Source organism: Pseudomonas sp. Z3-6, assembly GCF_051131985.1.
Classification (GTDB): domain Bacteria; phylum Pseudomonadota; class Gammaproteobacteria; order Pseudomonadales; family Pseudomonadaceae; genus Aquipseudomonas; species Aquipseudomonas zanjanensis.
Window position 1 is genome coordinate 5,225,082 of the sequence record NZ_CP071644.1, and the last position, 57,671, is coordinate 5,282,752.

A 57,671-nucleotide genomic window follows, 5' to 3' on the forward strand; every position below is an offset into this window, starting at 1 on the left:
CTGGACGGCCGGCTGCTGGTGGACGGTGGCATGGCCGATAACATCCCGTTGGATGTGGCCCGGGAAATGGGCGTGGACATGGCCATTGTGGTCGACATCGGCACGCCGCTGCGCACCCGCAAGCAACTGGTCACGGTGGTCGATGTGCTGAACCAATCGACCACCCTGATGACCCGGCGCAACTCTGAAGAGCAACTGGCGACCCTGAAAAAAGACGACGTATTGATCCAGCCGGCCCTGGCGAGCTTCGGCTCTACCGACTTCGGCCGTGCCCAGGAAATGATCGACGCCGGCTACCGCGCCACCCGCATATTCGACGCCCGCCTGGCCCCGCTACGCCCGCTCGAGGCACCCGATGCCGAACTCATGGCCGCGCGTACTCCCAGCGAGCGCACGCCGGTCATTACCGCCATTCGCGTGGAGAACGACTCGAAAGTCGGCGATGACGTGATTCGCTATTACATTCGCCAGCAGATTGGCGAGCCGCTGGACCTGGGTCGCCTGCAGACCGACATGGGTACGCTGTACGGCCTGGATTACTTCGAGCAGGTGCAATACCGCGTGGTTCACAAAGGCCAGGACCGTACGCTGGTGATCAGCGCCCGGGGCCGACGGACCGGCACCGATTATCTGCGGTTGGGGCTGAGCCTGTCGGACGACATGCGCGGCGACAGCGCTTTCAACCTGGGAGCCAGTTATCGGGTCAACGGCATCAATCGCCTGGGTGCCGAATGGCTGACCCGGGCGCAGATCGGCGACAAGCAGGAGTTGTACAGCGAGTTCTACCAGCCATTGGATGTCGGCTCGCGCTACTTCATCGCCCCCTACGGGCAATTCGAATCGCGCAATGTGGAGTCCATCCTGGACAACGACCCGGTGGCCCAGTATCGCGTCGAGCGCTATGGCTTCGGGCTGAACGTGGGCCGCCAGATTGGCAACAGTGGTGAAATTCGCTTCGGTGTCGGCCAAGCCTGGGGCAAGGCCGATGTGCGCATCGGCGACCACGACCAGCCCAGCGAGAATTTCAACGAGGGTTTCTACGAGCTCAAGTATTCGTTCGACTCCCTGGACAGTGTGTATTTCCCCCATGAAGGGGAAGACATCGGCTTGAGCTGGCGCCAATACGAACCGGGGCTGGGCTCCGACCAACGTTACCGTCAATGGGAGTTCAAACTGGACAAGGCCCTGAGCAGCGGCCCGGACACTTTCATCCTGGGCGGGCGCTACGGCCGCACCCTGGACACCGCCGAGGTGGTGACGTCCAGCTTTGTGCTCGGTGGCGCGCGGCAATTGTCGGGCTTTCGCGAAGATGGAGTGTCCGGACAGAACATGAGCCTGATGCGTGCCGTGTATTACCGCCGCCTCACACCGCGGGCCTACCTGCCCTTGGACTTCCCGCTGTACATCGGTGGCTCGTTGGAGCGCGGCCGGGCCTGGAACAACGACAACGAGTTCGACAGCGGCTACATCAATGCCGCGAGCATTTTCCTCGGCTTCGATACGCCGCTGGGGCCACTGAATTTCAGCTATGGGTTTAACGACGATGATGAACAGGCGGTTTACCTGAACCTGGGGCAGACGTTTTGAGGGGATAGATGTTTGCCTGGGTGGGATTGCTCGCCTGACAGGCCGCTATCGCGAGCAGGCTCGCTCCCACACTGGATTCGGGATGTAGGCGAAATCTCTATCCACCAAAGATCCCTGTGGGAGCGAGCCTGCTCGCGATAGCGGTGGGTCTGTGCCAGTGATGTTGGCTGTGCTGCCGCCTTCGCGAGCAGGCTCGCTCCCACATTGGATTCTCTGTGTACCAAAGATCCCTGTGGGAGCGGGCTTGCTCGCGATAGCGGTGGGTCTGTGCCAGTGATGTTGGCTGTGCTGCCGCCTTCGCGAGCAGGCTCGCTCCCACATTGGATTCTCTGTGTACCAAAGATCCCTGTGGGAGCGGGCTTGCTCGCGAAGGGGCCCGTTGACTCGACATCCATCAACAGCTTCAGCGAATCCCAGCCAGCAGCACCCGGGCAGTCTCCTTCAGGGGTTCGTCTCCCTCTTCGAGCAACTCTTCAAGCAGGGTCACGGCGGTCTTCAGGTCGCCATCGTCGATGCAGTTCTGGGCCTGTTCCAGCTTGGCCGAATGTTCCGGGGGCTGGGGTTCGAGGGACAGGGTGTCCAGGGAAACAGGTTCAAGGGCCAGTGGCTCAAATTCCAGCGCCTGTTCTTCATCGGCAAAACCATCGAGGAAAGCATCGTCCAGCGATTCGGTTTCCAGCGGCGCTTCCCATTGCAGTTCCGGTTCGTCGAAACCTGAAAGCGACAAACCCTCGGCCGGGTCGTTAGCAAGGGGGGCGACCGGTGTGTTTTCGGTGGAGGTGTCCTGGTCATCGGCAAGGTCCCAACTGGTTTCCATGGACAGCGCATCCAGATCCAGCTCGAACTCATCACGAGGCGCCTGCTCAGGTTCAGGTCCAACTTCAGGAGCCGGTGCCTGGGGTTCTGTCGGAGCCACTATCGGTGCGGTGATCGCGGCAACCTTGGGATAACGCCCACGAATGTCCTCCAGCGTCCCGGCATCGACCCCCTGTCCCAGCAAATGATTTTCCTGGGCCTGGAAACCGATGACATCGCCCTGCCTGCCCAGGACCTCCAGCAGTTTCAGGCCCAGGTCGGTGCGTTCAGGCTCCGCCAGCAACGCCGCGCGCAACAGCCCCGCAGCCTCGGTGAAACGGCCGTAGGTCAGGTAGATCCCGACGCCCTCCAGCACATCACCCAGGGGTGCATCGCCGTTATTGAACGTTGTCGCCGCCTCGGGCGGCTCCGTGTCGGGGATTGAGTCGAAGTTTTCGTCGCCCGCCTCCAGCATCGGTGTGGGGCGCTCGGTCATCGGCTCCAACTCAGCCTGCTGCTGGCGACGCCGGATGAACAGTAACAACGCCAACAACCCCAACAGGGCTACCAACCCGGCCACCCATGTCCAATCGATGCCCTCTGGCTCTGCAACCGGTTCGGTAACGGGGGATACGTCCGGAGCCGGCTCCGACGCAGGCTGCGCCGGTTGTGGTTGCGCAGACGCAACGGGGGCTGGAGCCGTCTCGGCCAGCCGGGCCTGCAATTCGCTGATCTGCTGGCGCTGCCCGGCGAGTTCCGCATCCTGGGCCTGGAGCCGCGCTTGCAGTTCCTCGATGGTCTTTTGTTGTTGCTGATTTTGCAGCACGCTGGCGGCCAGCTGCTCATCGGACGCGGCAGAAGCCTGGCCAGCGGCGGTCGCAGCCGATGTCGGCAACACGGCCGAATCGGGCAACAACAGGCGTTGGCCGATGGAGAGCCGGTCGCTGCCGGGATTCAAGGCCTGGATCCCTTGCACCAGCTCATTGACCGACGCGTTACTGCCAGCGTCATGCAGGCGCTGGGCAATGATCCAGGGGTTGTCTCCCTGCACTACCGTATAGCGCTTGCCCTGTACCGCCGGGGGCTTGATGGCCGGGGTGGCCTGGCTCGGCGCAGGCTGCGCAGCCGTGGAAGGCTCGTCACGCTCCGGCACGATACCCGGTGAGCCCGGAGGGTCGAGCAGCACGGTGTATTCGCGCAGCAGGCGCCCATTGGGCTGATTGAGCTGCACCAGGAAATTAAGGAAAGGTTCCTCCACCGGTTTGATGGAGGTCACTCGAATGAAGCTGCGCTCCCCGCGCAAGACCGGCGTAAAGCGCAGGTTATTGAGAAAGAACACCCGCTCCACACCCGCACGACTGAAATCGTCCGGGCTCGCCAGGCTGGCCGACAGATCACCTTCACTGATCCCGGCCACGTCGACCAGGGCGATATCGGCACGCAACGGCTGGTTCAGGGCGGAATGGAGCGTGATCTCGCCAAGCCCCAGCGCTGACGCCAAGGCCGGAAACCCAAGGGCACCCACGACGATCGACACGTTGACCCAACTGCGCAACGTGGACTGCAAACTTTCAAGCATGGGCATCCCTTTCGATTACCAGAACCAACCTCGGCATAAACGCCCTCAATAGGAACGCTTACTACTGGTTATAGTTCGCTAACCGGCGAATCTCAAAAGTCTGACGCCAGGGATATGCCTCAGGATTTTTCCAGGTTGGCCAGGATCGTGCCATGGACCCGCATGCAGACGCGCATGTCCGCCTCGTCGACACCTTCGAACAGCTCCCGACGCAATTGCGTGGCGATGGTTTCGATTTGCTCGATCAGGGGCAGGGCCGGTGCGCAGAGCACGATTTTCTTGGCCCGCCGGTCTTCTGCCACGGCTTGGCGCTGCACCAGCCCCTGGGTTTCCAGGCTGTCGAGCAAGCGGGCCAGGGTCGGGCCTTCGACCGCGACGCTCTGGGCCAATTCGCGCTGGGTCGGCGCCTGTTCGAAACGGGCCAAGTGTAGCAGCACCAGCCAGCGCGCCTGGGACAGGCCCAGCCCGGCCAGGCGACGGTCCAGTTCGGCACGCCAGCCTCGGGACATCTGCGCCAACTGCATGCCAAAACGGTGTTGATCGGTTAACGGCATAAAAAACTCATCAGATCTGAAATAGAGAAAAACTAATTATTAGTCAGCTAAGCATGAGCTTTGGATTCAAGCAAGGCTGGCCTTGTACTGAATCGTTAAAGGAGCGCAACTCACTGATCAGACTTCAAATTCCGACTGCAACGCAGCCCTGACGCAGTACAGCACACCTTCGGGCACCCGTCCGACAAACAACGCGGCGACTTCGGACACTGGCGGCAACTCGCCTTCGCCATCCAGGAACGCGTCCTGTACTTCGCCCATCAGCTCCTCGGGCAGATCCAGTGCCTGCTCCAGGGATAACTGCTGTTTGCCAATGGCCTCGGCCAGCATCGTGTAGACGTTTTTTTCCGAGCATTGCAATTGCCCGGCGATCTGCACCGGTGTCATGCCGGCCCGAGCCAGGGTGATGAGTTCGTGGCGCACATCGGCCACCGCTTTCGGCGCTTCGGCTTCGCCGCCCAGCACCTGGAGGAAAGCCTCGCCATAACGCTCCAGCTTGCGCGCCCCCACACCGCTGACCCGGGCCATTTCCGCCAGGGAAGTGGGCTGGCTGCGGAGCATTTCCAGCAGCGTGGAGTCGGGGAAGATGACGTACGGCGGTACGCCGTGTTCCTCGGCCAGCTTGCGACGCAAGGCGCGCAAGGCTTCCCATTGATCGCGCTCTTCGCCACGGACCAATTGGCTGGCCTGGCTCTTGCTGCTCTTGACCGCCGTTGCCGGCTTGAGGTCGCGGCGCAGTTCCAGGGTGACCTCGCCCTTGAGCAGGGGCCGGCAGGTTTCGGACAAACGCAAGCCGCCGTAGCCTTCCAGGTCGATGTCCGCCAGGCCGCGGGCCACCAGTTGCCGGAACAATGAACGCCACTCGCCCTCGGTACGGGCCTTGCCCACGCCGAACACCGTCAGGTGCTGGTGGCCGAAGTTGCGGACCTTCTCGTTGTCCTTGCCCAGCAACACGTCCACCAGGTGCCCGACGCCATAACGCTGGCCGGTGCGGAAAATCGCCGACAAGGCCTGGCGGGCCGGTTCGGTGGCGTCCCAGGTTTCCACGCCATCGACACAGTTGTCGCAGTGCCCGCACGGCTGGGGCATGTCTTCGTCAAAATAGGCCAGCAACGTCTGGCGACGGCAGCGGGTTTCCTCGCACAGCGAGAGCATGGCGTCGAGCTTGTGCTGCTCCAGGCGCTTGTGCCGCTCATCGCCTTCGGAGTTCTGCAACATCTGCTTGAGCATCACCACGTCTTGCAGGCCGTAGGCCATCCAGGCATCGGCCGGCAAGCCGTCACGGCCGGCGCGCCCGGTTTCCTGGTAATACGCCTCGAGGGACTTGGGCAGGTCCAGGTGCGCGACAAAACGCACGTTGGGCTTGTCGATGCCCATGCCGAACGCCACGGTGGCCACCATGATCAGGCCTTCCTCGTTGAGGAAACGCTTCTGGTGGTAGGCCCGCAGGTCGTTGGGCAGGCCGGCGTGATACGGCAACGCCGGGAACCCTTGTTCACACAGGAACGCCGCCACTTCGTCGACCTTCTTGCGCGACAGGCAATAGACAATGCCTGCATCGCTGCGGCGCTCGGCGAGGAACGCCAGCAACTGCTTGCGCGGCTGCTCCTTGGGCACGATGCGATAGAAAATATTCGGACGGTCGAAACTCGACAGGAACCGCTCGGCATCCTGCAAATGCAGGCGCTCGACGATTTCCTCGCGGGTGCGCTTGTCGGCGGTGGCGGTCAGGGCGATGCGCGGCACGTCGGGGAACAGTTCCGCCAGTTGCCCCAACTGCAGGTATTCACGCCGGAAGTCATGACCCCACTGGGACACGCAGTGGGCTTCATCGATGGCGAACAGGGCGATTTCCAAGCTCTGCAGGAACGCCAGCATGCGTGGCTGCACCAGGCGTTCCGGGGCCAGGTACAACATCTTCACTTCGCCGCGCTTGATCCGCGTCGCCAGGTCTCGCTGTTGCTCGGCGCTGAGGGTGGAGTTCAGCGCCGCGGCGGCGACACCCAGTTCCTCGAGGGTCGCGACCTGGTCATCCATCAGCGCGATCAGCGGCGAAACCACCACCGCCAGGCCGTTGCGCAGCAGCGCCGGTACCTGGAAGCACAAGGATTTGCCGCCGCCGGTGGGCATGAGCACCAAGGCATCGCCACCGCTGGCCACGCGCTCAATAATGGCACCCTGGCGGCCACGGAAACTGTCGTAGCCGAAGATGTCCTTGAGGACGCGTTGAGCCTGTTCGAGCATAGAAACTCCAAAAATCACCAAAACATCCCTGCAAGGCTGGTTCAGAATCACAAACGCTGCACCGGCAAATCGTAAGTGCGCGTTTCGAACCGGCGGAACGCCGCAGGGCATCGCAAAACGCGGCAGTATACCCGAGGCCTTCGTTGCAAAGGGGGCTGCTGACAGGAGGTGCTAGCGGCAAGTGTTGGACAACACCCAAACCTGTGGCGAGGGAGCTTGCTCCCGCTGGGTGGCGTAGCCGCCCCCAAAAACAGGGCCGCTGCGCGCCCCAGCGGGAGCAAGCTCCCTCGCCACAAACCGCCCTGACTTTGAGTCAAGCCCGGCCAACAACAAGGCAAATCCACCACGCGGCTGGCCTGGGCGCTCAAGAAGGCCTAGAATTCCCGCATTGTTTATTCCCCAAGGTAGCCCGTAATGTCCTTCGCTGAGCAACTGACCCGCCTGCAAGTCTTCCTCGACGCCGATGAGCTGCACGACGAAGCGCTGGACTACGTGGCCGCTCATGGCTACTTGACCGCCCTGTCCATCTGCGCAGAAACCGTGCCGGAGCGTGAGTGGATCGACGCCCTGTTCGCCGAAGAGCCGCACTACAGCGACGAAGCCCAGCGCGCCGAAATCGAAGCCACGCTGATTGGCCTCAAAGCCCACATCGCCCGCCAACTGGCTTCCGATGAAGAATTCGAGCTGCCGTGTGAACTGGACCTGGGCGATGACCCGGACGATTCGGAGCTGCGCGGCTGGTGCATCGGCTTCATGGAAGGCGTGTTCCTGCGCGAAGCTGCCTGGTTCGAAACCGCCGAGGAAGAAGTCAGCGAAATGCTGTTGCCGATCATGGTCGGTTCCGGCCTGTTCGACGAGCAACCGGAGTTTTCCGACATCGCCGCCGACGCGAACCTGATGGACGACATGATCGTCCAGATCCCCGAAGCCCTCACCGCCTTGTACCTGCTGTGCAACGCCCCGGACGAGAAACCGGCGATCCTCAAGCCTCGCCACCACTGAGTGACCGGGTGCCCTCGCCCGTCGGCAACCGTCCGCTGATCCTGCGTTACGCTCTACTGGCCATCGGCTGGTTGAGCGTGGTGCTGGGGGTCATCGGCATCTTTATTCCCGTCCTGCCCACCACCCCCTTCCTGCTGCTGGCCGCGGCCTGCTTCGCTCGCAGTTCACCGCGCTTCTACCAATGGCTGGTAGAGCATCCCCGCCTCGGTCCGTGGATCCGCGACTACCTCAGCGGCAACGGCATCCCGTTCAAGGGCAAGGTCTATGCCATCGGGCTGATGTGGGCCAGCATCCTGTTGTCCTGCTACCTGGTGCCATTGCCATGGGCGCGGGGGTTCATGCTCACCAGCGCGGTGCTGGTGACGGTTTATATTCTCAGGCAGAAAACGCTGCGCAAACCCTGAATATCTAGCGTGGCGAGGGAGCTTGCTCCCGCTGGGTGGCGAAGCCGCCCCAAAACCAAAACACTGCGGTGCAACCGGTAAACCCTGCCGGCAAGTTTGCGACTGCTGCGCAGCCGAGCGGGAGCAAGCTCCCTCGCCACAAGGGTCTGTGTGCATTCAAGTAGCGGTGAGGCATCCCCATTTATCTTCACTAACATGAACAAAACCCGCCACATCCAAACCGGACATGGCGGGTTTTGTCGTTTCAGCTCACCTCACACCGTATCCACCTTCAACGAGTGATCATTCAACATCCCATTGATGATGGTCGCCGTGTCCGCACCGCCGATGATTCCCCCCGCGCCCGGCGTGACGCCGTAGTGACTGGCCAGGTTGACGCCGGCCAGGTCGATGGTCTGGTTCGGCGTGGCGCCGGCAAGGGAGCTGATGTCGATGCTAGTGGTGACCGATGCACCGCTGCCGCTGACGGAGAAATGCAGGTAGTCGTCCAGTGACGCCGCGCTGCCGTTCTCCCCTTGCAGCAGCTGGGACAGGTCGAGCTTGTCGACGCCGGGCGCGAAGTCGGTGATCACGTCGTGGCCGCTGTTGCCCGCCTGCCATTGGAAGGTATCGGCGCCACTGCCGCCGGTCAGGGTGTTGTTGCCCTGGCCGCCGATCAGTAGGTCATCGCCGCCTGCGCCATTGAGCACGTCATGGCCCAACCCGCCGTCGATGCGATTGCTGGCACCGTCGCCGGTGAGGGTGTCGTTGAAGTTCGAGCCCACCAGGTTTTCGATGCCTGCCAACGTATCGGTGCCGGCACCCAAGGTGTTCTGCGCCGCGAGCAGGCCCAGGTTCACCGTGACCGCCGAGGTGGCGTGGGCGTAGCTGGCGGTGTCGTGACCGCTGCCGCCATCGAGCAGGTCATTGCCCACGCCACTGTAAAGCACGTCATCGCCCGCCCCACCCTGCAAGGTGTTGTTGCCCGAACCGGCACTGAGGGTGTCGTTGCCGTCCCCCGCATTGAGGACATCGTCGCCATTGCCGGCCAACAGCACATCGTCGCCACTGGTGCCCGTCAGGGTGTGGCCCGCCTGATAGCTGATGCCGACCGAGGCGCTGTCACTGCCGCCGTGGTTGTCGCTGGCGGTGTAGCTGCCGTGGAAATCCGTTGTCTTGCCCTGCGCCCCGGCATAGTCGACGGTCAGGGTCAGTTGATAGTTTTCCGCAGCGTTGGCGTTGCCGACGCCGGGATTGGCGATGTTGGTGACGTGGATCTGATAATTGCCATCCGCTGCCGCGGTGAAAGACGCGCCGTCATTGATCGCAATGAATGGCCCGCCGTTGAGCGAATACTCCATCGCAATGCGACCGGCCGAGAGGTTGTGGTCCAGGGTGAGGGTTTCGCCCTGCTTGAGGCTGATGTTGAGCCGGTCTTCGTCGTTGGCGTTGTTGTTGTTGTTGGAGACCATTCCCAGGGCACCGCTGACCACCAGCATCGCTGTCATGCTCGCGGTATTGGCGACGAAAGCACTGCGGTTGAGGTTGATCGACTGCACGTTGTTGCCAGCGAAGCTGGCCGTGCCGATGCTGCCGGTAAAGTCCGCGCCCTTGGCGAGCCAACCGGTATTGAAACTGGTGGGCGAAGCCGTGAGCGGATCGCCGTTGGCGTCGCTGTCGTTACCCAGCAGCAATTCACCCGGGATCACGATGTTGCCCGACAGCACGTTGGTGATGACGTTGTCATCGACAGCGATCGGCGGGCTGTTCGGAACGACTTTGATCACCAGGTTGGAGCTTGCCAGGTCACCGTCGTTATCGCTGACGGTGTAGCCGATATTCTCAGTGATCAAGGCATGGGTGACGGTCTGGGAGGTATAGCTGAACGCACCGGTATCGAGGTTGACCACCAGGGTGCCGTCGTGGTCGGTGGCGATACTCAGCGTATTGGTGGCGGTATTGAAGGAACCGTGGTTGAGCCCGCCGCTAGCGGTCAATGCACCGTGACCACCGTTGGCCGCCGGGTCGTAGTTGTACGTGGTGCCATCGACCACCAGGCTTTTGACAAACCCGCCATCGGCGCCGAACGAGCCGCCCTCGCCCAACAGGTTGCCGGTGACCGGTGCACCTTGCACGGTGTCGGCGAGCACCGAGTTGAGCTGGTTCAGGTCAGTGACCACCACCGCGTTGGTGTTGGTGTGGGTGCTGCCGTCGTAGGCCAGCGGGTCGAGGTGGGCATTGCTGACGCCGCTGCCCAGGCCGATGGCGTAGTTCTTGATGCCGTTGGCGTCGAGGAAGGCTTTCCAGGCGGCTTCGTCCGTCGAGCCGATTGCGCCCAAGGTCGGCTTGCCGTCGGAGAAGAAATAGCCAACGTTCTGTGCGCCGGTCAGTTGGCCGGAAGTTGCGAACGCCGTCTGGGCCATGGCCACGGCCGCATCGTAATTGGTGTCACCGTGCGCCGTCAGCGCGGCGATCAGCGTCTTGGCCGTTGCCACGTCTACCCACACGGCGCTCTGGTCGGTGGCGCTGCCGCTGAAGGTCACGAGCTGGACTTTTACATCGCCCATGTCGTCGTATTTGTCGAGCAAGGCGCTGACCGCCTGCTTGGCCAGGTCCATTCGCGAGAGCCCCGACACGCCAGAGGGGTCTTTCATGCTCCCGGAGACGTCGAGCACGATCAGCAGGTTGGAATCGATCTCGGTCGCCGTGACCGAACGCTCGGACGCGACAGCCTTGGGCACGTCATCGACAATACTGACCACCAGGCTGCCGGTGGTGCTGTTGCCCAGGGAGTCCGTGGCCTGGTAGGTGAAGCTTTCACTCAGGGCATTCGGACCGTCGTTGGCGTGGGGCGTGGTCGTGGCTGGCGCCGTCAGGGTGTAGGTGTAGGAACCGTCGGGGTGAAGCGACAGTTGACCGTAGGCACCGGTGGCGTTGCCCACCAGGGTGAAGGTGACGGCGCCGGTGGCTCCGCTGATCGAACCGACCAAGCTGCCGCTGGCGGTTTCACCGGTGGCGCTCGGCTCGCTGCCGGTGACGGTGCCGGGGGCCAGGTCCTGGCCGTCCTGGTTGAGGTCGAGGGCTTGTTCATAGACGATGATGTCGTGGTCGGTTTCGGCGACGAGGCAGCTGTTGTGTACATCAATGGTGACGGTCGTGGTGCTTTCATCGCCATCGGCGTCGCGCACGGTGTAGGTGAAGACATCGGTCGCGCCGGGGGCACCGACAGAGCCAGGGTTGCTGTGGTAGACCGCGTTGCCATTGGCGTCCAGGGTCAGGTAGCCATAGGTGCCGTTGATCTGGGTGTTGAGGCCGCCGATGGCAGGGTTCGAGGTGTCGTTGCCAGCGCGCACGCCGATGACTGCGCCGCCGTCGGCGCCGAGTACGTCGTTGTCCAGCACGTTGCCATTGACCGTCCCGCCCTCCACCACCGAGGCAGCGTCGCAGTGAGCCTTGGGCACGTCGTCGACAATGTCGATGACGATGGTGCTGGTGACGGTGTTACCCAACGAGTCCGTGGCCTGATAGGTGAAGCTTTCACTCAATACGTTCGGGCCATCGTTGGCATTAGGTGTTGTCGTGGCCGGCGTGGTCAGGGTGTAGGTGTAGGAACCGTCGGGCTGAAGCGACAGTTGACCGTAGGCACCGGTGGCGTTGCCCACCAGGGCGAAGGTGACGGCGCCAACAGCGCCGCTGACCGAACCGACAAGGCTGCCGCTGGCGGTCTCGCTGGTGGCGCTCGGAGCGCTGCCGGTGACGGTGCCGGGGGCCAGGTCCTGGCCGTCCTGGTTCAGGTCGAGAGCTTTTTCGTAGACGCTGATTTCCTGGTCCGGTGTGGCGACGAGGCAGCTTTCGTGGACATCGATGGTGATGGTGGTGGTGCTTTCATCGCCATCGGCATCGCGCACGGTGTAGGTGAAGACATCGGTCGCGCCCGGGGCGCTGACGGTGTTCGGGTTGCTGTGGTAGACGGCGTTGCCGTTGGCGTCCAGGGTCAGGTAGCCGTAGGTGCCGTTGATTTGGGTGTTGAGGCCGCCAACGGCCGAGGTCGAGGTGTCGTTGCCGGCGCGCACGCCGATCACGGCACCACTGGCAGCCGGCCCGTCGGCACCACCTTCGTCGTTATTCAGGACATTGCCACTGACCGTCCCGCCCTCATCCACCGAGGCGGAATCAGCATGAGCGGTCGGCAGGTCATCGACGATGTTCACATCGAGGTTGCCGTTGGCCGTGGTGCCGTTGTCATCGGTGGCCACAACCGCGAATTGCTCGCTAACGTTGTTGGCGCCGTTGGCGTTTGGATGGGCTTCATTGTCCAGAAGCGTGTAGCTGTAACTCACTACACCGGTAGCCGCGTTGAAGCCGGTGATGGTCAGGGTGTTGCCCAGCGCAGTCGTGATCGACTGTGGGAAACCGGCCGCTACGCCGCCCGTCACCACGTTGATCCCGCCCACGCTCAGGGTCTGCACACCGTCCAACGCCGTCACGGTGAACGTGCCGCTTTGGGTCAGGGCCGATGCATCCGGGCTGCTGCCATCGCTGAGGTTTTTCTCCTGCAATGACAGCTCGCCGCCTTCGGTGTCGAGGCCAGTGATGATCACCGGGTCGTCGTTGTTGTGGACCTGCAAAACCAGATTCGCGGTACTGGTGTCGCCGTCGGCGTCGGTCAGGGTGTAGGTGAAGGTTTCGCTGCCATTGCCGCCGCCGTGCAAACCCTTGAAGTCGGCGTCGGCGGTGTTGAGGGTGTAGGTGTAGGAACCGTCGGCGTTGAGCACCAGGGTGCCGTAGGTGCCGGTGAACGTGCCGGAGGTGATTGGGCCGGACGCCACAGCGTCCGCGCCTTGGGTGTCGTTGGTCAGCACGCTGCCGGTCAGGGTCAGGTTGGTTTCCGAGGCGGTACCGTTGCTATCGTCCACGGCTTTGGGCAGGTCATCGACGATGTTCACATCGAGGTTGCCGTTGGCGGTGGTGCCGTTGTCATCGGTGGCCACAACCGCGAACTGTTCGCTAACGTTGTTGGCGCCGTTGGCATTTGGATGGGCTTCATTGTCCAGAAGGGTGTAGCTGTAACTCACTACACCGGTAGCCGCGTTGAAGCCGGTGATGGTCAGGGTGTTGCCCAGCGCAGTCGTGATCGACTGTGGGAAACCAGCCGCTACGCCGTTGGTGACGACGTTAATCCCGCCCACGCTCAGGGTCTGCACACCGTCCAACGCCGTCACGGTAAACGTACCGCTTTGGGTCAGGGCCGATGCATCCGGGCTGCTGCCGTCGCTGAGGTTTTTCTCCTGCAACGACAACTCGCCGCCTTCAGTGTCGAGGCCGGTGATGATCACCGGGTCGTCGTTGTTGTGCACTTGCAGCACCAGGTTCGCGGTGCTGGTATCGCCGTCGGCGTCGGTCAGGGTGTAGGTGAAGGTTTCGCTGCCATTGCCGCCGCCGTGCAAACCCTTGAAATCAGCGTCGGCGGTGTTGAGGGTGTAGGTGTAGGAACCGTCGGCGTTGAGCACCAGGGTGCCGTAGGTACCGGTGAACGTGCCGGGAGTGATTGGGCCGGACGCCACAGGGTCCGCGCCTTGGGTGTCGTTGGTCAGCACGCTGCCGGTCAGGGTCAGGTTGGTTTCCGAGGCGGTACCGTTGCTGTCGTCCACGGCTTTGGGCAGGTCATCGACGATGTTCACATCGAGGTTGCCGTTGGCGGTGGTGCCGTTGTCATCGGTGGCCACAACCGCGAATTGCTCGCTAACGCTGTTGGCGCCGTTGGCATTTGGATGGGCTTCATTGTCCAGAAGCGTGTAGCTGTAACTCACTACACCGGTAGCCGCGTTGAAGCCGGTGATGGTCAGGGTGTTGCCCAGCGCAGTCGTGATCGACTGTGGGAAACCGGCCGCTACGCCGCCCGTCACCACGTTGATCCCGCCCACGCTCAGGGTCTGCACACCGTCCAACGCCGTCACGGTGAACGTACCGCTTTGGGTCAGGGCCGATGCATCCGGGCTGCTGCCGTCGCTGAGGTTTTTCTCCTGCAACGACAACTCGCCGCCTTCGGTGTCGAGGCCGGTGATGATCACCGGATCATCGTTGTTGTGCACTTGCAGCACCAGGTTCGCGGTGCTGGTATCGCCGTCGGCGTCGGTCAGGGTGTAGGTGAAGGTTTCGCTGCCATTGCCGCCGCCGTGCAAACCCTTGAAGTCGGCGTCGGCGGTGTTGAGGGTGTAGGTGTAGGAACCGTCGGCGTTGAGCACCAGGGTGCCGTAGGTGCCGGTGAACGTGCCGGAGGTGATTGGGCCGGACGCCACAGCGTCCGCGCCTTGGGTGTCGTTGGTCAGCACGCTGCCGGTCAGGGTCAGGTTGGTTTCCGAGGCGGTACCGTTGCTGTCGTCCACGGCTTTGGGCAGGTCATCGACGATGTTCACATCGAGGTTGCCGTTGGCGGTGGTGCCGTTGTCATCGGTGGCCACAACCGCGAATTGCTCGCTAACGCTGTTGGCGCCGTTGGCATTTGGATGGGCTTCATTGTCCAGAAGGGTGTAGCTGTAACTCACTACACCGGTAGCCGCGTTGAAGCCGGTGATGGTGAGGGTGTTGCCCAGCGCAGTCGTGATCGACTGTGGGAAACCAGCCGCTACGCCGTTGGTGACGACGTTAATCCCGCCCACGCTCAGGGTCTGCACACCGTCCAACGCTGTCACGGTGAAGGTGCCGCTTTGGGTCAGGGCCGATGCATCCGGGCTGCTGCCGTCGCTGAGGTTTTTCTCCTGCAACGACAGCTCGCCGCCTTCGGTGTCGAGGCCGGTGATGATCACCGGGTCGTCGTTGTTGTGCACTTGCAGTACCAGGTTCGCGGTGCTGGTATCGCCGTCGGCGTCGGTCAGGGTGTAGGTGAATGTCTCGGTGCCGCTGCCCCCGCCCTGCAACGCGACGAACTGCGGGTCGCTGGTGTTCAGGGTGTAGGTGTATGTGCCGTTGGGGTTGAGCACCAGGGTGCCGTAGGTGCCGGTGAACGTCCCGCCAATGATCGGTCCGCTGTCAGGGCCAGTGGGGATCCGGTCGGCACCCTGAAGGTCGTTGGGCAATACGTTGCCGGTGAGGCTGACCAAGGTTTCCGACGCCGTGTTGGCGTGGCTGTCATCGATCGCCTGGGGCACGTCATCGGTGATGTTGACGTCCAGGGTGCCAGTGGCCGTGTCGCCGTCGGTGTCGACCGCCACCACTGGGAACTGCTCGGTAATGTTGTTGGCACCGCCGCCGGCAGGATGGGTTTCATTGTCCGTCAGTGTGTAGGTGTAGCTGACCACTCCCGTAGCCGGGTTATAACCGGTGATGGTCAACGTGTTGCCCAGCGCCGACGTAATGGTTTGGGGGAAGCCTGCGGGCACACCGCCGCTGATCACGTTGATGCCGCCGATGCTCAGGCTGTTCAGCCCGTCAGGCGCGGACACCGTGAACGTGCCATTTTGCACCAGCGCCCCCGGATTGCTGGCCGAACCATCGGCCAGATTGGCCTCGTTGGTGGTCAGTTCGCCGCCCTCGACAGTCACACCGTCGAGGGTCACGGGGTTGTCCGGGGTCTCAGGGACGACCGGTGGCACGGTCGCATCGTCGCCCGTGTTATCCGGGTCACCGGCCAGGCGCAGGTCTGGAAACTCAGGAATCCCGTTGAACCCGGCCGTCGGGAAACCGATCAACGGATCGACCTCCCCGCCCACCTCTTCCAGCAACACAAAACTGTGTCCACCCCCTACGCCACCCGGGTTGCCCCCTTCGGGTCCGGCAGCCGTGGCTTCACCGGTCTGCGTCGGGTCGGCACCGGCGGCGATGGCTTGCTGCAGCTTTTGCACATCGGTCAGTTGCGCGTCACTCGGTGCCACCGTGTCGGGCGTGTCGACATGAGGCGCAGGGTTGGCGAGCAGCTGCGGGGTCAGGGTCAGGTTGCTTTCGCGGCCCAGGGTCAACGCCTGGCCGTTTTGCAATTGGACAGCCACGGCCCCTTCGGCACCGGTGACCAAGTGTTCGCCGGCATAAAGCCGATCGCCTTCGACCAGCGGCCGCCGCAGGCCACCAGCCGTTTCCGCGAAAACTTGCCCGACCACTTTGCTGACGATACCGATGAGCGCTGCCATGTGCATTTCCTCCGTTGCCGACCGCAGTCGGCACCTGTTTGGGTGAAGAATCCGTCCTCAGATTGGCGGCCTGCAAAGCTGGAAAATCTGCCAGCTTTCGAGAAGGAGGAACGTGCTGGCAATTCGCCTAAACGACAAAAAACCGTCACCGCTAACCGCCTCATCCATCGCCCTTTCGGCACTTCTTCACATCGCTTAAAAATCTGAATGGAACTTTTATTGACGCCTAAAATCCGTCAGAACCCGCAGATTCAAAGGCTTTCGCTTTGAACAATGTGCCGGTTTTTTACAAGCACATAAGTTTTTTTCGGAATAAGCGTTATGAGAAATTCTTCTTAGGTTTTGCGCAGGATGTTCTTAGCTGTGTTGTTACAAGGTTGAAACGGTTTTGATCTTAAATACGTCAATAAATTGGCGACAACGAAGCACTACAGACCTCAGGAGATGCACCCCATGCGCGTTCTAACCCCCCTCTGCAGCGCGGTTTTGCTGGCCATGGCCTGCTCTTCTCAGGCGCAGGCCATGTCCTTGACCGAAGCGATCCAGAGCACCATCGCGACTCACCCGGAATTGGCACAACGGGTGGACAGCCGCCTGTCGGCCAATGAAGACGTCAAAGTCGCCCGGGGGGGCTTTTTCCCGTCGGTGGATCTCAATGCCGGTTATGGCCGTGGCTACAGCGACAACACCAACACCCGGGCGCAGGGCAACCACCACACCAATATCCTGACCTACACCCAATCGGAACTGCGCCTGCGGCAGATGATCTTCGACGGGTTCAACACCGCCAATGAAGTGCAGCGCACCCAGGGCGTGGTCAATTCCCGGGCCTATTACGCCCAGGGCACCGCCCAGGATCTGGCACTGCGCACCATCGAGGTCTACCTGGAAGTGCTCAAGCGTCGCGAACTGGTGACCTTGGCCAAGAACAACCTGCAGGCGCACCTGCGGGTCAACGACCAGATCGGCCTGCGCACCGAGCGAGGGGTGGGCAGTACGGCCGACTCCGACCAGTCCAACGCCCGTCGGGCCCTGGCGGAAAACAACTTCGACACCGCCCAGGTCGACCTGGCTGACGCCGAGGCGAACTTCTACAGCGTGGTCGGGCGCATGCCCGATGAACTGGAAGCACCGCCCTCGACCAAAGGCGAGCTTCCCGCCGACCTGCGCGAAGCCCAGCAAAGCATGGTGGACAACAACCCGTACCTGAAATCGGCCCAGGCCGACATCCAGTCAGCCGAAAGCCAATATGAAGTGGCAAAGTCGCCGTTCTATCCGCGCTTTGACGCCGAGGCGGCAGTGGGCGCCAACAACAACATCGGTGGCGAAGAAGGCCACGACAACAACTGGCGGCTGGGCGTGGTGATGAACTACAACCTGTTCCGCGGTGGCAGCGACAAGGCGCGGCTGGCGTCCAACGCCCACCAGATCAACCAGGCCATGGACATCCGCAACAATGCCCTGCGCCAGCTCAACGAAGACACGCGCCTGGCCTGGAACGCCATGCTCAACGCCCGCAAGCAGACCCCGACCGCCCGCGAATACGCCGACACCACCGCCCGTGTGCGCGCCGCCTACCAGGATCAGTTCGGCCTCGGCCAGCGCACCCTGCTCGACCTGCTCGACAGCGAAAACGAGTTGTACAACGCCAACCGTCGCTACACCGAAGTGCGTTACACCGAGGAATACTCGATGTACCGGGTGCTGGCGAACATGGGCCTGTTGTTGCAAAAACAACGGATCGTGCTGCCGGCCGACGCGGTGGCGCAGACCGAAGTCAAGAACCAGGCACGGTTGCCGGAACTGAAGTAATCCAGTGGGAGCGATCAATGTGACCAGCATGGAACCCGCAACCCCCGGCGCCGATCCGCGCCTGAATTTCGATGATCCCTTGCTGGACGGCCTGTTGATCCTCTGCAAACTCCATGGCGCGACGGCCAGTCGCGCCAGCCTCAGCGCCGGGCTTCCTATGGCGCACCAACGCTTGAGCCTGGACCTGCTGCCCCGCGCAGCGGCCCGGGCGGGCTTGCAGGCGCGACTGTTGCGGCGTGAGCTGGCGGACATCTCAGCCCTGAACCTGCCGGTGATGCTGATCCTGGCGGGGGGCCGCTGCGCCGTATTGCGGCGCTGGGGCGAGGATGGCAAAGCGCTGATCCTCCCCAGCGAAGCCGATGGCGGTGAACAATGGGTCAGCCGCGAGGAACTGACCACCGATTACAGCGGCCAGGCGCTATTCGCCCGGCCGCGCCATGAACTCGAAGACTTGCGCGCCCCGCTGGTGCCGCGGGTCGAGGCGTGGTTCCGCGACACCCTGAAGCTGTCGCGCTGGCTGTACAGCGACGCGATCCTGGCGAGTTTCCTGATCAACCTGCTGGGCCTGATGGTGCCGCTGTTCGTGATGCAGACCTACGACCGCGTGGTGCCGAACCAGGCCACGCCGACCTTATGGGTGCTGGCCGTGGGGCTGCTGATCGGCACCGGTTTCGAACTGGTGCTGCGGGTGGTGCGCGCCCATCTGCTGGACACCGCCGGCAAGAAAACCGACGTGATTCTCTCCGCGACTTTGTTCGAACGCATCACTGGCATGGCGATGAAGGCCAAACCGGTGACCATCGGCGGCTTCGCCCAGAGCATCCACGACTTCCAGGGCCTGCGCGAATTCCTCACGGCGGTGACGCTCACCAGCCTCATCGACCTGCCCTTCGCCCTGCTGATGCTGGTGGTGATCGGCCTGCTGGGCGGCTGGCTGGTGGTGATTCCCGTGATCGCATTTCCGATCACCATTGTCTTCGCCATGATCATCCAGGCACGCCTGCGCGACACCGTGCAAAAAAGCCTGGCCCTCGGCGCCCAGCGCCAGGCCCTGCTGATCGAAACCCTCGGCGGCCTGGAAACCCTCAAGGCTTGCAGCGCCGAAAGCGAGCGCCAGCACCAATGGGAAAGCACCCACGGCGCCCTCACCCGCCTGGACAGCCATGCGCGCAACCTCTCGGCACTGGCGACCAACGGCACCTTGTTCCTGCAACAACTGGCGGGCATGGCGACCATCGTCGCCGGGGTCTACAGCATCATTGCCGGCAATCTCAGCGTCGGCGCGCTGGTGGCGACCTACATGCTCGGCAGCCGCGTACTGGCCCCGCTCGGGCAGATCGCCGGGCTGATCACCCGCTATCAGCAAGCCCAGCTCACCATGCGCAGCACCGATGCCCTGATGGCCTTGCCCCAGGAGCGTGACGCCAAGCAGCGCCCCCTTGAGCGCACCCAATTGCAGGGCGCGCTGGACGTCAGCGGCGTGACGTTCCACTACAACGGCCAGAGCGCCCCGGCACTGGCCAATATCAGTTTCAGCCTCAAGCCCGGCGAACGGGTCGGGATCATCGGCCGCAGTGGCTCGGGCAAGAGCACCCTGGCGCGCCTGGTGATGGGTTTCTATGCACCGGAGGAAGGCCAGTTGCTGCTCGACGGCCTGGACTTGCGGCAACTGGACGTCGCCGACCTGCGCCAACAGATCGGCTACGTCGCCCATGACCTGCCGCTGCTGGCCGGCAGCCTGCGGGACAACCTCACCCTCGGTGCGCGCTACATCAGCGACGCGCGCATGCTGGAAGTGGCGGAACTGACTGGTGTCACCGAACTGGCGCGCCAGCATCCCCAAGGTTTCGACCGCCCGGTGGGCGAGCGCGGACAACTGCTGTCCGGCGGCCAGCGCCAGGCTGTGCTGCTGGCCCGGGCCTTGTTGCTCGACCCGCCGATCCTGCTGCTGGACGAACCCACCAGCGCCATGGACAACAGCAGCGAAGACGTCTTGCGGCAGAAGCTTCATACCCACGTGCAGGGCAAGACCGTGCTGCTGGTCACCCACCGCACCTCGATGCTGAGCCTGGTGGACCGCTTGGTCGTGCTGGATAACGGCCGGATCGTGGCGGACGGGCCGAAGGACGCGGTGATCGATGCGCTGCGCAAGGGACGGGTGGGCTCCGCGGCGGTTTAGAGGCCGACACATACCCCTGTGGCGAGGGAGCTTGCTCCCGCTGGGCTGCGAAGCAGCCCCAAGGGCCATTCCCCCGGTTGTATCAGGCGGACCGCGCCGGCAGGTTTTGCGACGGCTTCGCCGCCGAGCGGGAGCAAGCTCCCTCGCCACAAAAAGCAGCACCCAGCTCTTTTACTTAAAAGCAGCACCCAGCTCTTTTCATTTAACCAACGGGTACCGCCCCATGTCTGCTCAAACGCCGGATTCAGCCGCCCGAAGCTACTTCGGCAGTTTCAGCAAAAGCGCCGAAAGCGAGTTCATGCCGGAAACCGCCGGCGCCACGCTGCAGGATTCTCCCCGGCGCTCGCGGGTTACCGTGTGGCTGGCCGCCGGGTTGATCGTCACCGGGTTGGTCTGGGCGAAGTTTGCGGTCTTGCAGGAAGTCACCACCGGCGAAGGCAAGGCGATTCCGTCGAGCAAGATCCAGGTGATCCAGAACCTGGAGGGCGGCATCGTCACCGAGATTTTCGTGCGCGAAGGCCAGATGGTAAACAAGGGCGACACCCTGCTGCGCCTCGACGATACGCGGTTCCTGTCGAACAAGGGCGAGAGCGAGGCTGACCGCTATGCCCTGACCGCCCAGGTCGAGCGCCTGTCGGCCGAAGCTGAAGGGCGGCCCTTCGCGCTCTCGGCAGAGGTCACCGCCAAGGCCCCGCAAGTGGCCGAGGACGAACGCTCGCTGTATGAACAACGCCAGCGACGCCTGGCCAGCGAACAACGGACCCTGACCGAACAGCTGCGGCAGAAGACCCAGGAACTGGCGGAGTTTCGTTCCAAGCAAGGCCAGTTCAGCTCCGCCCTGGCCTTGCTGCAAGAAGAAATGAACATGTCCGCGCCGCTGGTGCGCACCGGGGCGGTATCGCCGGTGGAGATCCTGCGGCTCAAGCGCAGCGCGGTGGAAATCCGCGGCTCGCTCAACGCCACCACCCTGGCCATTCCCCGGGCCGAATCGGCGATCAACGAGATCAAGAGCAAGATCGACGAATCGGAACAGACCTTCCGTTCCGAGGCGGCCAAGGACCTCAACGAGAAACGCACCGAACTGTCGAAGATCACCGCCTCAAGCATCGCCATCGACGACCGCGTGACCCGCACCACCGTGGTCTCGCCGGTGCATGGGGTGATCAAGCAATTGAAGGTCAATACCATCGGCGGCGTGGTGCAGCCGGGCAACGACATGGTGGAAATCGTGCCCCTGGAAGACAACCTGCTGATCGAAGCCAAGGTCCGCCCCCAGGACGTGGCGTTCCTGCACCCTGGCCAGAAAGCCATGGTCAAGTTCAGCGCCTACGACTACACGATCTATGGCGGGCTCAGCGCCAAGCTCGAACTGATCGGTGCCGACACCATCACCGACGACAAGGGCAACAGTTTCTATTTGATCCAGGTGCGGACCGATAAAAACCACTTGGGCGGCGATGCCAAGCCGTTGCTGATCATTCCGGGGATGGTGGCGACGGTGGACATCATCACTGGGGAGAAAAGTGTGTTGGATTACTTGCTCAAGCCGGTGTTGAAGGCGCGGACCGAGGCGATGCGCGAGCGCTGATTTCTGCTGAGATATGCGGTGATTGAGAGGCCGCCTTCGCGAGCAAGCCCGCTCCCACAATGGATCTGCGGCGAACACAAATTTTGCGGCCACAGGCGATCAAATGTGGGAGCGGGCTTGCTCGCGAAGGCGCCGGCAAAGACAACCATTATTTCCCAGCATGATTACGCCGAAACGTCTCCTCCCCCATCGCCGCAATCTGCCCCTCGATCAACGCCTCGAACGGCCGTAGCAACGGCTCGAAACTCACCGGCGCCTCAAGCACTTGCAACGCCTGGACAATCGCCTCCACCGTCGACAACGCCCCCGGCCCCGGTGCCTTGCGCAAGCGATAACGGGACACCCCACCGTTAGCCAACGTCACCCTCGGCAACGCCGCCAGCAGCGGATTGAGGTGCAGCAGTTTTCTCGCCTTGCGCCAGGTGCCATCGGGAACGACCAACAGCAGCGGCTCATCGGACGGCCCGTAGGTTTGCAGCGGCTGCGCGTCGTCAGCGGGAAACAACAACCGCGCCTGATAACCCGCCTGGTTGAGCAACCGGGGCAGATCCTCGAACACCTCGCCCACGATCAGCTCGGCATTGCGCAGCCCCAAGGCAGCCAGCCGGGCAGTGTTCAAGGCGTGGTTCACTTCGCTCGGATGTTGCAACAGCAAGACCCGGGTGCGGCTGTCGAGGTTGGGGATCAACGGGCACAGGCAATGGCTTTGCGGTCGTTGGCAGCGCGGGCATTGGATTCTGGACATGATCAGGCCTGGTTCAGTTGAGCTTTGAGCAAATCACGGAAGGTCTGGATCAGCGGCTCGCGGCTGCGGCCACGGCGCACGATCATCGAAAACGGCGCCTGATAACCGAAGGTCGCCGGCAACAGCACGCGCAAGTCGCCCTTGTCGACCCAAGCCTGGGCATAGTGCTCAGGCAAATAACCGACGTAGGCACCGGACAACACCAGGATCAACTGCGCTTCCATGCTCTCGACCGTCGCCGCACTGTGCTTGAAGCCATGACGAGCCAGCTCGGCTTGGCTCCAGTAACCGCGTCCGACCATGCGCTGCTGGGTGATGACCTGTTCGGGGATGCGCCGCTCGTTGAACAGCGGGTGGCGATTGCTGCAATACAACCAGTGCTGCTCGCGGTACAACGGCATGTAGACCAACCCGCTCATGCGCGTGGAAAACGCACCGATGGCCAGGTCCAGGCGGTTGTCCTGCACACCGAGTTGCAGCTCGTAAGGGCTCAGGACCGACAGGTGCAAATGCACCGCCGGATGCTCCTGGCTGTAGGCACCGATGGCTTCGGCGAATGGCAAGGCCGTGTCGCTCACTGTCGAGTCGATCACCCCCAGGTTCAGCGTGCCGCGCAGTTCCCCCTTGAGCGCGGCGGCGTACTGTTCGAAGCCTTCGAGCTCGCCCAGCAGGCGCAGGGTTTCCTGATGGAACAACTCGCCCTTGCTGGTCAGGCTGAACCCGCCCCGGCCGCGATGACAGAGGACCAGGCCCAGGGCCGATTCCAGCTGGCTCATATAAGTGCTGATGGCCGAGGTGGAGAGGTTGAGCTCGTGCTGGGCATTGGCGAACCCCTGATGCCGGACCACGCTGACGAAAATGCGCAGCAGTTTCAGGTCGGGTAGAGCGTTGGCCATTGGGTGTCTCCGGATCACACATAAACAGAACTTGTCGCGCTTTTGTGGCGAGGGAGCTTGCTCCCGCTCGGCTGCGAAGCAGTCGTAAAACCTGCCCACGCGATCTACCTGAAACACCGAGGTGACTGGTTTTGGGGCTGCTTCGCAGCCCAGCGGGAGCAAGCTCCCTCGCCACCAGGGTAATCGTCTGCCCCAGGATTGCGCTGCTGCGGAGTCTATCGCCCCGCCCACCATTAGTTTAGAAAAATCTGAACTAAGTATTTGCCGCCAGCGATTCTTCACGACAGCGGCTTTTCGCAGAATCGGCCCCTGATAAATAAAACAACGATGAGGCCCTACCCGTGGACAAGATTCTTCACCAACCACTGGGCGGCAACGAAATGCCGCGCTTCGGCGGCATCGCCACCATGATGCGACTTCCCCATTTGCAAACCGCTGCCGGCCTGGACGCTGCTTTCGTCGGCGTGCCGCTGGACATCGGCACCTCCCTGCGCGCCGGCACCCGTTTCGGGCCGCGGGAGATTCGCGCCGAATCCGTGATGATCCGCCCCTACAACATGGCCACCGGCGCCGCACCGTTCGACTCGCTGTCAGTGGCGGACATCGGTGACGTGGCGATCAACACCTTCAACCTGCTGGACGCGGTGCGGATCATCGAAGAGTCGTACCACAAGATCCTCGAACACAACGTCATCCCCCTGACCCTGGGCGGCGACCACACCATCACCCTGCCGATACTGCGAGCCATCCACAAGAAACACGGCAAGGTCGGCCTGGTGCACATCGACGCCCATGCCGATGTGAACGACCACATGTTCGGCGAGAAAATCGCCCACGGCACCACTTTCCGCCGCGCCGTGGAAGAAGGCCTGCTCGATTGCGACCGCGTGGTGCAGATCGGCCTGCGGGCCCAGGGCTACACGGCCGATGATTTCAACTGGAGCCGCAACCAGGGCTTTCGCGTGGTCCAGGCCGAAGAGTGCTGGCACAAATCCCTGGCACCGTTGATGGCTGAGGTGCGTGAGAAGGTCGGCGGCGGCCCGGTGTACCTGAGTTTCGACATCGACGGTATCGACCCGGCCTGGGCGCCAGGCACCGGCACCCCGGAAATCGGTGGCCTGACCACCATCCAGGCGATCGAAATCATCCGTGGCTGCCAGGGCCTCGACCTGGTCGGTTGCGATCTGGTAGAAGTCTCGCCGCCGTACGACACCACCGGCAACACCTCGCTGCTGGGCGCCAATCTGCTGTACGAGATGCTCTGCGTACTGCCTGGCGTGGTTCATCGCTGAGGCGCCGTCATGAGCCATCGAGACCAAGTTCTCAAGGCCGCCGCTGAACTGGTGTCGGCCTTCGCCCGCAACGATCGCGAGGCTTACTTCGGTGCGTTCAGCACCGATGCGAGCTTCGTGTTCCACACCTTCGAACAGCCTCTACTGTCACGCGAGGCCTACCAGGCCTTGTGGGACCGCTGGCGGTCCGAGGATGGCTTCGAGGTGCTGAGCTGCACCTCGAACAACGCCTTCGTCAGCCTGCAAGGGGACGTGGCGATTTTCATCCATGACGTGGCCACCGAGCTGCGCATGCAAGGGGAGCTTCACATTAGCCAGGAGCGCGAAACCATTGTGTTTCGCCAAGAACAACAAGGCCTATGGCTGGCCTGTCATGAACATTTGTCCGCAATGCCGGAAGGGCTGCCACCCCCTTAGCCACAGGCGACATTCACAACGATGAATGCGCCTCGATGATCGGAGCAGATCATGAATAACAATAACGATAAAAGCCTTACGCAGATTGAAACCAACGGGGTCGAACGGATCCCGGACCACGAACGCACCGCAGGCACAGGCGACCTGTTTCGCCTGATCTTCGGCGGCGCCAATACCTTTGCCACCGCCGTGCTCGGCAGTTTTCCGGTGCTGTTCGGCCTGTCGTTCCAGGCCGGGGTCTGGGCGATTGTGCTGGGCGTGTTGGTGGGTTCGGTCATTCTCGCGCCGATGGGCCTGTTCGGTCCGCTCAACGGCACCAACAACGCGGTGTCATCCGGTGCGCACTTCGGCGTGCACGGGCGAATCGTCGGCTCGTTCCTCTCGTTGCTGACCGCCATCGCGTTTTTCTCACTGTCGGTGTGGAGTTCGGGCGATGCATTGATCGGCGGCGCCAAGCGGCTGATCGGCGTGCCGGAAACCGACTTGAGCCTGGGCCTGGCCTACGGCCTGTTCGCCCTGCTGGTGTTGACCGTGTGCATCTACGGCTTCCGCTTCATGCTGTGGGTCAACCGCATCGCCGTGTGGGCCGCCAGCTTGCTGTTCCTGCTCGGCATTTTCGCCTTCGCACCGACCTTTGACAGCCAGTTCGCCGGCACGGTCAGCCTTGGCCAGCCGGGCTTCTACGCCGCCTTCATCGGCGCGGCGCTGGTGGCCATGAGCAACCCGATTTCCTTCGGTGCGTTCCTCGGTGACTGGTCGCGCTACATCCCGCGCAACACGCCCAAGCGCCGCATCATGCTGGCGGTGATCGCGGCGCAACTGGCGACATTGATCCCGTTCCTGTTCGGCCTCGCCACCGCCACCATCGTGGCGATCAAGGCGCCGGACTACATCGCGGCCAATAACTACGTGGGCGGGCTGCTGGCGGTGTCGCCGGGGTGGTTCTTCCTGCCGGTGTGCCTGATCTCGGTGATCGGCGGCATGTCCACCGGCACCACGTCGCTATATGGCACCGGGCTGGACATGTCCAGCGTGTTTCCACGGCTGCTGTCGCGGGTCAAGGCGACGCTGCTGATCGGCGTGCTGTCGATTGCCTTCATCTTCATCGGGCGCTTCGCGGCGAACCTGGTGCAGAGCGTGTCGACCTTCGCGGTGCTGATCATCACCTGCACCACACCCTGGATGGTGATCATGATCATCGGCCTGCTGGTGCGCCGCGGCTTCTACTGCCCGGACGACCTGCAAGTGTTCACCCGCGGCGAAACCGGCGGGCGCTACTGGTTCAGCCACGGCTGGAACTGGCGCGGCCTGGGGGCGTGGATCCCCAGCGCGCTGGTGGGGTTGTGCTTCGTCAACCTGCCAGGGCAGTTCGTCGGGCCGCTGGGGGAACTGGCAGGCGGGATCGACATCAGCCTGCCGGTGACCCTGGGCCTGGCCTCGGTGGTGTACCTGGCGTTGTTGGGGCTGTTTCCAGAGCCGGCGGCGGTGTATGGGCCGCAAGATCCGCGGGGCACAGCGCCGCTTGCTAAATCAGAGCTCCGGCAGACCGCCTGACTGAAAAATACCCGTGGCGAGGGAGCTTGCTCCCGCTGGGCTGCGCAGCAGCCCCCCAAGTTTCTGAACCGATAAGCGACGACTGCTGCGCAGTCGAGCGGGAGCAAGCTCCCTCGCCACAAAGACTCGTTCGACAGGGACAGCAGCACTTCGTCCCGTACATAAAAAAGACAATCGGAGACACGCCATCATGGCTTTGGATTTAATCGTCGTTCTCATCTACGCCGCCGGCATGATCGCCCTCGGCTGGTACGGCATGCGCCGCGCCAAGACCCGTGACGACTACCTGGTCGCCGGGCGCAACCTCGGCCCGGGCTTCTACTTGGGCACCATGGCCGCCACCGTGCTGGGCGGTGCATCCACCATCGGCACCGTGCGCCTGGGCTACGTCTACGGCATTTCCGGATTCTGGTTGTGCGGCGCCATCGGCCTGGGCATCGTCGGCCTGAGCCTGTTCCTCGCCAAGCCGCTGCTCAAACTGAAGATCTACACCGTGACCCAAGTGCTGGAGCGCCGCTACAATCCGGCCGCGCGCCAAGCCAGTGCGCTGATCATGCTGGTGTATGCGCTGATGATCGGCGCCACCTCGACCATCGCCATCGGCACCGTGATGCAAGTGCTGTTCGGCCTGCCGTTCTGGATGTCGATCCTGGTGGGCGGTGGCGTGGTGGTGCTGTATTCCACCATCGGCGGCATGTGGTCGCTGACCCTCACCGACATTGTGCAATTCCTGATCATGACCATTGGCCTGGTGTTCCTGCTGATGCCAATGTCCATCGGCGATGCCGGCGGCTGGGACGCGATGGTGGCGGCCTTGCCGGCCAGCTACTTCGATTTCACCGCGATTGGCTGGGACACCATCCTCACCTACTTCCTGATCTACTTTTTCGGCATCTTCATCGGCCAGGACATCTGGCAGCGGGTGTTCACCGCCCGCAGCGAAGGCGTGGCCAAAGTGGCCGGCACCGCCGCCGGCCTGTACTGCGTGCTGTACGGCCTGGCTGGGGCGCTGATCGGAATGGCGGCAAAGGTGCTGCTGCCGGATCTGGAAAACGTCAACAACGCCTTCGCCAGCGTGGTGCAGACCAGCCTGCCCAATGGCATTCGTGGATTGGTGATCGCTGCGGCCCTGGCGGCCTTGATGTCCACCGCCGCGGCGGGCCTGCTCGCCGCGTCCACCACGGTGGTCCAGGATCTGCTGCCTCGCCTGCGTCATGGCCGTGAGAGTGGCAGCGGCGACGTCCACGAAAACCGCATCGCCACCCTGCTGATGGGGGCGGTGGTCCTGGTGATCGCCCTGGTGGTCAGCGACGTCATCAGCGCCCTCACCCTGGCCTACAACCTGTTGGTGGGCGGCATGCTGATCCCGCTGATCGGCGCCATCTACTGGAAACGCGCCACCACCGCTGGCGCGATCACCAGCATGTCGCTGGGCTTCTTGACCGCGCTGTTCTTCATGTTCAAGGATGGCCTGGATGCGAACACACCGATCTACTACAGCCTGAGCGTGGCGCTGGTGAGTTTCGTGCTGGTGAGCTTGCTGTCGCCCAGGTCGAATGTGGTGGCCAAGGCGGTTTGATCGAGCACTGAGCGGTGGTTTTCTTCGAGGGGTGTGGCGCCGATGGCCACGCCCTTTTTTGCCTCTGTGGCGAGGGAGCTTGCTCCCGCTGGACTGCGAAGCAGGCCCCAGCGTCCTGTCTGCCGCACTGCGGTGATGGATACATCTTGGGGCTGCTACGCAGCCCAGCGGGAGCAAGCTCCCTCGCCACAGGGGTTCGCGCCACCAATAAAAAAGATCGCAGTTCCGGGCCATCTCGATCGAGATGGTCCGGAACTGCGATCTCTCCAAATTCCTGGTGTATTTACCGGCGGCGCGGCTGGCGGCGGCGTTGCTCGTCATCGGTGCGGATCGGTACCGGTTGCATCGGCGGCTCGATCAGGCCAAGCGCGACACCCAAGTCGTGAAGCCAGTTCTGGATTTTCTCTTTCATCGTGGTGCCCCCTCAGGGTGGTGCGAGCGGCAGATTTCTGTGGCCCCTTCGCACTGATAATAGTCCGATGTGCTACGCAATGCTCGTCTCAGTTTGCAATGATCTGTTACTGAATTGATCCAAATCCACCTCCCGGAGTTCAAGCCGATTGCGCCGTGATCATTGGCGCTCGCGGCCACGCCTGTTGTTGCAATTCAATCCAGGCATTCAAGTTGGCCCCGACCATGCCTTTACGCCACATCAGCCAAGTGGTGGCGCTGGCAAACGGCTCGGCCAGCGGATGCACCGTCACCCGCTCGCGGCCCGGCAGGCTGGCCAGCATCGACTCGGACATCAACGCCACGCCGGATCCGGCGATCACACACGCCAGCATCCCCTGGTAAGACTCGATTTCCATCGCCCGGCCCATGGTCGCGTGATCATGGGCAAACCAGGCTTCCAAGCGCATCCGGTACGAGCAGCCACGGCGGAACGTGAACACCGCGCGGCCCTGCACATCCAGCGCACTGCGCACCGGCGGGTGATCGGCCTCGGTGATCAGCACCAACCGTTCGTCGCACAGCGGCACGCCATCCAGCCCCGCCAGCTCCAGCGGGCCGTCCACCAACGCCGCATCGAGCCGATTGGTGAGCAGGCCTTCAAACAGTTCACCACTGGGCCCCGACTGCACTTGCAGATTCACCGCTGGATACCTCCGGTGATACGCCGCCAGCAGGTCCGGCAAATGCGTCGCCGCCGTGCTGTACATCGTTCCCAGCAGGAAATCCCCGGCCGGCTGTCCGCCCTGCACCGCTGCGTGGGCTTCGTCGTGCAAGGCGAAGAGCTTGGTTGCATAGTCCAGCAGGACTTTTCCTGCCGGTGACAACTGCAAGCGCTGACGCTCTCTTAGGAAAAGGTCTACGCCCAACTGCTCTTCGAGCTGCTTAAGCCGGGTCGACAGGTTCGAGGGCACCCGGTGCAAGCGCTCCGCAGCCCGGGTGATCGAACCTTCCTCGGCCACGGCCTGGAAAATCCTTAACTGGCTGAACTCCACGACCTTCTCCAAAAAAGAACAAGTTACTCACTATTATTCATTTTTAATGAAAGTCAATCAGTCCTAGCCTGACGGTCATTCGCCCCGACACCCGGAGAACGACCATGTCACCATTAATTCGCCTGCTTGGCAGTTTCATCGCCCTGATGATGGCCATGGGTATCGGCCGCTTCGCCCTCACACCGCAGTTACCTCATTTGATCGGCGAAGGTCAGGTCGACTTGACCGCCGCCGGTCTGATTGCCGCCGCCAACTACCTGGGTTATTTCCTCGGCGCGCTGGACGCCATGTTCGCCCGGCGCCCGGAACAGGTGCGGCGGCGGTTGCTCGGCGGCCTATGGCTGTGCGTGCTCCTGACCCTGGCGTCGTTCTGGGCATGGGGCTTCTGGCCGCACCTGGCATTGCGCTTCGGCACCGGCGTGGCGAGCGCCTGGGTGATGGTGATGATCACCGCCCTGAGCCAACCCTTGGCTGCGGCGACGGGACGGCCGCGGCTCGGCGCCCTGGTGTTTGCCGGCCCTGGGTTGGGGATTTTCCTGACAGGTTTGTTGGCGTTGGGCTCGAACCTGCTGGACCAGACCTCCGCAACCCTGTGGCTGGCGTACGCCGGCGTAGCGCTGGCGATGTTGCTGGTGATTCTGCCGATCCTGCCGCAACCCGCCGCAACCGCGACCGTTGTCGCGCCAGTCACCTCCTCGCCGAATCGTGGCATCGCTCGATTGGGCGTGGTGTATGCCTTGTACGGCGTGGGCTACATCATTCCGGCCACGTTCCTGTCACAAATGGCCTCGGCGCAGTTCCACGGACAATGGCTGGCGGACCTGTTCTGGCCCTGCTTCGGCCTGGCCGCCGCCATCGGCGTGTTGCTGGTCAGCTTGCGGCGGCCGAACCCGAACAGCACCGGTCGCTGGCTGATCGGTACGCTCTGGCTGCAAGCCGCCGGGGTGTTTGCCTGCCTGCTGGGCAGTGGGCCGGGGCTGGCGCTGGGGGTGATCCTATGTGGTGCGCCATTCCTGGCCTGCATGCAGCTGGTGATGCTGCGCTCCCGGGAACTGGCCCCCCACGCCACCCAGCGCAACGCCGGCCTGCTGACCGCCTGCTTTGCCGTGGGTCAGCTCAGCGGGCCGTTGCTGGCAGCGCTGAGCAGTCATTTCAGCGGCGGCCTGCAACCGGCGCTGATCATTGCCGGCAGCGGCCTGCTGTTGGCTGGCGGCCTGTTGTTGCGGCCCGCCAGCCGGGGCGCGGTGGGCCCTTGCGCCCAGACCGCCCTGCGTTGATCAGGCCTGGCCGGCCGGACTGAACGCTTTGCTCGATTGCGCGGTCGGCTCTCGTAGGGCCAAGGCGAAATACAACACCCCGCCGAGGAAACAACCGGTGAACCAGGCGAAGTTGGCCATCGGTTGCAGCAGCGGCGTGAAGGTGATTGCCACACCCATCAAGGTCGCCGGGATCAGCGCCTTGACCGCTGTCCAGTTGATACCGCCGCTGTAGTAATAGCGTCCGCTCGGCCCGTCATTGAACAGCGCATCGACGTCAATCTGCTGTTTTTTGATCAGGTAGTAATCCACCAGCAGGATCCCGAACAGCGGGCCGATGAACGCCGCCAGCACGTCCAGGGTGTAGTGGATCACTTCGGGGTTGTTGAACAGGTTCCACGGCGTGATGAAAATCGACGCCACCGCCGCAATCATGCCACCGGCGCGCCAACTGATCTTGCTCGGCGCGACGTTGGCAAAGTCGAACGCCGGGGACACAAAGTTGGCGACAATGTTGATGCCAATGGTGGCGGTCACGAAGGCAAAGGCACCCAGCAGGACGGCCACGTCGTTGTCGATGCGCGCCACGGTGGCAATCGGGTCGTGGAGCATTTCACCGAACACCGGCAAGGTCCCGGAAACAATCACCACGGTGACCAGGGAAAACGCCAGGAAATTCACCGGCAGCCCCCAGAAATTGCCCCGGCGCACGTCAGACATGCTCCGGCAGTAACGGCTGAAATCACCGAAATTCAGGGTGGGCCCGGAAAAGTACGACACCACCAGGGCCGTCGCCACGATCACTTGTCCGAACGCTTGCCAGCCAGACAACGACTTTTCCGCCAGGGTGAAGCTGATGTTGCTCCAACCGGCCTTCCACACGATCCAACCGGCCAACAGGAACATTACGGCATACACCACCGGTCCGGCCCAGTCGATGAAACGCCGGATCGACTCCATGCCGGTCCAGAACACCAGCGCCTGGACGAACCATAAGCTGAGGAAACCGAACCAGCCCAGGTAGGACAAACCGGCAAAATGCGGCGTCGCGTAGACTTCCATCGAAGGAAAAAACCGCAGCACCACGATGATCAGCGCACTGGACGCCAGGTACGTCTGAATCCCGTACCAGGCTACGGCGATCAAGCCGCGAATGACCGCTGGAATATTCGCCCCGAACACGCCGAACGCCAGCCTGCAAATAACGGGATAAGGCACTGCCGCCTGTTGGCTCGGCCTGGCGACCAGGTTGGCGATCAACTGCACGATGCAGATCCCGCCGAGCAACGCGATCAGCACCTGCCAACTCGCCAGGCCCAAGGCGAACAGGCTGGCGGCGAACACATAGCCGCCGACGCTGTGCACATCACTCATCCAGAACGCGAAGATGTTGTACCAATTCCATTTCTGCGGCAGCGGGCCCAGGTCCTGGTTATAGAGGCGGGGGCTGTAGCCGTTGGGCAATTGCTCGGACATTGCGGGGCTCCTTTTGAGTACCGCCGTGCCCCCGTATCGACCTGCTCACCATACTGCGCACGGGAGCCGGCATGGTTTGTATACGCGTTGCTACGCAGAATGCGTGCCATAGGCGTGGAATGTTAGACAAACCGGGGTGTGGAGCGGGGGTTAAGGTCGAGCAGGAGCAGGCATGCGCCCACGAACAGGGCGTGAATGCATGCTAAAGGTGCAGGAGTTTGTATACAGAGATGAGCACCCGTGGCGAGGGAGCTTGCTCCCGCTGGGCTGCGAAGCAGCCCCAAAAATGATTTTTAACCACAGTACGTCAGGAAGAACGCCGGGGCCCGCTGCGCAGGCCAGCGGGAGCAAGCTCCCTCGCCACAAGGTCACGAGCCACTGGATCATTGATCACAAGGTTCACAAGCCCCGGATTCTGCGTTCGAATCAGCTCAATTCAATGCGATCCGCATGAATGACAATCTGCCCATTCTTGTACAGCGCGCCAATGGCCTTCTTGAAGTTGCCCTTGCTCACGCCGAACAGGCTGCTGATCAGCGCCGGGTCGCTCTTGTCGCTGACCGCCAGGGTGCCGTTGTTCTCACGCAACTTGGCGAGGATCTTGGCGTTGAGGCTGGTGGCGGCCTCCTGGCCAACGGGCTGCAGGCTCAGGCTGATCTTGCCGTCCGGACGGATTTCCTTGATGAAGCCCTTTTCCTGTTTGCCGGCGCGCATGAACTTGAAGATTTCGTTCTTGTGGATCAGGCCCCAGTGCTTGTTATTGATGATCGCCTTGAACCCCATGTCGGTGGCTTCGGCGACCAGCAAATCCACTTCCTGGCCCGGCGTGTAGTTGGCCGGGGTCTTGTCCAGATAACGATCCAGGCGCGCCGTGGCGGTGATGCGGCGGGTGTGCTTGTCGAGGTAGACGTGCACCACGCAGTATTCGCCGGCGGTCATCTGGCGCTTTTCTTCGGAATACGGCAGCAACAGGTCCTTGGGCAGGCCCCAGTCCAGGAACACGCCGATGCTGTTGATCTCAACCACTTTCAGGCTGGCGAATTCACCGACCTGGACCTTGGGTTTTTCCGTGGTAGCGATCAGTTTGTCGTCGCTGTCCAGATAAATGAAAACATTGAGCCAATCTTCATCTTCGCTGGGAATATCCTTGGGAATATATCGATTGGGCAGCAGGATTTCGCCGTCCGCACCACCGTCCAGATATAAACCGAAGTTAGTGTGTTTAACCACTTGCAAACTGTTGTAGCGCCCGACTAAAGCCATTTCCAATACCCTCATTGCGTGGGCGCATTCTACCCGGTTTTACGGTGCGATTCGTGGTCGCCGGCACGGTTTGCCGACAAGGCCCGGCACAACCCTTGATTTTCCTGGGTTTTCACCCGGGCACGGCCATTCGTCAGGCGAGCGGCGGTGCGTACCGCTTGCCATCGGCACACTATTTTTCGCACGGTTGTTATTTAAAACAGGGGCTTAGGGCAGTAATTGACGGATAACCGCGTATTATTCCCGTCACGCCGATGATAATTCAGAAGGATATTTGCCAAGCAATTGTCAAGTATTTCCTGTACGATGCCTGGCCCAATTAATTATCTACAGGTTAATGGCCGTCATGCGCGTAAAAGCATCCAACAGCAAAGCAAAGCCAGCTCCAGCCGTTGAAACCAGCGAGTCGATCAACGACCAGATCGCTGCGTTCCTCAAGTCCGGCGGCGAGATCCAGCAAATTGCCAAAGGCGTCAGCGGCCAGACATTCGGCCCGTCCAAGCAGATCAGCCTGGGCAAGAAGTAACCTGCGCGTCACCTGGTCCCAAAGCGCTTTGAGCTTCGAAGCGCTTGGACTGGAACCTTTCCCGCCCCTTCCATTTCCCAAAAATCGACGAACGGCCTTCGCTGCCGAGTATTCGCCGGTATGCTTGCACCTCTCTAGCCCAAGCGTTTCAGCTTAGTTCCTGCTCCTCGCTATTTCATGGAGTGAAGCATGCGCATCCCTATTGTCCTGCTGATGATCAGCCTACTGTCCTGTTCTCTCGCTCATGGGCAGGTGTTCCAGCGCGAACTCGGCGACTTCGACCTCAAGCTCGGCACCACTCCCAGCCGCAGCATGGCCCAGGGCCTGGTCACGCCGTCGAGCACCGGTTCGTTCCATGGTGGCCTTGACCTGAGCCACGACAGCGGCTGGTACGTCGGCCAGTGGTCCCCCAGCGCCGGCCTGACATCGTCCGCCAACCTTGAGGTCGATTCCTACATAGGCTTTAAACAACCCTTCGACCAGACCCTGGGCTACGAAGTCGGCCTGATCCACTACAGCTACCCCACCGTCGATACCCTCGACAGCCAGGAGTTCTATGGCGGCCTGACCGTGCTGGGCAGCCGCTTCGGCGCGGCCCTGAGCAACGATCCGGACAAGCAGAACAGCACGTTATTTGCGGATCTGGGCGGCAATGTGCCGTTCGGCATTGGCATCAGCGCCAAATACACCACCCACCAACTCAATACGCCGGTCTCGGTCGAGAACGGTTCTGTAGGCAGTTTCAGCGACTGGTCACTGAAAATTTCCCGCCCCTGGATGGGCATCGACCTGGACCTGATCTACAGCGACTCAAGCCTCAGCGGCAGCAGCTGCTCGGCGTACTCTGGCCACAACAGCGAATGCGACAGCCTGCTGACCCTCAAGATGGCCCACCCTTTTTACTAAGCGTTACGCATTAATCAGCTGAACTGCTGCGCGCCTGCCATGCTCAAACAAAGCACTTACGCATTCGCAAGGACTCGCTCATGTCGCGCTGGTTAACACGCACCGCCATGTTCATCGCCATGCTCTTCGTGCTCACCGCTTGCAGCCGCGTCGGGCTGGCGTACCGCAACCTCGACCTGATCATCCCCTGGACCCTCAACGACTACCTGGACATCAAAGGCGAGCAAAAAGACTGGTTCAACGAACGCCTCAAGGACCACCTGACCTGGCACTGCACCACTCAGTTACCCGGCTACCTCGACTGGCTGGATCGCCTCAAGACCATGGTGCAGACCAACCAGGTCACCGACGAAGCGCTACAACAGCGCACCCGGGAAGCCAAGGCCGCCATCGCCGAAACCGCCCGGGCAATCACCCCCTCTGCCATCGAACTGCTGCAAGGCCTGAGCGACGACCAAGTTGCCGACATGGACACCGCCTTCGTCAAGGACCAGCGCAAACGCCAGCAGCAATACCTCAAGCCGACGCTGCAGGAGCAGATCCAGCAACGCAGCGAACGCATGGTCAAACGCCTGGACGACTGGCTCGGCCCGCTCAACGACGCCCAGCGCCAACGGGTGATGGCCTGGTCCACCGCCCTCGGCGACCAGAACCAGCAATGGATCGCCAACCGCGCCCACTGGCAAAACCAGTTCAGCGAAGCCGTGGCCCAACGCCACAGCCCGGACTTCCCCAAACGCATCGAGCAGCTACTCGTCGACCGCGAAAGCCTCTGGACCCCAGCCTACCGCGAGGCCTTCAGCAAAACCGAAGCCCAGGCCCGCAGCCTGCTGGTGGACCTGATGGCCGAAAGCACCCCGCCCCAGCGCGAACAGCTGTTGAAGAAAATCGACGGGGTGAAGAAAGATTTCACTGATTTGAAGTGCCTGAAGGCAGCACAGCCCTGAGACCAGCAAAAATCCAATGTGGAGTGAAAAACAAATGTGGGAGCGGGCTTGCTCGCTCCCACAAAAATCTGCTCTCGGCGCTAGGCAATCTGCGCCTTCGAAGCCACTTCATCAAACGTAAACTCATCCAGCGCGTCTTCCTGCTCATCCAACACCTCGCGTGGATGATCATTGCCCGGAATGCTGCTGTCGATCAGGCTCAACAACCGCGAGCCACGCGGCGTCAGCACAAAATTCTCGCCGTTGCCGCCCTCTTCCTCCGGCCGCGGCTCGATATAGCCACGCTCCAGCAGTAACTTTTCATACTCCCCGGCGACTGCTTTCAAATGATCGAGGTTCTCGATTTCCCCGCCTTCAGCCGCTTTCGCCGCCGCGTACTCCTCCGCATAAACCCGAGGAGCAAAACTGTGGCCAGCGCCGTTCTGCACTTCGTGCAACAACCGTTCGATCAAGTCCCAGTTATAAGTCGTCATCCTGGTCCATCCTCTAAAGAGTGAGATGCCTACCTAGGTTGTGACCGAGGCGCCACGCCACCGTTCAGCCGGGTTGGCGGACGGCCCATCCCGCCAGCCGACCAACGGCCTGTCGAATTTACCCCAGGCCAAACGACCAATGAGTGAAGCGCCGACTTGAGCAACTGCCTACAGGAGAAATCACCATGAACGTAGAGAATCATCCAGTCGTCTCGCGGGAAGAATGGCTCGCCGCCCGTCGCCAGCACCTGGCCCACGAAAAAGCCTTCACCCGCGAACGGGACAAACTCAGCGCCGAACGCCGCACCCTGCCCTGGGTCAAAATCGACAAACCCTACCGCTTCCAAGGCCCCCACGGCGAACTAAGCCTGGCCGACCTGTTCGGCGGCCGCAGCCAACTGATCATCTACCACTTCATGTTCGGCCCCGGCTGGGCAGAAGGCTGCCAGGGCTGCTCCTTCCTCTCCGACCACATCGACGGCGCCAACCAACACCTGGCCCACCACGACGTGGCCGTGGTCGCCGTCTCCCGCGCGCCCTTCGCCGAATTCCAACCGTTCAAACGCCGCATGGGCTGGTCCTTCGACTGGGTCTCGTCGGAAGGCTGCGACTTCAACTACGACTTCGGCGTCAGCTTCGAAGCCGAAGACACCGCCGCTGGAAAAACCACCTACAACTACGAAAAAACCGACACCACCGAAGGCGAACTCCCCGGCCTGAGCGTCTTCTATCGCAACGAAGCCGGCGACATCTTCCACACCTACTCCACGTACGCCCGTGGCCTCGACATCCTGGTCGGCACCTACAACTACCTCGACCTGACGCCCAAGGGCCGCAATGAAGAGGAAATCATGGACTGGGTGCGGCACCACGATAAATACGAAGAGGCCAAGCCGCGTGGTTGCTGCCACAGCTGATACGTCAGCCCGCCCAGTCGAGCGCGAGCCCTGTGGCTAGGGAGCTTGCGCCCGCTCGACTGGGCAGTGGTCGCCTTCTGTGCCTGCCAGCGTAGATAGCGGGTAATGGAAGGATGGGAAACTGAGAGTCCTGCTTCCATACCAGAACCGGACCAGACCACGATTAAAAAGACAGGCCGATCTCGATGAGTCCGCCTCAAATCCCCTTGCCCTGCGCCACCCACAGATCGTAAACATCCTGCATGGCTAGCCAACTCTCCGGCGAGCGGCCAAGCGCTACAGACAGCCGCAGCGCCATTTCGGGCGTCACGCGGCTGGAGCCCTTCAAGACACGGCTCAGTGTTGAGGGGGTTATCCCGAGCTTTTCTGCCAGTTCAAGGCCGCTGATGCCGTTCGGATCCAAGTAAGTCTTGGAAATGAACTCCCCGGGATGGGGAGGGTTGTACATGGTAATCAGCACAGCGCGGCGGAAGAAATCCTCACCGAGCGGGGGTATATCGCTGGTATCGATGTCCGAGTCGTCCAACTTGACCAAGCGCTCCCAATCGGTTTTCGATATTTCCGACATAACGTATGCCTCCTGCTTAGTGGCTATTCGGGCGCAGATATGCAGATCCCATCGTCTCGCCATCCGGTGTAACCAACCACGCCAACCACACACTGATCAGGCCGATGGTTCGACGCGGCGCACCTCTGAACCAAAGACTACTGTCGAAACCGTCCTTCTGAAATCAGACGCATCCCGTCTAAAAGTACGAAGGATCCCCCTTGAAGGTAGAAACCTCCTACGAAACGGACAGATGACAAACAGCTCGGAGGGGAAGAAACGAAGACTTATTCGCATCACAATGAACACATAAGAGACCAAACCCTACGGCGACTGATGTAGATACCCCCCCAAATCGAACACCGTCCCGTGGCGAGGGAGCTTGCTCCCGCTCGACTGCGCAGCAGTCGCCTGCTTTGCCTGAGCTAAAGCCGACAACGGCCAGGCCAAAGGTCCTACATGAAGCTCGGAAAGCGGTGTCTTGTGGCCCAAGAGCGAATCGCCCTATAGTCCCTCGGCGCCCAAAAAGGCAGCCGGGTTTGGCGACCCGATCTACAGAGAGACTCATCAACTTTCGAGGCTCTGCTTATGACCAGATACATGCCCATCACCGGAATCGACTGCACCCCAGCCACCCTGCTCATCGACACCGAAGCCCCACTCGACGTCCTCTTCGAAACCGCCGATTACCGCATCCGCACCGTGACCCAACTGCTGGAAAACATCGCGTTCCGTTCGGATATCAGCTCCGATACGGTGGTGCTTTCGGACTTTTGCAAGATGCTGACGATTGCGTTGCGCGATGGGTGTGATGTGATGGATGTGATTGGGAGACGGTTGCGGGCGCAAGCTGGTGAGTAACGAAAACGGGCGTCCTTTGGGTCGCCCGTTTTTCACATACGCGGAGAGCAAAATGATTGAGACCTTTACAGAATTTGACCCCGCAGAATATCTCAGCACACCAGAGGCCATTGCGGAGTTTATGAGAGATGCCCGGGAAACCGACAATACAAGCTACATCGCCAAAGCGATGGAAGTATTCGCACGCGCCAAGAAGAGGCCGAATTGTCTAGGGAATGACCCATGCGAAAGCGAGCTTTCCTACCAGCAACGAATCAACATGCTGGCGAGAAAACTCGCAGATCGGGACTCTTGGGTACAAACCAAATTTTACATCTAAAACCTACACAGATATGTGGTCCGTCCCTGAGGAGCCGTACTCCAAGGCCAGTCTTTTTCATTTTTTGCAGCTACATCAGCTAATTAGTCGTTAAGTAAGCACCATTAAAATCTGTCCCCTTTTTCTATGCCTTGTCCCTCATGCGAAGCGATTTAGCAAATACTCCCTATATCTCTCCGGTGAAGCATCGATCAAATCAGAAACATTTCGCCCATCGCCCGAGTACACATCCACTACCGACTCAACGAAGTAATACTGCTCTCCAGGCAACTCACTTAACACCCCACGATTCGACTCAAAGAACTCAACCATCTCATCAACTGTTTTATTTCGAGCAAGATAGCGAGCTATCTCCTCATATGCAGATATAAACAGATTATTCTCTACGACCCCTTGAACACCGTCAAACTCCTCAAGAATCTCAGATAACTCTCCATCTGAAAAAAAACGCAACGAAATCAACCAATTCACAAAATCATAAAATATCTTAGCGCTTGAGTGCATCATTTAAATCCTCTAATAACTCACGAGCACACTCAACATCTCTCCGAGAGCTTGGATAAATCAAAAAATCCGCCCCCTTTTTCCGTCCCCTTTTTCCATTTTAAACAAATCACCATGTTGGCGAGCAACCCCACAGATCGGGACTCTTAGGTACAAACCGAGTTCTACATCTAAAGCCTACACTGATATGTGCTCTGTCCCTGAAAAAGCGCTGAAAAAGCGTAGGTCAGGGTCAGTCTTTTTAAATTTCACTTTGAAAAAAACGAACTCGCAATTAACTCACTGATCTCCTGCGACCTTTCGGGAGAACGATCCAAAAACTTATCGCAAGCAAGCTTCAACCATTTACAAAAAACTTCCTCACTCACAATTACTGAATTATCTTCATCCGAAGGATACCCGTACGAAAATCTTACGCCTTCGAAGTGATCCTCCTGAAAATAACTGTTCATATCCGGAAAATCACAGTGAGCACCGTCTGTACCAAACCCCCATCGCTTAACAAGACACCCTATAGCTTTAACAAACAGACCATCATCATGCAAAACATCAAAATAAGCCTTTATAACCCAGCTTGGGTCTAGAGGATCATAAGGCTGTCCAAATAACTCATTCAAAACACACTCCTTACTCATCTTGGGTGAAAGTTACGTACTGTGCCTGTAGTAGGATCTAGATAAACTCGCCCAAAAGGCGGGTGAGGACATGTTCGATCCCTCGAGTGGAAAGTGACATCAAAATAGTGGCGCGATATTAATGAGCCATCATTTTGACGTCAACTAAATGGGTTTGGCTTTGAGGCTATTCCTAGAACCATTCATCTGAAATCAGAGGGTTCCGGTAGGGGGGTACGAAAGGTCCTGGGCAAGATTGGAAATCGCCTACAAAACGAACATGCAGCGTGGCAGGCGGGTTTCGCCCATAAAAAAACCGGACCCAAAGTCCGGTTTTTTATTGAAAGCGTGTTGCTTCTGCTTCAGGCAGCAGAGTGGTCCCCGTTTGCGACCTTCCCTGCTCGAGGTGTTTGGCTGCTACTTGCCCATACTCTCCACCACATCCTTATTCTGAAAACCCAAAGAATATTTCAGGGCCCGTGCATTCATGGTTTTAGGATCTGGCAAGCCTACGGTTTCGGGGTTCGAAAAGCCGGTGGGGCGAGCGGAGCTACCAATATTGATCGCATCAAACAGGAAGCTGAAACCTTGCTTCAATTGGCTCTGGGCAATGCCGTGACACCCCATGCAACCGCCCATGGTCAGGGTGCTTTTCGTGCTGTGGTCATAATCGGGCACCCTGATGTTCAGGAAGTCGCGAGTATTGGTCAGGACGCTGTCCTCTGGAATGGGAAATGAGTTGCTACCGCGAAACAGCTGGATCCCCGGCTGGCTGCTCTCGACCATGATATTGGCCAAGTAGTAATCCGGGTCGGTTTGCTCGCTAGAAGGGATAGCCTGCACCCCTTTAAGTTTGTAATGCTTCCAGACCGAACTGGTGAATTCGCTGCTCCCGTTCATCAGCGCTTTGACCTGATCGTTGACCGCAGCGACTTCGTTAAAGACGGTTTGCGGTTGCACTACAGCAATCGGACCGGCCTGCCCCTCAGGGATCCCCTTGGTGCCGGAGTAGATTTGCGGATTAACGCTCGATTTTACGAAATCCTCTCTGGGCAGGGTAACCGTATGGGTTGTGTTGCCATCAGAGAAGGTCGCGACCGGTGGATTAGGCGCTACTGCTGAGGAGGAGGGATAGTCAATCTTGTTGTAATTGGCGATGTAGTAGAGACCTGTCGGTTTGCCGTCACTTGTCAGGGCATCTTCGTGCTCGAACGTGGCGAAGATGAAGGTCGGGTAGTTGGGCGTCTTATGGATAATGTGCAAGGCGACCAAAGCGTAGTCTTCATTGTATGCGATCGGCTTTGCGTCGGTGCCCCGATAGGTCACCACAGTTGCCGTGTGGTAGCGCGATTGATTCGGTACTGGAATGTCTGCCAGCTTGCGCCATGCCGCCTTGACCTCCACCGCGCCGTCGGGCAAGACGATATTGGTTTCAGGATAGCTCGTCAGCTTCCGAGCATACTCATAGATGACTGGATTCGCCTTGGCCTCAAACAATATCTGGCTGTCCTTTGAAGGCGCGTAGTCCCCGGTTGGGTCGTCTTTTGTCTTCGCTGGATAGGGGGGATCTACCGGGAAAAATATCGCGTTTTGCCCTATCTGGGTCGCCTCATCCAAATTGTTGTAATGAGCATAGGTAGCGCCCGACGCCAAAGGCGCCCCCTGGGGGAACTCGATATAACTGTATTGCGGGTCAGAACCAAACGGACGCGTAGGCCCGCCTACGCCGTTTTTATTGATTGCCGGAAACAACTCGGTACGGTGCGCGAAGGTTTGCCATAACAACGGGCTGGGAGATTTTGAGACTTTGCCCGAATCAGCAAAACTGCTGGCGGGATTGCCGACGCCGCGGTTAGCGGGCAATGGTGCCGCAGCCGTGTTGTTGAGGGCGAAGAAGCTGCGCCAGGCGAACGTTGCGTAATCGGTATGGCTGAGGCCTGTGGCCAGATCGGCCGGCAGTTTCGGGTTGCGCGTGGTTAGATCGCTTGTGGTAATGGCGTAGGAAACGCCCAATCCCGAGGGGTAGGCGGAACGTCCGGGAAAAGCGAAATAGGGCGCCCATTCAAGTCCATTGATTGAACCGGTTGGACCGGTTGAAGCGGTGGAATAATAAACATTGGGGCCACTGCTGATGAACAACCGTTCATTGACCATCGTGGCACTGTTCAGGGAACTCTTGTCAGGTATACCCTTCAGGCCCTGCTTCGTGCCCCAGTTCCCACCCCGGTCATAAGTACGCTCGAACAGCCCGCCGTTAAAAAAGCTGTAATAGACCCTTAAATCACCGTTGTAGACGACAGGTACCAGATTCACGATCGTGTCGGGACCTTCCTGGAATGCAGTTTTTTCCGTGCTCCACTTAAGGCCGTCGTAGGTCACGTAGTAAACAGCCTTGCCACTGTTTTCGTTGTACAAGACGAACAACTGACCGTTGTACACGACGGCTTTGTTATTAAGCGCAGTATGGATTGTATTGACCGACTCAACAGCGGACCAATTGATGCCATCGTCGGAATTGATGGTCTTTAACTGTTGGCGCGGGGAGTCGGCAAAAGTCAGTATCAGTTTTTGCTGGAAGACGGTGACCGAGACGCCACTGTAGATGTTACCGACCGGGATGGGCTTCGGTGCGGACCAGACTTTTCCCTCTACTGAAGAAGAGAAATAAATATTCTTTTGATCATTGTTGCTGGCCCAGAACATGTAGACCTTGCCCTTGAACGACTGCACCACGGGGACAAAGTACGATGAACTGTAGCGCACCACGCTCGTTGAAGACGGCTTGCCACTGACGTCATCCGGGTTATCGAAGACATTCACTTCGATCCCTACGCCTTGTTGCGGCGTCGCGACAATCACGCTTTCCGCATAGCCTGAGGAGACAATAAATAAACCACACAGACACAACATCAGCCGACCGAGTATTGTTCTAAGGCTCATAGCTTTCATTCCTTGAGTGAGTGACTACCCAGGCCGCACGTGTCCCTGGGTAGTTATTCCATTGCTAAAGCATGATCTGCACCGACAGCGACGTGTTCAGGCTCAACCGTTTCTGGAGTCTCCTCCGTTGTTATTCAAGGACAATGCATAGGGTTGGAAGGCATCGACTGCAGGCACGCTCCGGCTTTTGCTGGCGGATGTGCGGCAGGTGCATCCTCCATGGTAGCCGACTGTTTAATATCGGCTAGGAGAACGCCAAAAAAGACTTCAAGCGATGGCGGCTAAAGATGAACTTTCCGGCCTATACCAGCCTCAACCCATTACCTGCCCAACAAGGAATATGAGGCCCTGCCATGAAAACCCTCATCAAACTCACCCTCGCCGCCACCCTCACCTGCGCCCTGCCCGCCTGGGCCGCTTGCACACCTGAGGAGGCGACCATCAAGCGTGAACAACTGGCGGATAAAATCGCCAAGCTCACAGAACAGGATCCGTCCAAGGCCAAGGAGATGAATGACGAGTTGAAGGCTATGGATCTGGAAACATCCAGCAAGGAGGTGCCGGATAAGTGCCAATTGATCGATAAGCGCCTGCAGGAGCTGGAAGAGGCGCAGAGGAAAGCGGAGTGATCGCCGAGCGAGCACGGCCAGCTTTTGTGGCGAGGGAGCTTGCTCCCGCTGGGGTGCGAAGCGCCCCAAACCTGAGCGTCAACATCAGGGCTGATAAACAGTGACCCTCTCGGGGCTGCTGCGCAGCCCAGCGGGAGCAAGCTCCCTCGCCACAAGAGCCTGTTGTACGTAAGGCTGAGTAACAGCCCATAAAAAAACCGGACCCAAGGTCCGGTTCTTTTTAGCAAGCGCTAACGCAGCTTCACTCAGCCGCTGGTGTCTCTGGCTTGCGCCGCTTAAGCGGGGCCATGCCGTCCTTGCTGACCAGCGACGGGGCGTCGGACTTAGGGCGATTGGCGGTCTTGCGTTTGGTCGGGCCCTTGGCGCCGGCTTTTTTCTTGTCGCCCTTGGCGTCGACCTTTTTCTTCTTCACGCCAACGGCCTTGCCCGACGCCTTGACCTTCTTCGGTCCGCCGTAAGTACCTTTGACTTCCTTGATGGTGCGGCGCTCGAAGCTCTGCTTGAGGTAGCGCTCGATGCTCGACATCAGGTTCCAGTCGCCGTGGCAGATCAGCGAGATCGCCAGGCCGTCGTTGCCGGCACGGCCGGTACGACCGATGCGGTGCACGTACTCATCGCCACTGCGGGGCATGTCGAAGTTGATGACCATGTCCAGGCCATCCACGTCCAGGCCGCGGGCAGCGACGTCGGTGGCGACGAGGATCTTCACGCCGCCCTGCTTGAGGCGGTCGATGGCCAGCTTGCGGTCCTTCTGGTCCTTCTCGCCGTGCAGCACGAACGCCTTGTATTCTTGGGCCACCAGGCGGCCGTAGATGCGGTCGGCCATGGCCCGGGTGTTGGTGAACACGATGGCTTTTTCGTAGGTCTCGTTGGCCAGCAACCAGTTGACGATCTGCTCTTTGTGCTGGTTGTGGTCGGCGGTGATGATCTGCTGCCGGGTGGTGGAGTTCAGTTGGCTGACCGCGTTGAGCTGCAAGTGCTCGGGGTTGTTCAGCACCTTGGCGATCATCTCGCGCAGGCCCGAACCGCCGGTGGTGGCGGAGAACAGCATGGTCTGCTGGCGGTTGACGCACTCGTCCACCAGGCGCTGCACGTCTTCGGAAAAACCCATGTCCAACATGCGGTCGGCTTCGTCCAGCACCAGCACTTCGACTTCCTTGAGGTCGAGATTGCCGGCGTTCAACTGCTCGATCATCCGCCCCGGCGTGCCGATCAGGATGTCCGGCACCTTGCGCAGCATGGCGGCCTGGACCTTGAAGTCTTCGCCGCCGGTGATCAGGCCGGACTTGATGAAGGTGAACTGCGAGAAGCGCTCCACTTCCTTCAAGGTCTGCTGGGCCAGTTCACGGGTCGGCAGCAGGATCAGGGTCTTGATGCTGACGCGGATCTTGGCCGGGCCGATCAGGCGGTTGAGGATCGGCAGCACGAACGCGGCGGTCTTGCCGCTGCCGGTTTGCGCCGTCACCCGCAGGTCACGCCCCTGGAGCGCGAGCGGAATAGCCGCTGCCTGCACCGGCGTTGGCTCGACAAATTTAAGCTCGGCCACGGCTTTGAGCAGGCGTTCGTGCAGGGCGAATTGGGAAAACACGGGTGCTACCTCGAAGAAATGCAAAAAAACAGCTGCATAGGGTAACGGTTTCGAGCGCGAAGGCCGAGTTTCTTTGTACAAACGGCGGTAAATCAGTGCTTTTTTATCAGCCGATATTGCATCAACGGTCACTTGAGCGGGCTTAAATGCTCTAATCGCCCCGTCGCGTCTCTATAGAAGAATCGTTTCGTCCATGGACATCAAACAACTCTGGGTCAACATTCAAGACCTCTGGGGTGCCCTTGACCAGCACCCGCTCCTGCATTCCAGCCTCGCCCTGATGTTGCTGCTGGTCATCGCCCTGGTGCTCGGACGCGTCGCGCGCTACCTGATCCTGCACGCCGCCAAGTTGCTTGGGCGCCAGCCAGCCTTGCATTGGGTCAACGACCTGCGCCAGAACAAGGTCTTTCATCGCCTGGCGCAAATGACGCCGTCACTGATCATTCAATCCGGCCTGCACCTGGTGCCGGAACTGAGCAAGACCAGCATGATTTTCCTGGGCAATGTGGCCCTGGCGTTCACCATCCTGTTCATGGTGCTGAGCCTCAGTGCCCTGCTCAGCGCCCTGCTGGACGTCTACGCACGCACCGAACACGCGCGTACTCGCTCGATCAAAGGCTACGTGCAACTGACGAAGATGGTGCTGTATGTGTTTGGCGCGATCATCATCGTCGCCACGCTGATCGACCGCTCGCCACTGTTGCTGCTGTCGGGCCTGGGTGCGATGTCGGCGGTGATCCTGTTGGTCTACAAAGACACCCTGCTGTCGTTCGTCGCCAGCGTGCAGTTGACCAGCAACGACATGCTGCGGGTCGGCGACTGGATCGAGATGCCCCAGGTCGGCGCCGACGGTGATGTGGTGGACATCACGTTGCACACAGTCAAGGTGCAGAACTTCGACAAGACCATCGTCTCTATCCCCACCTGGCGCCTGATGTCCGAGTCGTTCAAGAACTGGCGCGGCATGCAGCAGTCCGGTGGGCGACGGATCAAGCGAAGCCTGTTCATCGACGCGAGCGGCGTGCGTTTCCTGCATGACGAGGAGGAACAACGCCTGACCCAGGTCCGCCTGCTGACCGACTACATCAGCCGCAAGCAGGCCGAGCTCAAGGCCTGGAACGAGGCCCAGGGCAACGTCGCGGCGATGTCGGCCAACCGCCGGCGGATGACCAATCTCGGCACCTTCCGCGCCTATGCCCTGGCCTATTTGAAGAGCCACCCGGAGATCCAGCCGAACATGACCTGCATGGTCCGGCAGATGCAGACCACCGCCCAGGGCATCCCGCTGGAAATCTACTGCTTCACCCGCACCACCGCGTGGGCGGACTACGAGCGGATCCAGGGGGACATTTTCGATTACCTGCTGGCGGTGATGCCGGAGTTCGGATTGAACCTGTACCAGCAGCCGAGCGGCACGGACCTGCGCTCGGGGCTGCTGCCGGCGGTGCTGGGGGCGAGCCACCTGCCGGAGCCGCAGAAGCAGGTGGTTTGACCTCAAACGGCATGCCCTTCAAACACTGGAGATCCCTTGTGGGAGCGAGCCTGCTCGCGAAAGCGGAGTGCCAGACGACTGATATACCGACTGACACGACGCCTTCGCGAGCAGGCTCGCTCCCACAAGGGGGTTCAGTGTGAAGGCTGGGGTTTGCGTACTCCCAACCGACTGATCCACACCGCCATCAATATCACCGACCCACCCAGCAGCAACCGCCCCAACGCCTCGTGCTGGTTCCAGATCAGCAGGTTCACCAACAGCCCCACCGGCACGTGCAGGTTGTTCATCACTGCCAGCGTCCCGCCGTTGACCAGGCACGCGCCCTTGTTCCACCAGTACAGCCCCAATGCGGTGGAAACCAGCCCGAGGAACACCAGCACACCCCATTGCAATGGGGCTTCGGGCCAGAAGTCTGGCTTGCCGAACAGCAGGAACGCCGGCAACGCCACCATCAGCGCACCGAGATAGAAATAGCCGAAACGCCGGTAATGCGGCAGGTCGCTCGGGTGACGGGCCACCAGGTGTTTGTAGAGCACCTGCCCGGCGGCATAGGTGAAGTTGGCCAGTTGCAGCAGCAAAAATCCCATGAAGAAATCCGGGTTGATCCGGTCATAACGAATCACCGCCGCACCGGCCACGGCCACCAACGCCGCGATCAATGCCCAAGGATTGAAGCGACGGTTCAGCGCGTCTTCGATCAAGGTCACGTGCAGGGGCGTGAGAATGGTGAAAAGCAGCACTTCCGGCACGGTCAAGACCCGGAAGCTCAGGTACAGGCAGACGTAGGTCACGCCGAACTGCAAGGCCCCGATCAACAGCATGCCGCGCATGAATGACGGCTCCACCTGGCGCCAGCGGGTCAACGGAATGAACACCAGCCCCGCCAGCACCACACGCACCAGCACCGCGAAATAACTGTCCACATGCCCGGCCAGGTACTCGCCAATCAGGCTGAAGGAAAACGCCTGGATCAATGTCACAAACAGTAGATAGCCCATACCGCCCCTCGTTTCGAATGGCGGCGAAGATAGCGGTTTTGAACGGCGGGAGCGAGCTTGCTTGCGATTGCGGAGTGTCAGTCAACATCAATATTCTGACCCATCGCCATCGCGAGCAAGCTCGCTCCCACAGGTCCTCCACTAACTTGGAGTTTCATCCACGACCCAAGGATTGGCCTGGCGCTGGCGTCGATGGTTGGCAGCACGCTGAAGCACACGGGTCAACGCCTGAAAGTTCGCCGGTTTGGTCAGGATGTCGTCGGCACCCGCGGCCCTGAAACGTTCTATCTCGCTGGAAAAGGCGCTCGCGGTGAAGGCCACGATGTAGCAGGTATCGCCCCCCGGGAGTTCACGGATGCCATGGATGGCCTGCAGTCCGTCCATGACGGGCATGTTGATGTCCATGAAAATGATCTCCGGCGTCGAAACCCTGCACTGATCGACCGCCTCCCGCCCGTTGGATGCCAAGTCGGGTACATAGCCCAACTCTTGTAGCATCGCCATGGCAACTTTCTGGCTCACTGGGTGATTTTCCACCAGCAGGATATCCAGCGGGTAATCCTCGGCAAAAGAGGCGTCGAAACTCACCGCGGCGCGATCGTTTCCGAGGGGTATTTCCGAGACTGAAAAAAGTGTGAGGGGAAGCGAGAAGCAAAACGTCGATCCAACCCCAGGCTGGCTGGTAAAGGACAAGGTCCCCTGCTGCGCCTCGATCAGTGTTTTGCAGATGGAAAGCCCCAGCCCACTCCCGGTAAAACCTTGGCTGACCGGCTCTTTAAACTGGGCAAAGGGCTTGAACAGACTGTTCTGCCGCTCAAGGGGAATGCCAATGCCGGTATCGCGGATGGAAAAGTCGAGCCGGGCTTGAGGGCCGTGACCGATGCTGGAGACCGTGAGCGAGACCTCGCCGCTTTCGGTAAACTTGACGGCGTTGCCCAGCAAGTTGATCAATATTTGGCGAAGGCACTCGATATCGGTTTTGATCAAGGGCGGCACGTCCGCAGAAACCTTGGCCTCAAGGACGATTGGTTTACCCTGGATATTTTGTCGGATCATTTCAAGACTGGATGAAACCAGTGTTCTCACATCGAACACACAAGGCTTCAACTCAAGTTTGCCCGCTTCGATTTTTGCCAGATCGAGAATGTTATCAATAAGCGACAACAGTGTTCGTCCACTGCCATGAATCGTTTTTAACAGGCGGCGCTGCTCAGGATTCAGTTCGGACTTCGCCAGCAGCTCGGTCGCGCCGATGACGCCGTACATAGGGGTGCGAATCTCATGGCTCATGGTGGCCAGAAACCGGGTTTTAGAACGATCCGCCTCTTCGGCGGCATTTTTTGCCTGATTCAATACCTGTTCATTGACTCGCAGTTGCTGGACATGCGTACGCATGCGCAAAAGGATTAAAGCGAGAAAGACCAAAATGGCCAGGATGATATGGTAGAGGGAGTCATGACTGAGTTGTTGGTAGTACTCCGCCAAGGTAATTTCCGCCCCGACAACGTACACCGTACCGTCTTGTGATTTCAGTGGCACAAAGACCGCGCGAAAATCCCCCCAATGATCCGAGTAATCAATCCAGGTTGGCTCGGTGCGTTTGAAACTGTCGAGTAAGGCTTGGCTGGCATCGGGATACGGATCGAAAAAGCGCACGAAATTCCCCGCTTGGATTTCTTCCTTCGATGCGCTGGAGCTGACCAGATAAGCCTCTGCACCTCGCTGGATCACGCTATAGACAAAAGCAGTGCCCATGGACTCGTTGAAGTTGGAGAGCCGCTCGATGGTATCCCAGTCTTGCGCCTGGGATTTGGAACGTTTATCGACCAGATTGTCATGGTAACGGTCGCCGAGGATGGCCGAAGCGCCCAGCGCGGCATGCAGCAATTTATTGTTGATATTGTCTGTAAGGACGCTTTGCGTCTCGACATAGAGGTAGTAGATATAGCCACTCGCCCCTAAGAGATAGGCCAGGAATAAGGCCCATGTTTTCCGTTTGACGTTGAACATATCACAGTCTCCCTACTGTAATTGCGCGCATAAATTACCACAGCAGGCATCGAGAGATTTGCCCAATCCGGGTGACGCTACGGCCTGACCATTTCCAGTGCTCAGGACTTGAAAGACCGTCCATCTTAAGGCCGTTTTTTCCATTTCCCCAAAAAAAAGCCCGATCTCGCTAAAGCGTTCAATCGGGCTGATGCACTCAGGAGCAATAAGTGCAAAGGGAGGTTCGATGCGCAAAACGGTTTGAAGGGAAGCGCCAGGTCACTAAACCACCTGGCGATTATCCGAGGATTAACGGATCAGGCGACCTGGGACAGTTTGGCGTTGGCCTGAGTCAACCCTTTCTCCTGGAAGTCGCCACCCAGGTTCATGCCCTCGGCATGGATGAAGGTCACGTCGTGGATCCCGATGAAGCCCATGACCTGGCGCAGGTAGGGTTCCTGATGGTCGGTGCTGCCACCGGCGTGAATGCCGCCCCGGGCGGTGAGCACGAAGGCGCGCTTGTCGGCCAGCAGGCCTTGGGGACCGGTGGGCGTGTATTTGAACGTCACGCCGGCACGCAGCACGTGGTCGAGCCAGGCTTTCAGGGTGCTGGGAATGGCAAAGTTGTACATCGGTGCCGCCATCACCAGTACATCGGCGGCCAGCAGCTCATCGGTCAGTTGGTTGGAGCGTTCCAGCGAGGCGTTCTCAATGTCGTTGCGCTGCTCGGCAGGCTTCATCCAGCCGCCCAGCAGATTGGCATCCAGGTGGGGCACCGGGTTGATGGCCAGGTCACGAACGCTGATTTCGTCGGCCGGGTGCGCAGCTTTCCACTGGCTGATGAAGGTTTGGGTCAGTTGACGGGAAACCGAGTCTTGCTGGCGGGCACTGCTTTCGATGATCAGAACGCGGGACATGGCTTGTAGGCTCCATCTGAGAATGTTGTCAGTCGATGGAGTGAAGGTTAAACGTGAGCATATCGATGAAAAAGCGCAAATAACTGCTGTAATGCATCGATATTTTCGTTTATAAGCGGAGCAAGCAATATCAAATGCCCCGCCGCCGGCCTATTTCGGCTGACAGGTCAGCTTGATGCGCAGCTTGATGATGTTGCGGTTGAACTTGGCCGTGGCGTTCTTGAACTTGCCGGCGGCGACTTCGATCTTGCGGGTGCGCGGTGCCTCGGGACCGTTGCGGAACACGACGGTGCAGGCCGCGTCGGTACTGCCGTAGTTGTTGACCTGGATGGAACCGATGTCGGCATCGGTGTCATAGGCGGTGTAGTCGATGCTCAGGCCGTTGAGGTGTTTTTCCACATCGATCGGGTAGGCAAACGCGGTCAGTGGCAGCAAGGCCAGCACCACACAACAGATTTTCTTCATTCGGCAGTCTCCACCAAGGGACCGCCAGCTTAGGACAAGAGGAGCTCGATATGAAAGCGCCCCGCGTGACCCTGGATCAATGGCGCACCCTGCAGGCGGTGGTCGACCACGGCGGTTTCGCCCAGGCCGCCGATGTGCTGCATCGCTCCCAGTCGTCAGTGAGCTACACCGTGGCCCGCATGCAGGATCAACTCGGTGTGCCGTTGCTGCGCATCGATGGGCGCAAGGCCGTGCTGACCGAAGCCGGCGGCGTGCTGCTGCGCCGTTCGCGGCAATTGGTGAAACAGGCCAGCCAACTGGAAGACCTGGCCCACCACATGGAGCAGGGTTGGGAAGCGGAAGTGCGCCTGGTAGTCGACGCGGCCTATCCCAACGCCCGCCTCGTTCGCGCCTTGACCGCGTTCATGCCGCAAAGCCGCGGTTGCCGAGTGCGGCTGCGGGAAGAAGTGTTGTCGGGTGTCGAAGAAGTGCTGCTCGAAGGCGTGGCCGACCTGGCCATCAGCGGTTTCAGCATTCCCGGTTACCTGGGCGCGGAATTGAGCGATGTGGAATTCATCGCGGTGGCCCATCCCGAGCATGCCCTGCACCGTCTCAATCGGGAACTTAACTTCCAGGACCTGGAAAGCCAGTTGCAAGTGGTCATTCGCGACTCCGGCCGCCAGCAACCCCGGGACGTTGGCTGGCTCGGCGCCGAACAACGCTGGACCGTGGGCAGCCTGGCCACCGCCGCGAGTTTTGTCGGCAGTGGCCTGGGTTTCGCCTGGCTGCCCCGGCACATGATCGAGCGGGAACTCAAGGAAGGCGTGCTCAAGCGTCTACCCTTGGAACAGGGAGGCAGCCGCAACTCGACCTTCTATCTTTTTTCAAACAAGGAAAAACCCCTGGGGCCAGCCACGCAAATCCTGATCGAACTGCTGCGCACCTTCGACACCGCGCCGCTGGATGCGCCATTCGCCGCCCCTGAACAAGCCTGACAAGGACTTCGCCGATGGCCTATTTCGAGCACGAAGGTTGCAACCTGCACTACGAGGAATACGGCCACGGCGCGCCCGTGGTGCTGGTCCACGGGCTGGGTTCCAGCACCCAGGACTGGGAAAAGCAAATCCCGGTTCTGTCCGCCCACTACCGCCTGATCGTGATGGATGTGCGCGGCCACGGCCGTTCCGACAAACCCCGCGAGCGCTTCAGCATCGCCGGTTTCAGCGCCGACCTGAGCGCCCTGATCGAACACCTCGCCGTTGGGCCGGTGCATCTGGTGGGCTGGTCCATGGGCGGCATGATCTGTTTCCAATTGGCGGTGGATGAACCCGAACGGGTCAAGAGCCTGTGCATCGTCAACAGCGCGCCGGAAGTCAAAGTCCGCACGCCGGACGATTGCTGGCAATGGTTCAAGCGCTGGAGCCTGATGCGCCTGCTCAGCCTGGAGACCATCGGCAAGGCCCTCGGTGCGAAGCTGTTCCCCAAACCTGAACAAACCGAGTTACGCCTGGAAATGGCCCGACGCTGGGCAAAGAACGACAAACGTGCTTATCTCGCCAGCTTCGATGCGATCGTAGGCTGGGGCGTCCAGGAACGACTTTCACAGGTTACCTGTCCAACCCTCGTCATCTGCGCCGACCATGACTACACCCCGGTGGCGCTGAAAGAAGCCTATGTAAAGCATCTGCCCAACGCACGGCTGGTGGTCATCGCCGATTCACGGCACGCTACCCCGCTGGATCAACCCGAACGCTTCAACCAAACCCTGCTCGACTTTTTGACCGCAACCGATACCACCACTCAGGATCACTGACCCCATGCTGAAAAAAATCGTCCTCGCCGCCGGCACCGTACTGTTCGCCGCCAACCTGATGGCCGCGACACCTGCCAAGGCACCGCATGTATTGCTGGACACCACCAACGGCCAGATCGAAATCGAACTGGACCCGGTCAAGGCCCCCATCAGTACCAAGAATTTCCTTGAGTACGTGGACAGCGGCTTCTACACCAACACGATTTTCCACCGCGTGATCCCGGGCTTCATGGCCCAGGGCGGCGGCTTCACCCAGCAGATGCAGCAGAAAGAAACCAAGGCGCCGATCAAGAACGAAGCCAGCAACGGCCTGCACAACGTTCGCGGCACCTTGTCGATGGCCCGCACCTCCAACCCGGACTCAGCCACCAGCCAGTTCTTCATCAACGTGGCCGACAACGCCTTCCTCGACCCGGGCCGTGACGCTGGCTACGCGGTGTTCGCCAAGGTGGTCAAGGGCATGGACGTGGTGGACATCATCGTCAACTCCCAGACCACCACCAAGCAAGGCATGCAAAACGTGCCGATCGACCCTGTGATCATCAAGTCAGCCAAGCGCATCGACTGAACACACAGGGCAAGCCTGAGCGGTGCCGGCGACCCCGCGCCGCTCACAGCAATATAAGGAGAGCCCTGCCCGGGCTATGTACCCATGGTTTACCGCCGTTTTGAGAAACTGATCGACATCTTTCGCGACGCCCCTACCTCGGCCCCGCCGGACCGCGTCCTACCCTTCTATACTTATTACCTGAAACAGGTCTGGCCAAGCTTCGCCGCGTTGCTGGTGGTGGGCCTGATCGGTGCGCTGATCGAGGTAGCGCTGTTCAGCTACCTGAGCCGCATCATCGACCTGACCCAGGCAACGCCCAGCGCGGATTTCTTCAAGCTCCACGGCCTGGAACTGGCGTGGATGGCTGTTGTGGCCCTGGTTTTTCGGCCTATCTTCGTGGCCCTGCATGATTTGCTGGTGCACCAGACCTTGAGTCCCAGCATGACCAGCCTGATCCGCTGGCAGAACCACAGCTACGTGCTCAAGCAGAGCCTGAACTTCTTCCAGAACGATTTCGCCGGACGCATCGCCCAGCGCATCATGCAGACCGGCAACTCCCTGCGCGACTCGGCGGTGCAGGCCGTGGACGCGCTGTGGCACGTGCTGATCTACGCCATCAGCTCACTGGTGCTGTTCGCCGAAGCCGACTGGCGCCTGATGATTCCGCTGCTGATGTGGATCGTCTCGTACATCGGCGCACTTTATTACTTCGTGCCACGGGTCAAGGAACGCTCCGTGGTGTCCTCCGATGCCCGCTCCAAGCTCATGGGACGGATCGTCGACGGCTACACCAACATCACCACCCTAAAGCTGTTCGCCCACACCAATTTCGAACAGCAATACGCCCGCGAAGCCATTGAGGAGCAGACTGAAAAAGCCCAACTGGCCGGCCGCGTGGTGACCAGCATGGACGTGGTCATCACCACCATGAACGGGCTGCTGATCGTCGGCACCACGGCCCTGGCCCTGTGGTTGTGGACCCAGTCGCTGATCAGCGTAGGGGCCATTGCCCTGGCCACGGGCCTGGTGATTCGCATCGTCAACATGTCCGGCTGGATCATGTGGGTAGTTACCGGCATCTTCGAAAATATCGGCATGGTCCAGGACGGGTTGCAGACCATCTCCCAGCCCGTCAGCGTCACCGACCGCGACGAGGCCAAGCCGCTGGCGGTGGCCCAGGGCGAGGTGCGTTTCGAGCATGTGGACTTCCACTATGGCAAGAAAAGCGGGGTCATCGGCGACCTGAACCTGGTGATCAAGCCCGGCGAGAAAATCGGCCTGATCGGCCCGTCCGGCGCGGGTAAATCCACCTTGGTCAACCTGCTGCTGCGCCTCTACGACGTACAGGGCGGGCGCATCCTCATCGATGGCCAGAATATCGCCGAAGTCGGCCAGGAAAGCCTGCGCGAGCGCATCGGCATGATCACCCAGGACACGTCGCTGCTGCATCGTTCGATTCGCGACAACCTGCTCTACGGCAAGCCCGACGCCACCGATGCGCAACTCTGGGAAGCCGTGCACAAGGCCCGGGCCGATGAGTTCATACCGTTGCTGTCGGACGCCGAAGGCCGCACCGGCTTCGATGCCCATGTGGGTGAGCGCGGTGTAAAACTGTCCGGTGGCCAGCGCCAGCGCATCGCTATCGCACGAGTGCTGCTCAAGGACGCGCCGATCCTGATCATGGACGAAGCGACGTCAGCGCTGGACTCGGAAGTCGAGGCCGCGATCCAGGAAAGCCTTGAAACCCTGATGCAAGGCAAGACCGTGATCGCCATCGCCCACCGCCTCTCCACCATCGCCCGGATGGACCGCTTGGTGGTGCTGGAAAATGGCCGCATCGCCGAGACCGGCAGCCATGCCGAGTTGCTGGCCCATGGCGGGTTGTATGCGCGACTGTGGCAGCATCAGACGGGTGGATTCGTGGGGATCGACTGATCTCTACCAGACACCACTGACCCGTGGCGAGGGAGCTTGCTCCCGCTGGGGCGCGAAGCGCCCCCAAAATCTGAGTTCCAACACAATAAATACGTTGGACACCCAGCCTTATTGGGGCTGCTGCGCAGCCCAGCGGGAGCAAGCTCCCTCGCCACAGGGTCTGGTTTGAGTCCGCAATACTGAAAAATTCTGTCCGGGATCCATTTAGCCCACGCAGCCACCCCATACTCCCCGCCGACCACGGCCAAAACCGCCACAGTCCCTGACTCTGGCGGTTTTTTCATGCCGCTGGATTTGTCGATAAACCCTGCTGTACTCAGCCCAGGTTCTGGAGATGAACCTGTCGTAATGCTGCTGGATGCATAACCGATTATCACGACTGTTTTATCAAGGAAACTTATGTCTTTACTCAAACGTTCAACGACTGAGTTGTTGGGTACGTTCTGGCTGGTGCTGGGCGGCTGCGGCAGCGCGGTATTGGCCGCCTCCGGGATTGGCGTGCTGGGGGTGGCCCTGGCCTTCGGCTTGACGGTATTGACCATGGCGTTCGCCATCGGTCATATCTCGGGTTGCCATTTGAACCCGGCCGTTTCGTTGGGCTTGTACGTGGGGGGTCGGTTTCCAGCCAAGGAACTGCCTGCCTACATCATCGCCCAAGTTATCGGCGGGGTGCTGGCCGCCGCGTTGATCTACTTCATCGCCAGCGGCAAGGAAGGTTTTGACCTGGCGGCGTCCGGCCTGGCCTCGAACGGTTACGGCGAGCATTCGCCCGGTGGGTATTCGATGGCGGCCGGTTTCGTCACCGAACTGGCAATGACGGCGATGTTCATCCTGATCATCCTCGGCGCCACCGATAAACGCGCGCCGGCCGGGCTAGCACCGATTGCCATCGGCCTGGCCCTGACGCTCATTCACCTGATCTCGATCCCGGTCACCAACACATCCGTCAACCCGGCCCGCAGCACGGGTCCGGCGCTGCTTGTCGGCGGCTGGGCCATCGAGCAATTGTGGCTGTTCTGGGTGGCACCGCTGCTGGGCGCCATCATCGGTGGTGTCTCGTACCGCTGGCTGGGCCAGGAAAACCGCTGAGTCATTCCCGCAAAAATCAGCACTGCCGATAAGGCAGTGCTGTTTTCGCTTCTTCGGCATACGCCAGCACGCCCTCCTGCTCCCTCATGAGGAAATCCGCCACTGCCGCCTTCAAGCCCGGGTGGCGCAGGTAATGCCATGAGCGAGTAATCACCGGCTCGAACCCGCGAATCAACTTGTGCTCACCCTGGGCACCGGCGTCAAAGCGCTGCAAACCGTGGGCAATCGCGTAGTCCATGCCCTGATAGAAACAGGTCTCGAAGTGCAAGCGGTCGAACTCCGCCAGGCAGCCCCAGTACCGCCCGTAGAAACTGTCACCGCCCACCAGGCTGAACGCCATCGCCACCGGCCGTGAACCTTGCTTGGCCAGCACCACGCGGATGGCCTCGGGCATGCGCTCGGCCAGCAGGCTGAAGAATGTCCGGGTCAAGTAAGGCGCCTGCCGTCGTATCGCGTAGGTATTGGCATAACAGGCGTAGACAAAATCCCACTGCGCCTCGTCCAGTTGACAGCCTTCCAGCCACTCGAACTCGATCCCCTGCCCCGCCACCTGCTCGCGCTCCTTGCGCATCTGCTTGCGCTTGCGGGAGCTGAGGGCATCGAGAAAATCCTGGAAGTCCCGATAACCGCGGTTTTGCCAGTGATATTGGCAGCCAATCCGCTGCAGCCAGCCTTCTTGCCCGGCGAGCGCCGCGTCGGTGAAAGCATCGGTGAAGTTGATGTGGGCGCTGGAAAGCCCTTCGATTTCCAGATAACCCGGCAGGCTGCCCAGCAGCTCCAGGCCGTCCTCCACCCGCGCCGCCAATAATCGCGGCCCACTGACCGGGCTGAACGGCACCGCTGTCAGCAGCTTGGGGTAATAGTCGATGCCGGCGCGGGCGCAAGCGTCGGCCCAGCCGTG

45 protein-coding genes (2 of these 45 cut by a window edge) are annotated in these 57,671 nt (G+C 60.6%); 24 read left to right on the forward strand and 21 right to left on the reverse strand.

What is annotated here, in order from left to right:
* Positions 1-1,587, forward strand: the 3' portion of a protein-coding gene (locus J3P88_RS22580) for a patatin-like phospholipase family protein (RefSeq protein WP_434571715.1). It extends 603 nt beyond the left edge of the window; the window shows 1,587 of its 2,190 coding nt (coding positions 604-2,190); its start codon lies off the left edge, out of view; the stop codon is at positions 1,585-1,587.
* A gap of 403 nt (positions 1,588-1,990) precedes the next feature.
* Here the strand turns inward: J3P88_RS22580 and J3P88_RS22585 are convergent, their stop codons facing one another.
* The 3 genes from J3P88_RS22585 to recQ all read right to left on the reverse strand — a co-directional run bounded on the left by J3P88_RS22585 (position 1,991) and on the right by recQ (position 6,759).
* Positions 1,991-3,961, reverse strand: coding sequence for a FimV/HubP family polar landmark protein (locus J3P88_RS22585; protein WP_434571716.1), 1,971 nt, complete (start codon positions 3,959-3,961; stop codon positions 1,991-1,993).
* A gap of 119 nt (positions 3,962-4,080) precedes the next feature.
* Complete coding sequence (locus J3P88_RS22590; RefSeq protein ID WP_003199001.1) at positions 4,081-4,515, reverse strand: MarR family transcriptional regulator; 435 nt, start codon at positions 4,513-4,515, stop codon at positions 4,081-4,083.
* Positions 4,516-4,632: 117 nt separating this feature from the next.
* Complete coding sequence (gene recQ / locus J3P88_RS22595) at positions 4,633-6,759, reverse strand: DNA helicase RecQ (protein WP_186704629.1); 2,127 nt, start codon at positions 6,757-6,759, stop codon at positions 4,633-4,635.
* A 414-nt stretch (positions 6,760-7,173) separates the two neighbouring features.
* On the opposite strand from recQ, the gene J3P88_RS22600 reads away from it, so the two are divergent.
* Together J3P88_RS22600 and J3P88_RS22605 are read left to right on the forward strand one after the other, a co-directional pair.
* Positions 7,174-7,761, forward strand: a complete 588-nt coding sequence (locus J3P88_RS22600; RefSeq protein ID WP_186704628.1) for a YecA family protein — start codon at positions 7,174-7,176, stop codon at positions 7,759-7,761.
* Between the two features lie 8 nt (positions 7,762-7,769).
* A complete protein-coding gene (locus J3P88_RS22605; RefSeq protein ID WP_434571717.1) occupies positions 7,770-8,165 on the forward strand; it encodes a YbaN family protein in 396 nt (131 codons plus the stop codon).
* A 254-nt stretch (positions 8,166-8,419) separates the two neighbouring features.
* On the opposite strand, the gene J3P88_RS22610 is transcribed toward J3P88_RS22605, so the two are convergent.
* The gene (locus tag J3P88_RS22610) at positions 8,420-16,267 is read right to left on the reverse strand and encodes a retention module-containing protein (RefSeq protein ID WP_434571718.1); all 7,848 of its coding nucleotides are present in this window, start codon (positions 16,265-16,267) and stop codon (positions 8,420-8,422) included.
* A 453-nt stretch (positions 16,268-16,720) separates the two neighbouring features.
* Between J3P88_RS22610 and J3P88_RS22615 the strand changes: the two genes are divergently transcribed.
* The 3 genes from J3P88_RS22615 to J3P88_RS22625 all read left to right on the forward strand — a co-directional run bounded on the left by J3P88_RS22615 (position 16,721) and on the right by J3P88_RS22625 (position 21,846).
* On the forward strand, positions 16,721-18,079 hold the full coding sequence (locus J3P88_RS22615) for a TolC family outer membrane protein (RefSeq protein ID WP_186704625.1): 1,359 nt from the start codon (positions 16,721-16,723) through the stop codon (positions 18,077-18,079).
* Positions 18,080-18,098: 19 nt separating this feature from the next.
* On the forward strand, positions 18,099-20,258 hold the full coding sequence (locus tag J3P88_RS22620; protein WP_434571720.1) for a type I secretion system permease/ATPase: 2,160 nt from the start codon (positions 18,099-18,101) through the stop codon (positions 20,256-20,258).
* Between the two features lie 223 nt (positions 20,259-20,481).
* Entirely contained in the window at positions 20,482-21,846 is a 1,365-nt protein-coding gene (locus tag J3P88_RS22625; protein WP_186704623.1) for an HlyD family type I secretion periplasmic adaptor subunit, read from the forward strand.
* Between the two features lie 148 nt (positions 21,847-21,994).
* Here the strand turns inward: J3P88_RS22625 and J3P88_RS22630 are convergent, their stop codons facing one another.
* Positions 21,995-22,591, reverse strand: coding sequence for a tRNA-uridine aminocarboxypropyltransferase (locus J3P88_RS22630; RefSeq protein WP_434571722.1), 597 nt, complete (start codon positions 22,589-22,591; stop codon positions 21,995-21,997).
* Positions 22,592-22,593: 2 nt separating this feature from the next.
* Positions 22,594-23,487 carry a LysR family transcriptional regulator gene (locus tag J3P88_RS22635; protein WP_186704621.1) on the reverse strand — a complete coding sequence of 298 codons (894 nt, stop codon included), beginning with the start codon at positions 23,485-23,487 and terminating at the stop codon, positions 22,594-22,596.
* A 341-nt stretch (positions 23,488-23,828) separates the two neighbouring features.
* Between J3P88_RS22635 and speB the strand changes: the two genes are divergently transcribed.
* The 4 genes from speB to J3P88_RS22655 all read left to right on the forward strand — a co-directional run bounded on the left by speB (position 23,829) and on the right by J3P88_RS22655 (position 28,329).
* A complete protein-coding gene (gene speB, locus J3P88_RS22640) occupies positions 23,829-24,779 on the forward strand; it encodes an agmatinase (RefSeq protein WP_434571724.1) in 951 nt (316 codons plus the stop codon).
* 9 nt (positions 24,780-24,788) lie between these two features.
* Complete coding sequence (locus J3P88_RS22645; RefSeq protein ID WP_434571726.1) at positions 24,789-25,196, forward strand: YybH family protein; 408 nt, start codon at positions 24,789-24,791, stop codon at positions 25,194-25,196.
* Positions 25,197-25,244: 48 nt separating this feature from the next.
* Entirely contained in the window at positions 25,245-26,750 is a 1,506-nt protein-coding gene (locus J3P88_RS22650; RefSeq protein WP_434576588.1) for a purine-cytosine permease family protein, read from the forward strand.
* 190 nt (positions 26,751-26,940) lie between these two features.
* Entirely contained in the window at positions 26,941-28,329 is a 1,389-nt protein-coding gene (locus J3P88_RS22655) for a sodium:solute symporter (protein ID WP_434571728.1), read from the forward strand.
* A 283-nt stretch (positions 28,330-28,612) separates the two neighbouring features.
* On the opposite strand, the gene J3P88_RS22660 is transcribed toward J3P88_RS22655, so the two are convergent.
* Complete coding sequence (locus J3P88_RS22660) at positions 28,613-28,741, reverse strand: PA1414 family protein (protein ID WP_003198971.1); 129 nt, start codon at positions 28,739-28,741, stop codon at positions 28,613-28,615.
* Positions 28,742-28,880: 139 nt separating this feature from the next.
* A complete protein-coding gene (ptrR, locus tag J3P88_RS22665; RefSeq protein WP_186704617.1) occupies positions 28,881-29,774 on the reverse strand; it encodes a putrescine utilization regulator PtrR in 894 nt (297 codons plus the stop codon).
* Positions 29,775-29,878: 104 nt separating this feature from the next.
* Between ptrR and J3P88_RS22670 the strand changes: the two genes are divergently transcribed.
* Positions 29,879-31,051, forward strand: a complete 1,173-nt coding sequence (locus J3P88_RS22670; RefSeq protein ID WP_434571730.1) for an MFS transporter — start codon at positions 29,879-29,881, stop codon at positions 31,049-31,051.
* Here the strand turns inward: J3P88_RS22670 and J3P88_RS22675 are convergent, their stop codons facing one another.
* Positions 31,052-32,506 (reverse strand): NCS1 family nucleobase:cation symporter-1, encoded by a 1,455-nt coding sequence (locus J3P88_RS22675; RefSeq protein ID WP_434571732.1) that lies wholly within the window; start codon positions 32,504-32,506, stop codon positions 31,052-31,054.
* Between the two features lie 426 nt (positions 32,507-32,932).
* Positions 32,933-33,769 (reverse strand): CvfB family protein, encoded by an 837-nt coding sequence (locus tag J3P88_RS22680; protein ID WP_186704614.1) that lies wholly within the window; start codon positions 33,767-33,769, stop codon positions 32,933-32,935.
* 337 nt (positions 33,770-34,106) lie between these two features.
* Between J3P88_RS22680 and J3P88_RS22685 the strand changes: the two genes are divergently transcribed.
* From J3P88_RS22685 to J3P88_RS22695, 3 genes are all read left to right on the forward strand, one after another.
* Positions 34,107-34,295, forward strand: a complete 189-nt coding sequence (locus J3P88_RS22685) for a hypothetical protein (RefSeq protein WP_018607615.1) — start codon at positions 34,107-34,109, stop codon at positions 34,293-34,295.
* Between the two features lie 189 nt (positions 34,296-34,484).
* A complete protein-coding gene (locus tag J3P88_RS22690; protein WP_434571734.1) occupies positions 34,485-35,201 on the forward strand; it encodes a TorF family putative porin in 717 nt (238 codons plus the stop codon).
* An 80-nt stretch (positions 35,202-35,281) separates the two neighbouring features.
* Positions 35,282-36,148, forward strand: a complete 867-nt coding sequence (locus tag J3P88_RS22695) for a DUF6279 family lipoprotein (protein WP_434571736.1) — start codon at positions 35,282-35,284, stop codon at positions 36,146-36,148.
* Between the two features lie 80 nt (positions 36,149-36,228).
* Here the strand turns inward: J3P88_RS22695 and J3P88_RS22700 are convergent, their stop codons facing one another.
* Entirely contained in the window at positions 36,229-36,621 is a 393-nt protein-coding gene (locus tag J3P88_RS22700) for a transcriptional regulator (RefSeq protein WP_411386781.1), read from the reverse strand.
* 185 nt (positions 36,622-36,806) lie between these two features.
* On the opposite strand from J3P88_RS22700, the gene J3P88_RS22705 reads away from it, so the two are divergent.
* Positions 36,807-37,538 (forward strand): DUF899 domain-containing protein, encoded by a 732-nt coding sequence (locus J3P88_RS22705; protein WP_434571738.1) that lies wholly within the window; start codon positions 36,807-36,809, stop codon positions 37,536-37,538.
* A 196-nt stretch (positions 37,539-37,734) separates the two neighbouring features.
* On the opposite strand, the gene J3P88_RS22710 is transcribed toward J3P88_RS22705, so the two are convergent.
* Positions 37,735-37,986: a HigA family addiction module antitoxin gene (locus J3P88_RS22710; RefSeq protein WP_434576590.1), complete on the reverse strand. Its 252-nt coding sequence runs from the start codon at positions 37,984-37,986 to the stop codon at positions 37,735-37,737.
* 687 nt (positions 37,987-38,673) lie between these two features.
* Here J3P88_RS22710 and J3P88_RS22715 point away from each other — a divergent pair.
* Complete coding sequence (locus tag J3P88_RS22715; protein WP_434571740.1) at positions 38,674-38,946, forward strand: hypothetical protein; 273 nt, start codon at positions 38,674-38,676, stop codon at positions 38,944-38,946.
* Between the two features lie 52 nt (positions 38,947-38,998).
* Positions 38,999-39,265 (forward strand): DNA-binding protein, encoded by a 267-nt coding sequence (locus J3P88_RS22720; RefSeq protein WP_434571742.1) that lies wholly within the window; start codon positions 38,999-39,001, stop codon positions 39,263-39,265.
* A 138-nt stretch (positions 39,266-39,403) separates the two neighbouring features.
* On the opposite strand, the gene J3P88_RS22725 is transcribed toward J3P88_RS22720, so the two are convergent.
* The 3 genes from J3P88_RS22725 to J3P88_RS22735 all read right to left on the reverse strand — a co-directional run bounded on the left by J3P88_RS22725 (position 39,404) and on the right by J3P88_RS22735 (position 43,323).
* The gene (locus J3P88_RS22725; protein ID WP_434571744.1) at positions 39,404-39,772 is read right to left on the reverse strand and encodes a hypothetical protein; all 369 of its coding nucleotides are present in this window, start codon (positions 39,770-39,772) and stop codon (positions 39,404-39,406) included.
* Positions 39,773-40,017: 245 nt separating this feature from the next.
* On the reverse strand, positions 40,018-40,386 hold the full coding sequence (gene cdiI, locus J3P88_RS22730; protein ID WP_434571745.1) for a ribonuclease toxin immunity protein CdiI: 369 nt from the start codon (positions 40,384-40,386) through the stop codon (positions 40,018-40,020).
* Positions 40,387-40,800: 414 nt separating this feature from the next.
* Positions 40,801-43,323: a sialidase family protein gene (locus J3P88_RS22735; protein ID WP_434571747.1), complete on the reverse strand. Its 2,523-nt coding sequence runs from the start codon at positions 43,321-43,323 to the stop codon at positions 40,801-40,803.
* Positions 43,324-43,676: 353 nt separating this feature from the next.
* On the opposite strand from J3P88_RS22735, the gene J3P88_RS22740 reads away from it, so the two are divergent.
* Positions 43,677-43,952 carry a hypothetical protein gene (locus tag J3P88_RS22740; protein WP_186704603.1) on the forward strand — a complete coding sequence of 92 codons (276 nt, stop codon included), beginning with the start codon at positions 43,677-43,679 and terminating at the stop codon, positions 43,950-43,952.
* Positions 43,953-44,193: 241 nt separating this feature from the next.
* Here the strand turns inward: J3P88_RS22740 and J3P88_RS22745 are convergent, their stop codons facing one another.
* Positions 44,194-45,540 carry a DEAD/DEAH box helicase gene (locus tag J3P88_RS22745; protein ID WP_434571749.1) on the reverse strand — a complete coding sequence of 449 codons (1,347 nt, stop codon included), beginning with the start codon at positions 45,538-45,540 and terminating at the stop codon, positions 44,194-44,196.
* A 193-nt stretch (positions 45,541-45,733) separates the two neighbouring features.
* Here J3P88_RS22745 and J3P88_RS22750 point away from each other — a divergent pair, with 193 nt between their 5' ends.
* Positions 45,734-47,032 carry a mechanosensitive ion channel family protein gene (locus tag J3P88_RS22750; RefSeq protein WP_186704601.1) on the forward strand — a complete coding sequence of 433 codons (1,299 nt, stop codon included), beginning with the start codon at positions 45,734-45,736 and terminating at the stop codon, positions 47,030-47,032.
* A gap of 134 nt (positions 47,033-47,166) precedes the next feature.
* On the opposite strand, the gene J3P88_RS22755 is transcribed toward J3P88_RS22750, so the two are convergent.
* The 4 genes from J3P88_RS22755 to J3P88_RS22770 form a co-directional block, all read right to left on the reverse strand.
* A complete protein-coding gene (locus tag J3P88_RS22755; RefSeq protein ID WP_434571752.1) occupies positions 47,167-48,033 on the reverse strand; it encodes a carboxylate/amino acid/amine transporter in 867 nt (288 codons plus the stop codon).
* Between the two features lie 141 nt (positions 48,034-48,174).
* Complete coding sequence (locus J3P88_RS22760) at positions 48,175-50,043, reverse strand: ATP-binding protein (RefSeq protein WP_434571753.1); 1,869 nt, start codon at positions 50,041-50,043, stop codon at positions 48,175-48,177.
* Positions 50,044-50,339: 296 nt separating this feature from the next.
* Complete coding sequence (locus tag J3P88_RS22765) at positions 50,340-50,939, reverse strand: FMN-dependent NADH-azoreductase (protein ID WP_434571755.1); 600 nt, start codon at positions 50,937-50,939, stop codon at positions 50,340-50,342.
* 150 nt (positions 50,940-51,089) lie between these two features.
* Positions 51,090-51,404 (reverse strand): 3-phosphoglycerate kinase, encoded by a 315-nt coding sequence (locus tag J3P88_RS22770; RefSeq protein WP_122566132.1) that lies wholly within the window; start codon positions 51,402-51,404, stop codon positions 51,090-51,092.
* Between the two features lie 50 nt (positions 51,405-51,454).
* On the opposite strand from J3P88_RS22770, the gene J3P88_RS22775 reads away from it, so the two are divergent.
* From J3P88_RS22775 to aqpZ, 5 genes are all read left to right on the forward strand, one after another.
* Positions 51,455-52,378, forward strand: a complete 924-nt coding sequence (locus tag J3P88_RS22775) for a LysR family transcriptional regulator (protein ID WP_053120154.1) — start codon at positions 51,455-51,457, stop codon at positions 52,376-52,378.
* Between the two features lie 14 nt (positions 52,379-52,392).
* Entirely contained in the window at positions 52,393-53,196 is an 804-nt protein-coding gene (locus tag J3P88_RS22780; RefSeq protein WP_434571757.1) for an alpha/beta fold hydrolase, read from the forward strand.
* A gap of 4 nt (positions 53,197-53,200) precedes the next feature.
* Positions 53,201-53,764, forward strand: a complete 564-nt coding sequence (locus J3P88_RS22785; RefSeq protein ID WP_186704597.1) for a peptidylprolyl isomerase — start codon at positions 53,201-53,203, stop codon at positions 53,762-53,764.
* An 84-nt stretch (positions 53,765-53,848) separates the two neighbouring features.
* A complete protein-coding gene (locus J3P88_RS22790) occupies positions 53,849-55,681 on the forward strand; it encodes an ABC transporter ATP-binding protein (protein ID WP_434571760.1) in 1,833 nt (610 codons plus the stop codon).
* A 399-nt stretch (positions 55,682-56,080) separates the two neighbouring features.
* The gene (gene aqpZ / locus J3P88_RS22795; protein ID WP_434571762.1) at positions 56,081-56,770 is read left to right on the forward strand and encodes an aquaporin Z; all 690 of its coding nucleotides are present in this window, start codon (positions 56,081-56,083) and stop codon (positions 56,768-56,770) included.
* Between the two features lie 16 nt (positions 56,771-56,786).
* Here the strand turns inward: aqpZ and J3P88_RS22800 are convergent, their stop codons facing one another.
* Positions 56,787-57,671 carry the 3' portion of a GNAT family N-acetyltransferase gene (locus J3P88_RS22800; protein WP_434571764.1) on the reverse strand. 240 nt of this gene lie beyond the right edge of the window, so 885 of the gene's 1,125 nt are visible here — the last part of the coding sequence; its start codon lies off the right edge, out of view; it ends in the stop codon at positions 56,787-56,789.

Excerpts from the sequence above, each read along its gene's own strand:
- J3P88_RS22585 (WP_434571716.1), bottom strand. The coding sequence starts at position 3,961 with ATGCTTGAAAGTTTGCAGTCCACGTTGCGCAGTTGGGTCAACGTGTCG.
- J3P88_RS22590 (WP_003199001.1), bottom strand. The coding sequence starts at position 4,515 with ATGCCGTTAACCGATCAACACCGTTTTGGCATGCAGTTGGCGCAGATG.
- recQ (WP_186704629.1), bottom strand. The coding sequence starts at position 6,759 with ATGCTCGAACAGGCTCAACGCGTCCTCAAGGACATCTTCGGCTACGAC.
- J3P88_RS22600 (WP_186704628.1), top strand. The coding sequence starts at position 7,174 with ATGTCCTTCGCTGAGCAACTGACCCGCCTGCAAGTCTTCCTCGACGCC.
- J3P88_RS22610 (WP_434571718.1), bottom strand. The coding sequence starts at position 16,267 with ATGGCAGCGCTCATCGGTATCGTCAGCAAAGTGGTCGGGCAAGTTTTC.
- J3P88_RS22615 (WP_186704625.1), top strand. The coding sequence starts at position 16,721 with ATGCGCGTTCTAACCCCCCTCTGCAGCGCGGTTTTGCTGGCCATGGCC.
- J3P88_RS22625 (WP_186704623.1), top strand. The coding sequence starts at position 20,482 with ATGTCTGCTCAAACGCCGGATTCAGCCGCCCGAAGCTACTTCGGCAGT.
- J3P88_RS22630 (WP_434571722.1), bottom strand. The coding sequence starts at position 22,591 with ATGTCCAGAATCCAATGCCCGCGCTGCCAACGACCGCAAAGCCATTGC.
- J3P88_RS22635 (WP_186704621.1), bottom strand. The coding sequence starts at position 23,487 with ATGGCCAACGCTCTACCCGACCTGAAACTGCTGCGCATTTTCGTCAGC.
- J3P88_RS22645 (WP_434571726.1), top strand. The coding sequence starts at position 24,789 with ATGAGCCATCGAGACCAAGTTCTCAAGGCCGCCGCTGAACTGGTGTCG.
- J3P88_RS22655 (WP_434571728.1), top strand. The coding sequence starts at position 26,941 with ATGGCTTTGGATTTAATCGTCGTTCTCATCTACGCCGCCGGCATGATC.
- J3P88_RS22660 (WP_003198971.1), bottom strand. The coding sequence starts at position 28,741 with ATGAAAGAGAAAATCCAGAACTGGCTTCACGACTTGGGTGTCGCGCTT.
- J3P88_RS22670 (WP_434571730.1), top strand. The coding sequence starts at position 29,879 with ATGTCACCATTAATTCGCCTGCTTGGCAGTTTCATCGCCCTGATGATG.
- J3P88_RS22675 (WP_434571732.1), bottom strand. The coding sequence starts at position 32,506 with ATGTCCGAGCAATTGCCCAACGGCTACAGCCCCCGCCTCTATAACCAG.
- J3P88_RS22680 (WP_186704614.1), bottom strand. The coding sequence starts at position 33,769 with ATGGCTTTAGTCGGGCGCTACAACAGTTTGCAAGTGGTTAAACACACT.
- J3P88_RS22685 (WP_018607615.1), top strand. The coding sequence starts at position 34,107 with ATGGCCGTCATGCGCGTAAAAGCATCCAACAGCAAAGCAAAGCCAGCT.
- J3P88_RS22690 (WP_434571734.1), top strand. The coding sequence starts at position 34,485 with ATGCGCATCCCTATTGTCCTGCTGATGATCAGCCTACTGTCCTGTTCT.
- J3P88_RS22695 (WP_434571736.1), top strand. The coding sequence starts at position 35,282 with ATGTCGCGCTGGTTAACACGCACCGCCATGTTCATCGCCATGCTCTTC.
- J3P88_RS22700 (WP_411386781.1), bottom strand. The coding sequence starts at position 36,621 with ATGACGACTTATAACTGGGACTTGATCGAACGGTTGTTGCACGAAGTG.
- J3P88_RS22705 (WP_434571738.1), top strand. The coding sequence starts at position 36,807 with ATGAACGTAGAGAATCATCCAGTCGTCTCGCGGGAAGAATGGCTCGCC.
- J3P88_RS22710 (WP_434576590.1), bottom strand. The coding sequence starts at position 37,986 with ATGTACAACCCTCCCCATCCCGGGGAGTTCATTTCCAAGACTTACTTG.
- J3P88_RS22715 (WP_434571740.1), top strand. The coding sequence starts at position 38,674 with ATGACCAGATACATGCCCATCACCGGAATCGACTGCACCCCAGCCACC.
- J3P88_RS22720 (WP_434571742.1), top strand. The coding sequence starts at position 38,999 with ATGATTGAGACCTTTACAGAATTTGACCCCGCAGAATATCTCAGCACA.
- J3P88_RS22725 (WP_434571744.1), bottom strand. The coding sequence starts at position 39,772 with ATGATGCACTCAAGCGCTAAGATATTTTATGATTTTGTGAATTGGTTG.
- J3P88_RS22735 (WP_434571747.1), bottom strand. The coding sequence starts at position 43,323 with ATGAGCCTTAGAACAATACTCGGTCGGCTGATGTTGTGTCTGTGTGGT.
- J3P88_RS22740 (WP_186704603.1), top strand. The coding sequence starts at position 43,677 with ATGAAAACCCTCATCAAACTCACCCTCGCCGCCACCCTCACCTGCGCC.
- J3P88_RS22750 (WP_186704601.1), top strand. The coding sequence starts at position 45,734 with ATGGACATCAAACAACTCTGGGTCAACATTCAAGACCTCTGGGGTGCC.
- J3P88_RS22755 (WP_434571752.1), bottom strand. The coding sequence starts at position 48,033 with ATGGGCTATCTACTGTTTGTGACATTGATCCAGGCGTTTTCCTTCAGC.
- J3P88_RS22760 (WP_434571753.1), bottom strand. The coding sequence starts at position 50,043 with ATGTTCAACGTCAAACGGAAAACATGGGCCTTATTCCTGGCCTATCTC.
- J3P88_RS22765 (WP_434571755.1), bottom strand. The coding sequence starts at position 50,939 with ATGTCCCGCGTTCTGATCATCGAAAGCAGTGCCCGCCAGCAAGACTCG.
- J3P88_RS22770 (WP_122566132.1), bottom strand. The coding sequence starts at position 51,404 with ATGAAGAAAATCTGTTGTGTGGTGCTGGCCTTGCTGCCACTGACCGCG.
- J3P88_RS22775 (WP_053120154.1), top strand. The coding sequence starts at position 51,455 with ATGAAAGCGCCCCGCGTGACCCTGGATCAATGGCGCACCCTGCAGGCG.
- J3P88_RS22780 (WP_434571757.1), top strand. The coding sequence starts at position 52,393 with ATGGCCTATTTCGAGCACGAAGGTTGCAACCTGCACTACGAGGAATAC.
- J3P88_RS22785 (WP_186704597.1), top strand. The coding sequence starts at position 53,201 with ATGCTGAAAAAAATCGTCCTCGCCGCCGGCACCGTACTGTTCGCCGCC.
- J3P88_RS22790 (WP_434571760.1), top strand. The coding sequence starts at position 53,849 with ATGGTTTACCGCCGTTTTGAGAAACTGATCGACATCTTTCGCGACGCC.
- aqpZ (WP_434571762.1), top strand. The coding sequence starts at position 56,081 with ATGTCTTTACTCAAACGTTCAACGACTGAGTTGTTGGGTACGTTCTGG.